The organism is Candidatus Villigracilis vicinus (assembly GCF_016702885.1).
GTDB classification, from domain to species: Bacteria; Chloroflexota; Anaerolineae; order Anaerolineales; family Villigracilaceae; genus Villigracilis; species Villigracilis vicinus.
In genome coordinates, this window is record NZ_JADJDD010000027.1 from 57,268 (window position 1) to 113,071 (window position 55,804).

General features: G+C 51.2%; 67 protein-coding genes, 3 tRNA genes and 1 pseudogene (2 of these 71 running past the window's edge). 6 read left to right on the top strand and 65 right to left on the bottom strand.

Annotated features, from left to right (window positions below; translation table 11 throughout):
• Positions 1–114 carry the 3' end of a family 16 glycosylhydrolase gene (locus IPG80_RS19805; RefSeq protein WP_345110815.1) on the top strand. It extends 612 nt beyond the left edge of the window, so 114 of the gene's 726 nt are visible here — the last part of the coding sequence; its start codon lies off the left edge, out of view; it ends in the stop codon at positions 112–114.
• Positions 115–166: 52 nt separating this feature from the next.
• Here the strand turns inward: IPG80_RS19805 and IPG80_RS19810 are convergent, their stop codons facing one another.
• The 42 genes and pseudogenes from IPG80_RS19810 to IPG80_RS20015 form a co-directional block, all read right to left on the bottom strand.
• Positions 167–796 carry a prenyltransferase gene (locus tag IPG80_RS19810; protein ID WP_345110818.1) on the bottom strand — a complete coding sequence of 210 codons (630 nt, stop codon included), beginning with the start codon at positions 794–796 and terminating at the stop codon, positions 167–169.
• Positions 797–810: 14 nt separating this feature from the next.
• A complete protein-coding gene (locus tag IPG80_RS19815; RefSeq protein ID WP_345110821.1) occupies positions 811–1,197 on the bottom strand; it encodes a hypothetical protein in 387 nt (128 codons plus the stop codon).
• A gap of 106 nt (positions 1,198–1,303) precedes the next feature.
• Positions 1,304–2,296, bottom strand: coding sequence for a hypothetical protein (locus IPG80_RS19820; protein WP_345110824.1), 993 nt, complete (start codon positions 2,294–2,296; stop codon positions 1,304–1,306).
• Between the two features lie 59 nt (positions 2,297–2,355).
• Positions 2,356–3,441: a nucleoside triphosphate pyrophosphohydrolase gene (gene mazG, locus IPG80_RS19825; RefSeq protein WP_345110826.1), complete on the bottom strand. Its 1,086-nt coding sequence runs from the start codon at positions 3,439–3,441 to the stop codon at positions 2,356–2,358.
• A 108-nt stretch (positions 3,442–3,549) separates the two neighbouring features.
• On the bottom strand, positions 3,550–3,942 hold the full coding sequence (gene rpsI, locus IPG80_RS19830; RefSeq protein WP_345110828.1) for a 30S ribosomal protein S9: 393 nt from the start codon (positions 3,940–3,942) through the stop codon (positions 3,550–3,552).
• A 15-nt stretch (positions 3,943–3,957) separates the two neighbouring features.
• Positions 3,958–4,401, bottom strand: a complete 444-nt coding sequence (gene rplM, locus IPG80_RS19835) for a 50S ribosomal protein L13 (protein WP_345110831.1) — start codon at positions 4,399–4,401, stop codon at positions 3,958–3,960.
• Positions 4,402–4,419: 18 nt separating this feature from the next.
• Positions 4,420–5,175: a tRNA pseudouridine(38-40) synthase TruA gene (gene truA / locus IPG80_RS19840; RefSeq protein WP_345110834.1), complete on the bottom strand. Its 756-nt coding sequence runs from the start codon at positions 5,173–5,175 to the stop codon at positions 4,420–4,422.
• 72 nt (positions 5,176–5,247) lie between these two features.
• Complete coding sequence (gene rplQ / locus IPG80_RS19845) at positions 5,248–5,625, bottom strand: 50S ribosomal protein L17 (protein WP_345110837.1); 378 nt, start codon at positions 5,623–5,625, stop codon at positions 5,248–5,250.
• A 3-nt stretch (positions 5,626–5,628) separates the two neighbouring features.
• Positions 5,629–6,597: a DNA-directed RNA polymerase subunit alpha gene (locus IPG80_RS19850; RefSeq protein ID WP_345110840.1), complete on the bottom strand. Its 969-nt coding sequence runs from the start codon at positions 6,595–6,597 to the stop codon at positions 5,629–5,631.
• 74 nt (positions 6,598–6,671) lie between these two features.
• Positions 6,672–7,325 (bottom strand): 30S ribosomal protein S4, encoded by a 654-nt coding sequence (gene rpsD / locus IPG80_RS19855; protein WP_345110843.1) that lies wholly within the window; start codon positions 7,323–7,325, stop codon positions 6,672–6,674.
• A gap of 16 nt (positions 7,326–7,341) precedes the next feature.
• Entirely contained in the window at positions 7,342–7,746 is a 405-nt protein-coding gene (gene rpsK / locus IPG80_RS19860) for a 30S ribosomal protein S11 (RefSeq protein ID WP_345110846.1), read from the bottom strand.
• Between the two features lie 24 nt (positions 7,747–7,770).
• Positions 7,771–8,157, bottom strand: a complete 387-nt coding sequence (rpsM, locus tag IPG80_RS19865; protein WP_345110849.1) for a 30S ribosomal protein S13 — start codon at positions 8,155–8,157, stop codon at positions 7,771–7,773.
• 7 nt (positions 8,158–8,164) lie between these two features.
• The gene (rpmJ, locus tag IPG80_RS19870; protein ID WP_345110852.1) at positions 8,165–8,278 is read right to left on the bottom strand and encodes a 50S ribosomal protein L36; all 114 of its coding nucleotides are present in this window, start codon (positions 8,276–8,278) and stop codon (positions 8,165–8,167) included.
• A 99-nt stretch (positions 8,279–8,377) separates the two neighbouring features.
• Positions 8,378–9,148 (bottom strand): type I methionyl aminopeptidase, encoded by a 771-nt coding sequence (gene map, locus IPG80_RS19875; RefSeq protein ID WP_345110855.1) that lies wholly within the window; start codon positions 9,146–9,148, stop codon positions 8,378–8,380.
• A 49-nt stretch (positions 9,149–9,197) separates the two neighbouring features.
• A complete protein-coding gene (locus tag IPG80_RS19880; RefSeq protein ID WP_345110859.1) occupies positions 9,198–9,851 on the bottom strand; it encodes an adenylate kinase in 654 nt (217 codons plus the stop codon).
• Between the two features lie 9 nt (positions 9,852–9,860).
• Positions 9,861–11,240 carry a preprotein translocase subunit SecY gene (gene secY / locus IPG80_RS19885; protein WP_345110862.1) on the bottom strand — a complete coding sequence of 460 codons (1,380 nt, stop codon included), beginning with the start codon at positions 11,238–11,240 and terminating at the stop codon, positions 9,861–9,863.
• Positions 11,241–11,260: 20 nt separating this feature from the next.
• On the bottom strand, positions 11,261–11,716 hold the full coding sequence (rplO, locus tag IPG80_RS19890) for a 50S ribosomal protein L15 (protein ID WP_345110864.1): 456 nt from the start codon (positions 11,714–11,716) through the stop codon (positions 11,261–11,263).
• A gap of 8 nt (positions 11,717–11,724) precedes the next feature.
• Positions 11,725–11,922: a 50S ribosomal protein L30 gene (rpmD, locus tag IPG80_RS19895; RefSeq protein WP_345110866.1), complete on the bottom strand. Its 198-nt coding sequence runs from the start codon at positions 11,920–11,922 to the stop codon at positions 11,725–11,727.
• Positions 11,915–12,457: a 30S ribosomal protein S5 gene (gene rpsE, locus IPG80_RS19900; protein ID WP_345110868.1), complete on the bottom strand. Its 543-nt coding sequence runs from the start codon at positions 12,455–12,457 to the stop codon at positions 11,915–11,917. The genes rpmD and rpsE overlap by 8 nt, the downstream gene beginning before the upstream one ends.
• Before the next feature lie 21 nt (positions 12,458–12,478).
• On the bottom strand, positions 12,479–12,844 hold the full coding sequence (gene rplR, locus IPG80_RS19905; protein WP_345110870.1) for a 50S ribosomal protein L18: 366 nt from the start codon (positions 12,842–12,844) through the stop codon (positions 12,479–12,481).
• Positions 12,845–12,847: 3 nt separating this feature from the next.
• Positions 12,848–13,396, bottom strand: a complete 549-nt coding sequence (gene rplF / locus IPG80_RS19910; RefSeq protein WP_345110873.1) for a 50S ribosomal protein L6 — start codon at positions 13,394–13,396, stop codon at positions 12,848–12,850.
• 10 nt (positions 13,397–13,406) lie between these two features.
• Positions 13,407–13,820 (bottom strand): 30S ribosomal protein S8, encoded by a 414-nt coding sequence (gene rpsH, locus IPG80_RS19915; protein WP_345110877.1) that lies wholly within the window; start codon positions 13,818–13,820, stop codon positions 13,407–13,409.
• Between the two features lie 20 nt (positions 13,821–13,840).
• Complete coding sequence (locus tag IPG80_RS19920; RefSeq protein WP_345110880.1) at positions 13,841–14,023, bottom strand: type Z 30S ribosomal protein S14; 183 nt, start codon at positions 14,021–14,023, stop codon at positions 13,841–13,843.
• 3 nt (positions 14,024–14,026) lie between these two features.
• Complete coding sequence (rplE, locus tag IPG80_RS19925) at positions 14,027–14,578, bottom strand: 50S ribosomal protein L5 (RefSeq protein ID WP_345110883.1); 552 nt, start codon at positions 14,576–14,578, stop codon at positions 14,027–14,029.
• 18 nt (positions 14,579–14,596) lie between these two features.
• Entirely contained in the window at positions 14,597–14,929 is a 333-nt protein-coding gene (gene rplX, locus IPG80_RS19930; RefSeq protein WP_345110886.1) for a 50S ribosomal protein L24, read from the bottom strand.
• 9 nt (positions 14,930–14,938) lie between these two features.
• Positions 14,939–15,310: a 50S ribosomal protein L14 gene (gene rplN, locus IPG80_RS19935; protein ID WP_345110889.1), complete on the bottom strand. Its 372-nt coding sequence runs from the start codon at positions 15,308–15,310 to the stop codon at positions 14,939–14,941.
• Between the two features lie 3 nt (positions 15,311–15,313).
• Positions 15,314–15,586 carry a 30S ribosomal protein S17 gene (gene rpsQ / locus IPG80_RS19940; RefSeq protein WP_345110892.1) on the bottom strand — a complete coding sequence of 91 codons (273 nt, stop codon included), beginning with the start codon at positions 15,584–15,586 and terminating at the stop codon, positions 15,314–15,316.
• Complete coding sequence (gene rpmC / locus IPG80_RS19945) at positions 15,583–15,804, bottom strand: 50S ribosomal protein L29 (protein ID WP_345110895.1); 222 nt, start codon at positions 15,802–15,804, stop codon at positions 15,583–15,585. Before rpmC ends, rpsQ begins: the two co-directional genes overlap by 4 nt.
• Positions 15,805–15,806: 2 nt before the next feature.
• The gene (gene rplP / locus IPG80_RS19950; protein WP_345110897.1) at positions 15,807–16,226 is read right to left on the bottom strand and encodes a 50S ribosomal protein L16; all 420 of its coding nucleotides are present in this window, start codon (positions 16,224–16,226) and stop codon (positions 15,807–15,809) included.
• A 32-nt stretch (positions 16,227–16,258) separates the two neighbouring features.
• Positions 16,259–17,008, bottom strand: coding sequence for a 30S ribosomal protein S3 (rpsC, locus tag IPG80_RS19955; protein ID WP_345110899.1), 750 nt, complete (start codon positions 17,006–17,008; stop codon positions 16,259–16,261).
• 9 nt (positions 17,009–17,017) lie between these two features.
• Complete coding sequence (gene rplV / locus IPG80_RS19960) at positions 17,018–17,359, bottom strand: 50S ribosomal protein L22 (RefSeq protein WP_345110901.1); 342 nt, start codon at positions 17,357–17,359, stop codon at positions 17,018–17,020.
• A gap of 10 nt (positions 17,360–17,369) precedes the next feature.
• Complete coding sequence (gene rpsS / locus IPG80_RS19965) at positions 17,370–17,642, bottom strand: 30S ribosomal protein S19 (protein WP_345110903.1); 273 nt, start codon at positions 17,640–17,642, stop codon at positions 17,370–17,372.
• Positions 17,643–17,660: 18 nt separating this feature from the next.
• Positions 17,661–18,497, bottom strand: coding sequence for a 50S ribosomal protein L2 (rplB, locus tag IPG80_RS19970; RefSeq protein ID WP_345110905.1), 837 nt, complete (start codon positions 18,495–18,497; stop codon positions 17,661–17,663).
• Positions 18,497–18,802: a 50S ribosomal protein L23 gene (rplW, locus tag IPG80_RS19975; protein WP_345110907.1), complete on the bottom strand. Its 306-nt coding sequence runs from the start codon at positions 18,800–18,802 to the stop codon at positions 18,497–18,499. Before rplW ends, rplB begins: the two co-directional genes overlap by 1 nt.
• 9 nt (positions 18,803–18,811) lie before the next feature.
• Positions 18,812–19,441: a 50S ribosomal protein L4 gene (gene rplD / locus IPG80_RS19980; protein WP_345110910.1), complete on the bottom strand. Its 630-nt coding sequence runs from the start codon at positions 19,439–19,441 to the stop codon at positions 18,812–18,814.
• Between the two features lie 29 nt (positions 19,442–19,470).
• On the bottom strand, positions 19,471–20,103 hold the full coding sequence (gene rplC / locus IPG80_RS19985) for a 50S ribosomal protein L3 (protein WP_345110913.1): 633 nt from the start codon (positions 20,101–20,103) through the stop codon (positions 19,471–19,473).
• A gap of 183 nt (positions 20,104–20,286) precedes the next feature.
• Positions 20,287–20,595 (bottom strand): 30S ribosomal protein S10, encoded by a 309-nt coding sequence (gene rpsJ / locus IPG80_RS19990; protein ID WP_345110918.1) that lies wholly within the window; start codon positions 20,593–20,595, stop codon positions 20,287–20,289.
• Positions 20,596–20,606: 11 nt separating this feature from the next.
• Positions 20,607–21,805, bottom strand: a pseudogene (tuf, locus tag IPG80_RS19995) (elongation factor Tu).
• 28 nt (positions 21,806–21,833) lie between these two features.
• Positions 21,834–23,906 carry an elongation factor G gene (fusA, locus tag IPG80_RS20000; protein ID WP_345110920.1) on the bottom strand — a complete coding sequence of 691 codons (2,073 nt, stop codon included), beginning with the start codon at positions 23,904–23,906 and terminating at the stop codon, positions 21,834–21,836.
• Between the two features lie 30 nt (positions 23,907–23,936).
• Positions 23,937–24,404 (bottom strand): 30S ribosomal protein S7, encoded by a 468-nt coding sequence (gene rpsG, locus IPG80_RS20005; protein WP_345110923.1) that lies wholly within the window; start codon positions 24,402–24,404, stop codon positions 23,937–23,939.
• A 20-nt stretch (positions 24,405–24,424) separates the two neighbouring features.
• Positions 24,425–24,841: a 30S ribosomal protein S12 gene (rpsL, locus tag IPG80_RS20010; protein ID WP_345110926.1), complete on the bottom strand. Its 417-nt coding sequence runs from the start codon at positions 24,839–24,841 to the stop codon at positions 24,425–24,427.
• Between the two features lie 203 nt (positions 24,842–25,044).
• Positions 25,045–28,944: a DNA-directed RNA polymerase subunit beta gene (locus IPG80_RS20015; protein WP_345110929.1), complete on the bottom strand. Its 3,900-nt coding sequence runs from the start codon at positions 28,942–28,944 to the stop codon at positions 25,045–25,047.
• Positions 28,945–29,151: 207 nt separating this feature from the next.
• On the opposite strand from IPG80_RS20015, the gene IPG80_RS20020 reads away from it, so the two are divergent.
• The 3 genes from IPG80_RS20020 (at position 29,152) to IPG80_RS20030 (ending at position 29,451) form a co-directional block, all read left to right on the top strand.
• Positions 29,152–29,224: transfer RNA gene (locus tag IPG80_RS20020), tRNA-Phe, on the top strand.
• A 25-nt stretch (positions 29,225–29,249) separates the two neighbouring features.
• A tRNA-Gly gene (locus tag IPG80_RS20025) sits at positions 29,250–29,321 on the top strand.
• A gap of 58 nt (positions 29,322–29,379) precedes the next feature.
• Positions 29,380–29,451 (top strand) — tRNA-Cys (locus IPG80_RS20030).
• 154 nt (positions 29,452–29,605) lie between these two features.
• Here the strand turns inward: IPG80_RS20030 and tyrS are convergent.
• The 3 genes from tyrS to IPG80_RS20045 all read right to left on the bottom strand — a co-directional run bounded on the left by tyrS (position 29,606) and on the right by IPG80_RS20045 (position 32,585).
• Positions 29,606–30,817 (bottom strand): tyrosine--tRNA ligase, encoded by a 1,212-nt coding sequence (gene tyrS / locus IPG80_RS20035; protein ID WP_345110931.1) that lies wholly within the window; start codon positions 30,815–30,817, stop codon positions 29,606–29,608.
• Positions 30,818–31,010: 193 nt separating this feature from the next.
• Positions 31,011–31,682, bottom strand: coding sequence for a hypothetical protein (locus IPG80_RS20040; RefSeq protein ID WP_345110934.1), 672 nt, complete (start codon positions 31,680–31,682; stop codon positions 31,011–31,013).
• Between the two features lie 21 nt (positions 31,683–31,703).
• Positions 31,704–32,585, bottom strand: a complete 882-nt coding sequence (locus IPG80_RS20045) for a TIGR01777 family oxidoreductase (RefSeq protein WP_345110937.1) — start codon at positions 32,583–32,585, stop codon at positions 31,704–31,706.
• Between the two features lie 84 nt (positions 32,586–32,669).
• On the opposite strand from IPG80_RS20045, the gene IPG80_RS20050 reads away from it, so the two are divergent.
• On the top strand, positions 32,670–33,173 hold the full coding sequence (locus IPG80_RS20050) for an HNH endonuclease (protein WP_345110940.1): 504 nt from the start codon (positions 32,670–32,672) through the stop codon (positions 33,171–33,173).
• 30 nt (positions 33,174–33,203) lie between these two features.
• Here the strand turns inward: IPG80_RS20050 and IPG80_RS20055 are convergent, their stop codons facing one another.
• The 11 genes from IPG80_RS20055 to IPG80_RS20105 all read right to left on the bottom strand — a co-directional run bounded on the left by IPG80_RS20055 (position 33,204) and on the right by IPG80_RS20105 (position 45,300).
• On the bottom strand, positions 33,204–33,959 hold the full coding sequence (locus IPG80_RS20055) for an MBL fold metallo-hydrolase (protein ID WP_345110942.1): 756 nt from the start codon (positions 33,957–33,959) through the stop codon (positions 33,204–33,206).
• An 82-nt stretch (positions 33,960–34,041) separates the two neighbouring features.
• On the bottom strand, positions 34,042–35,475 hold the full coding sequence (locus tag IPG80_RS20060) for a stage II sporulation protein M (protein WP_345110944.1): 1,434 nt from the start codon (positions 35,473–35,475) through the stop codon (positions 34,042–34,044).
• A gap of 150 nt (positions 35,476–35,625) precedes the next feature.
• The gene (locus IPG80_RS20065) at positions 35,626–36,399 is read right to left on the bottom strand and encodes an ABC transporter ATP-binding protein (protein WP_345110948.1); all 774 of its coding nucleotides are present in this window, start codon (positions 36,397–36,399) and stop codon (positions 35,626–35,628) included.
• Positions 36,400–36,544: 145 nt separating this feature from the next.
• Positions 36,545–37,342 (bottom strand): prolipoprotein diacylglyceryl transferase, encoded by a 798-nt coding sequence (gene lgt, locus IPG80_RS20070; RefSeq protein ID WP_345110950.1) that lies wholly within the window; start codon positions 37,340–37,342, stop codon positions 36,545–36,547.
• Positions 37,342–37,971, bottom strand: a complete 630-nt coding sequence (locus IPG80_RS20075) for a CDP-alcohol phosphatidyltransferase family protein (protein ID WP_345110951.1) — start codon at positions 37,969–37,971, stop codon at positions 37,342–37,344. Before IPG80_RS20075 ends, lgt begins: the two co-directional genes overlap by 1 nt.
• Before the next feature lie 7 nt (positions 37,972–37,978).
• Positions 37,979–40,183: a DNA translocase FtsK gene (locus IPG80_RS20080; RefSeq protein ID WP_345110954.1), complete on the bottom strand. Its 2,205-nt coding sequence runs from the start codon at positions 40,181–40,183 to the stop codon at positions 37,979–37,981.
• Positions 40,184–40,186: 3 nt separating this feature from the next.
• The gene (locus tag IPG80_RS20085; protein WP_345110957.1) at positions 40,187–41,155 is read right to left on the bottom strand and encodes a S1 RNA-binding domain-containing protein; all 969 of its coding nucleotides are present in this window, start codon (positions 41,153–41,155) and stop codon (positions 40,187–40,189) included.
• A 92-nt stretch (positions 41,156–41,247) separates the two neighbouring features.
• Positions 41,248–43,161 (bottom strand): hypothetical protein, encoded by a 1,914-nt coding sequence (locus IPG80_RS20090; RefSeq protein WP_345110960.1) that lies wholly within the window; start codon positions 43,159–43,161, stop codon positions 41,248–41,250.
• Positions 43,162–43,211: 50 nt separating this feature from the next.
• Positions 43,212–43,751 carry a GNAT family N-acetyltransferase gene (locus IPG80_RS20095; RefSeq protein ID WP_345110962.1) on the bottom strand — a complete coding sequence of 180 codons (540 nt, stop codon included), beginning with the start codon at positions 43,749–43,751 and terminating at the stop codon, positions 43,212–43,214.
• 16 nt (positions 43,752–43,767) lie between these two features.
• Positions 43,768–44,448: a hypothetical protein gene (locus IPG80_RS20100; RefSeq protein WP_345110964.1), complete on the bottom strand. Its 681-nt coding sequence runs from the start codon at positions 44,446–44,448 to the stop codon at positions 43,768–43,770.
• Between the two features lie 15 nt (positions 44,449–44,463).
• Positions 44,464–45,300, bottom strand: a complete 837-nt coding sequence (locus tag IPG80_RS20105; protein WP_345110967.1) for a purine-nucleoside phosphorylase — start codon at positions 45,298–45,300, stop codon at positions 44,464–44,466.
• 202 nt (positions 45,301–45,502) lie between these two features.
• On the opposite strand from IPG80_RS20105, the gene IPG80_RS20110 reads away from it, so the two are divergent.
• Positions 45,503–48,640: an HD domain-containing phosphohydrolase gene (locus IPG80_RS20110; RefSeq protein ID WP_345110970.1), complete on the top strand. Its 3,138-nt coding sequence runs from the start codon at positions 45,503–45,505 to the stop codon at positions 48,638–48,640.
• On the opposite strand, the gene ltaE is transcribed toward IPG80_RS20110, so the two are convergent.
• The 9 genes from ltaE to IPG80_RS20155 all read right to left on the bottom strand — a co-directional run.
• A complete protein-coding gene (ltaE, locus tag IPG80_RS20115) occupies positions 48,641–49,675 on the bottom strand; it encodes a low-specificity L-threonine aldolase (RefSeq protein WP_345110972.1) in 1,035 nt (344 codons plus the stop codon).
• 39 nt (positions 49,676–49,714) lie between these two features.
• Positions 49,715–50,641 (bottom strand): RluA family pseudouridine synthase, encoded by a 927-nt coding sequence (locus IPG80_RS20120; RefSeq protein ID WP_345110975.1) that lies wholly within the window; start codon positions 50,639–50,641, stop codon positions 49,715–49,717.
• Positions 50,638–51,183 carry a signal peptidase II gene (gene lspA / locus IPG80_RS20125; RefSeq protein ID WP_345110978.1) on the bottom strand — a complete coding sequence of 182 codons (546 nt, stop codon included), beginning with the start codon at positions 51,181–51,183 and terminating at the stop codon, positions 50,638–50,640. Before lspA (IPG80_RS20125) ends, IPG80_RS20120 begins: the two co-directional genes overlap by 4 nt.
• Positions 51,184–51,190: 7 nt before the next feature.
• Positions 51,191–51,706: a signal peptidase II gene (gene lspA, locus IPG80_RS20130; protein WP_345110981.1), complete on the bottom strand. Its 516-nt coding sequence runs from the start codon at positions 51,704–51,706 to the stop codon at positions 51,191–51,193.
• Between the two features lie 82 nt (positions 51,707–51,788).
• Complete coding sequence (alr, locus tag IPG80_RS20135) at positions 51,789–52,910, bottom strand: alanine racemase (RefSeq protein ID WP_345110984.1); 1,122 nt, start codon at positions 52,908–52,910, stop codon at positions 51,789–51,791.
• A gap of 12 nt (positions 52,911–52,922) precedes the next feature.
• A complete protein-coding gene (locus IPG80_RS20140; protein WP_345110986.1) occupies positions 52,923–53,363 on the bottom strand; it encodes a GNAT family N-acetyltransferase in 441 nt (146 codons plus the stop codon).
• Between the two features lie 67 nt (positions 53,364–53,430).
• Entirely contained in the window at positions 53,431–53,877 is a 447-nt protein-coding gene (locus IPG80_RS20145) for a DUF1761 domain-containing protein (protein WP_345110989.1), read from the bottom strand.
• Positions 53,878–54,035: 158 nt separating this feature from the next.
• Positions 54,036–55,448: a pyridoxal-phosphate dependent enzyme gene (locus IPG80_RS20150; protein WP_345110991.1), complete on the bottom strand. Its 1,413-nt coding sequence runs from the start codon at positions 55,446–55,448 to the stop codon at positions 54,036–54,038.
• A 174-nt stretch (positions 55,449–55,622) separates the two neighbouring features.
• A protein-coding gene (locus IPG80_RS20155; RefSeq protein ID WP_345110994.1) for a hypothetical protein crosses the window boundary here: on the bottom strand, positions 55,623–55,804 show its end. 232 nt of this gene lie beyond the right edge of the window; only the last 182 of its 414 coding nucleotides appear in the window; its start codon lies beyond the right edge, outside the window — the gene reads right to left on this strand; its stop codon occupies positions 55,623–55,625.

Sequence of the window (55,804 nt, forward strand, 5' to 3'; positions counted from 1 at the left end):
TGGATCGATAATCAATACGCAGCTTTCGACCCAAAGGGTAAAGTTGCCTTTGGAGTGCTGGAAGGGAACGAGGAATGGATGGAGATCGAAGATCTAGTGGTGCAAAATATATAAAATAAAAGAGGCTTCCAAATGGAAGCCTCTTTTTTATGCACGCAATTGCAATTTAGAACAAACCGGTCCAAAAACCAGGCAGGAACTTGGCGATCAAAAGCTCAAGAACAAGACCCAGAATGAGATAACCACCAAACTTACGATTATGCTGGAACGCAAAACCGGAGAACCAAACAGGCCAGGCGGGCCACCCCTCAGGCGCTTCTGTGGGCTTAGGTTTGTTCATTACTCCGATCAGCATAAGGGCTTCCTTATAGGCAAGGAAGATCAATAACATGACCGGTGTGAAATAACCATCCAACACAAGGTAAAGGGTGACGAGGTAGATCAACACCACTGCCACCTGATTAACTCGGCGGGCATTCGCCTCCCCTACACGGACCGGAAATGTGCCGACACCCTTGGCTTTATCGGGGTCGTGCTTATCAATATGTTTGGCAACGTTGATGGTGCCAACGCTTAAGCCGAACGGGACCCCGGCAAGGACTACATTCCAGTCCCAGTTGCCAGTAAGTACAAAATACACACCACTGATCAAGATCGGACCCCAAATGAGAAAGATCAAAAATTCGCCGATCCCCCAGTATTTAAATGGGTATGTATAAGCCAGCAAAACGATCGCGCCGAATATGAATAAGCCGAGAGTGGTAGTGTTGAAACCAGTATGATAAAGCGCATACACACCCGCCAAAGTGGCTAGAAATCCGCTGGCAATGAACCACCGAATGGACGTTGACGTATCCCAGAATTTTTGAACCAGGGATGCACGCCATACTGGGTACGGAAGTAATTATCACGATCAACACCTCGAGTGTAATCGGTATAATCATTGAGAATATTATTGGTGCCGTGCGCAATGAACAAGCCAAGGGTCACAATAATAAAGGTCAGCCAATCGAATGCCCCATCACGTGCAGCAAGAATCCCGGCAATGACTGAAGAATAAACTGTAACTAATGTAACAGCCGAACGAGTGGCGATCAACCACTTTGAAACGATATCCAACCCATCCCACTCTTTTTTGTCGTCCATCTTAATGAGCTGCCAGGACGCTTTTCGCCACATAGCAAAGTTGATATGCATTCTTTTCTCTCCTTGTTAATAATAAAAACGCTCTCCATATCCTGTACGCAGGATATGGAGAGGCATTATACAATTTTTAACCAAAGAAGGGAACGTCAATTGATCTTTATTCGCAGTTTATCACAATAAAATTCACGTTTCTGATCACTGCAGGTCCATGGATCGACTTGAGTTGGAGAGATTCATTGTCTACATACCCTGCAACCATGCCGGGAGGTACCTGAATCGTATAGGTTGTAACAGCGCTAACAAGTTGCCAAGCTGGGTATTGGGTGGTCTTTTCCCAAAGATCAGCACTTCCGCCAAAGGTCTTTGCAGCTCCTGCCGCATTCCTCGGGCAGGATGCTTCTGATACATTGCTTTTGCTGACAGTCGTATCTGGCAGACCTAATTGAGGTTGCACCCCGTCTGGTATCAGGTTTGTAAAATCGATCGTGGTATTTGAATCCTCTTCAACAATGGCTTCTGGGGTGGCTCCGCTTGTCAGTTCAGTAAATGTCCCGCTCAAGAAAAACCAGGTAACAAAGGCACCGACCAGAAGAAACATCGAAACGCCAGCAATCATCATCACCTTTTGGCTTTGCACACGGGCGGTCGCTTCTACCTGTTGCTTCAAACGCGTGCAAGCAGCAATAGCTTGCTCATGTGTAGCGCCTGCCTGCTGTAGGATCATTTCGATCACACCAGGCTTGTTGCCCATACGGTACATGGTCAGTGTCCGGCTCCAAACCTCCTCATCTGTCAAAGGCGCTTTGGGAGCAGACGGTGGTTCTTGTTGAGGAACAAGAACCTGACTTCTTGTTGGTTCCTTGCACTTACTTTCAATGATTGCATGAATAGCCCCCGCATCAACCCAACGGCGCAGCAAGGCTTCTTCAGCGGACTCAAACCGGTCTGGCAAATACTTAATCCGAATTTCCCTGCCCCCATTTTCCACTTCAAATGAAACTTCACATTTGGGGCAGGTTAAATAATCTGGTAGATCTGGCAAATGCATTACCTTAAGCGGTTTAGCGCCACAAGCCGGGCAGCGCCCATTGCTTGCCCACAGATCGGGTATATCCCACTTTGCAGTTGACTGAGGTTTTTGTGCTTCCATAACTGGATTCTATATGCTTCTGTTTGTGAAAATGCTTACAACTCACAAACAATTGTACATCACAATCCTATTTTTTTTGCTTCATCCCAAAATGCGTCCATCTCTTCCAGTGTCATGTCTGATAAATTACGCCCTTGTGCCTTGGCACTTTTTTCCACGTACCCAAAGCGGCGCTTGAATTTCAGATTCGCCTCACGCAGGGCTGATTCAGCATCCACCTCACGCCATCGAGACAAGTTAACAAGCACAAAGAACAGGTCACCCAACTCCCCTTTTACCTGCTCCAGGTTTTCAGCCGCCTTGATCTCCTCGATCTCCTCACGGACTTTTTCCAGAACATCGTCGATCTCGGACCAGTCAAAGCCGACGCGTGCCGCCCGGTCCTGATACTCCTGCGCCTGATTCAAAGCAGGCAGCGCAGCAGGAACTCCATCCAAGATGCCTTTGTCCTCTTTTTTTCCGCCTCTTTCCTTTTCCTTCAACTTCTCCCAATTTGTGAGCACATCATCCACCCCATTCAGTTTCACATCGCCAAAAACATGCGGATGCCTGCGGACGATCTTATCGTAGATACTTTTTGTCACATGGGTCATGGTAAATTCGCCAGACTCATATGCGATCTGTGAATTCAAAACGATCTGAAGCAATAGGTCGCCGAATTCCTCCCGCATTCCATCAACATCGTTGGCATCAAGCGCAGACAAGGTCTCGTAAGATTCTTCGAGTAAATGCTTGCGCAAGGTAGCATGTGTTTGCTCTTTATCCCATGGGCATCCATCTGGCGCACGCAAATGGGAGACGATCTCGGCAAAGGCTTCAAAGGACGTCCCTTCGCCCAATGAAGGAACAAAAAGCGACACGGGATACACAAGATCCGCGCCTCCGAACCCGGCAAGGCTTGTTTCGGTCACCCCTGCTTTTCCCACAGCCGACACTGTATGGCTATCCGCATAGACAATTCGCAACACAAGTGCAACCTGACGAGCCAAATCCGGCGAGTCAATACCGAGGATCAGCGTGTCAATATCAGGCGGGGTCGGTGGGTAATGCCGCAACGTAAAACTCTGAGCGGAGAGCAGGGTCAGTTTCGAGGGCGGAGTGAGGCGCAGCATCTCAAAAACAGAAGTGACGAGTGAAAAGTCCATGAGTTTTTATCCTTTATCGTTAAACGCGTAATCCGTAATTCGTAACTCGTAAGTGATTACGGATTACGTATTACGGATTACCCACAGGGTATTACACCCCAAAAAATTTTAACGCTTGGTGTAGGTCGGAGCCTTGCGGGCTTTCTTAAGACCGGGCTTTTTGCGTTCCTTGATGCGGGCATCACGGGTAAGCAAACCCTTCTTACGCAGGGCGGAAGTCCAATCCACGTTCATGCCCTGGAGCGCGCGGGCGACACCGAGACGAACTGCATCTGCCTGTCCAGCCACACCACCGCCGTTGACCAGAACGGTCACGTCGTACTTGGCAGCTGCCTCACCCACCGCGCCAAACGGGCGGAGGATGTCCTGCAAGTCGCCAAAGCGGGTGAAGAACGCAGCGGCGTCCTTTTCATTCACAACGAATTTTCCGCTGCCGCTAGCCACACGAACACGGGCAGTGCTCTCTTTGCGGCGTCCGATACCTTCGAAATACTGAGCCATGTTTTCTTTCCTTCTTTATTCCAAAGCCTTGAGTTTTTGAGCGCCATGGGGATGTTCAGCGCCGCCATAGATCTTCAAACGCTTGAGCACGGCGCGTCCCATACGGTTGTGCGGGAGCATGCCCCATACCGCATCGCGCAGTGCGCGATCGGGATATTGAGCGAGCTGGTCGCGCAGGGAAATGCTTTTCAACCCACCGGGGTAACCCGAATGGCTGTAGTAGATCTTGGAAGTAAGGCGGGACTCGGTCTTGGTTCCGGTCACTGTCACATTCTGTGCGTTGACCACCACAACAAAGTCGCCCATCTCCACGCCAGGCGTGAAGGTTGGCTTGTGTTTTCCAAGCAAAACGTGCGCAATGCGCGCAGCAAGACGCCCAAGGTTCTTACCCTCTGCGTCAACGAGTAACCAGTCGCGCTGAATCTCAGCGGCCTTCGGATAGTACGTCTTTTGTTGCACTTTCGTCTCTCCGTTTCTTTATTTTCTATTCAGTGATCCATATTCGACATCGATCAAGCTCAAACCATGTGCAGGAGCCAATCCAGCAGGAAGTTTTGCCTGCCCTTTTAACGCAAGCTGAACTTCTTCTACCAAACCTCTTCCCTGCGCGACAGCCGCCTGAACGAACACCAGCCTGCGAACCATTCGATATAGGAACGCATCTGCCCGGACCTCGAACTGCCACTCTCCATTGGGCTTTCGTCTCCACTCGGATTCTGTCACCGTGCGGGTCGTCGTCCCCTTTTCAGAGGTCGCTGAACCGAAGGAGGCAAAATCATGTGTGCCGAGGAAGACTTCCGCCGTCTGGTTGAGAGCATCACCATCGAGTCTTGGCCACAGGCGCCATGCAAACCTTTCCCGCAATGGGTCACGGATGGGTTCGCAGAATAACCTGTAGCGGTACGCTCGCGAGAGCGCATCAAACCGTGGATGGAAATCCGCATGAACGGGCTTTATCTTTCTCACAGCCAAATCAGCAGGGAGTTTTGCATTGAGCGCATGCAACAATCGGTCCGCTGGGTGCGACCATTCGTTGAAATCGAATGCTGCCACCTGCCCCGTTGCATGGACGCCGGTATCGGTCCTGCCCGCCATGATGACGGATGTTCCCATCCAACCGATCTGATGAAGGGCGTTTTCGAGCTCGCCCTGTACCGTCCGGGAATTCGCCTGTCGCTGGCTGCCGGTAAACCGGGCGCCGTCGTAGGCTAGGATCACTTGGTAACGTGCCATTTACACTAACCAGTGACCAGTGGACAGTAAGCAGTGAAAAACTCACCGATTACTGTTTACTGATGACTGTTCTTACTCTTCTACAAGTTCAAGGACAACCATCTCAGCGGCATCGCCGAGGCGTGGTCCGAGTTTGGTCACGCGGGTGTAACCACCGTTGCGTGAAGCAAAGCGAGGAGCGATCTCATCGAACAGGCGCTTGATGATCTGATTATCTCCCAGTTTGGAGATGGCGACGCGGCGGGCGTGAACCTTCTGGTCCGCGCTGGCATCGGCGCTGTTCTTGGCGAGCGTGATGAGGCGTTCAGCGTCGCCGCGAATGGCGGCAGCCTTGGCCTTGGTGGTCTGGATGCGCTCGTGTGTGAAGAATTGTTTGATCAGGTTGCGGCGCAGAGCGATACGTGAGCTCTTGGTGCGTCCCAATCGATAACCTGCTACTGAATGTCGCATTTCTTAGTTCTCCGAAGGTTGGTCTTTCAAAAAGCCTTTTTCGCGCATTTTATCGCGAAGCTCATCGAGGCTCTTTTCACCGAAGTTGCGAATGGACATGACTGCAGACTCGCCTTTTTCAAGGAGTTCGAGTACGTCACCCACAGTGGTGATGCCGGTGCGCTTCAACGAGTTGAAAACGCGTACCGAGAGATCGAGGGCTTCCACTGGCGTTTCTGCCAGTTCACTGCTCAGGCGGCTACCGGAAGTTTCGCGCTCAATTGCCACCGTCAGCATTTCCTCGTTCACACCAGCGATATAGCGGAGGTGATCAATGAGGATGCGGGCTGAGGAGCTGAGAGCACGTTCGGGTGAAACAGTGCCGTCTGTCCAGATTTCCAATATAAGTTTGTCGTAATTCGTGCTCTGTCCAACGCGGGCAGATGCAACTTCCCAATTGACACGCTTGACCGGGCTGAAGATCGCATCAACTGGCAATTCGCCAATGGGTGTATGCCCGGAGCGGTCGTTGGCTGGAGAATAACCGCGCCCGCGTTCGACGACGAATTCGACGTCAAGCTTGGTCTTGGGGTTATCCACGGTGAAGAGATACGTATCAGGGTTGACGATCTCGATCTCGGCGGGGGTAATAATGTCCGCCGCGGTGACCGTTCCCTCGCCGCGTACTTCCAGGTGCATGCGGGCGCTGTCTACGCCATCCATTTTGATGCGAACCTGTTTGATCTGGAGCATCACCTGAATGACATCTTCGCGCACGCCGGGGACGTCGCTAAATTCATGCAGCACATCCGCAAAGCGTACCGATGTGATCGCTGTGCCTTCCAAGGAGGAAAGTAGGACACGCCTCAGGGCGTTTCCGAGCGTTACACCGTAGCCGCCTTCCAGCGGGCTGATAATAAATTTGCCGTAGTTTCGAGCTTCTGCTTCGCGCTCGATCTTGGGCATGACCATGTTCGTAATGAGACCCGTCACGGTTCACCTTTCCCTGTTGATCATGCTCCGGGTCGAGGACCAACTTGCAGTCCGGACCCGAAGCGTAAGAAGGATTAGCGTCGGGAGTAGTATTCGACGATCAACTGTTCGTCGAGACTTCCGTCAATTTCGGCGCGTTCCGGCATGCGAGCCACAGAACCACTCATCGCTTTCAGATCGCGGCTGAGCCATGTAGGGGCATTGCGCTTTTCAGCGTAGGCGTTCAGTTCTTTGAAGTAGGAAAGTTTGCCGGAGCCTTCACGCACTGCGATCACGTCCCCATCGGAGAGAAGCATCGAGGGAACATCAGTGCGGCGGCCGTTCACCGTGAAGTGACCATGGGTCACGAGCAGGCGAGCCTGCGCGCGGCTGGAGGCAAAGCCGAGGCGGAAGACCACATTGTCGAGGCGGGACTCAAGGATTTGAAGCAAGTTCAAACCGGTGAGGCCGCGGCGAGTGATCGCCGTATCGTAATAGCGGCGGAACTGGCGTTCGAGCACGCCGTAGATACGGCGAGCCTTCTGCTTGGCGCGCAACTGGCGGGCAAAGTCGGAGGCGCGACCGGTCGAACCGGGGTTACCGCGACCAGCGGTCTTGCCATGCTGACCAGGTGCAAAACTGCGTCGTTCAAACGCGCATTTAGGAGTAAAACAGCGCTCGCCTTTGAGGTAGAGCTTTTCGCCCTCACGACGGCAAAGTTTACAAACCGGACTTAATGATTTAGCCATAAATAAACAACCTCACTTACACGCGTCGACGTTTCGGCGGACGGCAGCCATTATGCGGCACCGGGGTAATATCCGCGATCAACAACACCTTCAAGCCCATCGCCTGGACGGCGCGAATTGCATTCTCGCGTCCGGGTCCGGGACCCTTGACATAAAGCTCCACTTCCTGCAAACCCTGCTGTTGAGCAGATTTGATCGCCTGTTCAGCGGCGAGGCGGGCAGCAAAAGGTGTGCTTTTGCGGGAGCCTTTAAAACCAGCAGAACCAGCGGAACCCCAGGAAATGGTGTTGCCTTCGGTGTCGGTAACGGTAACGATCGTATTATTGAAGGAAGCGAAAATATGCACCTGTCCGCGTGACAGGGAGCGCTTGCCTTTCTTCGCACCGGCTGCCCGGCGCGTGGAACGTACACTCTGAGCCATAGTTTCTTAACCTTTCGGACAGGATTACTTCTTGGCGCCACGGCGACGACCGCGACCGGCAACCGTCTTCTTGGTGCCTTTGCGGGTGCGTGAATTCGTCTTGGTGCGTTGACCGCGAACGGGCAGGTTGCGGCGATGGCGCAAACCACGGTACGAGCCGATTTCGATCAAACGCTTGATGTTCATCTGGACTTCGCGGCGAAGATCACCTTCCACTTTGTAGTGTTTGGAGATGTACTCGCGAATGGCGGAAACTTCGGCTTCCGTCAGGTCCTTGATGCGCGTGTCGGGATTGACTTTGGTATCAGCCAAAATCTTCTTGGCGCGGGTAGGGCCAATACCAAAAAGGTAGGTCAGACCCACTTCTGTCCGCTTATTGCGGGGAAGATCAACACCTTCAATTCTTGCCATGGTTCAACTACCCTTGTCTCTGTTTGTGTTTAGGATTTTCGCAAATGATGAAAACAATACCCTTGCGCCGAACGATACGGCACTTGGCACAACGCTTGCGAATGGAGGGTGATACTTTCATGATAATTCTCCTTGCATGATGCTGTGTTCACCACAGCCAAAGGTCTGATTATACTGGTCGTTCTTGAATTCGTCCATATTTTCACGGGTTTCCACAGGGTCATAAGACAGTCAGGATTTGAGGTTCTCCTTCGGTAACGGCGACCGTATGTTCAAAGTGCGCCGTCAACGACCCGTCTGCAGAAACTACCGTCCACTTATCCGGCAGGACGCGTGTTTCATACGTCCCAACTAACACCATGGGTTCAAGGGCAATGGTCATCCCCGGTTTGAGGACAAGACCGCTTCCCGCCGCGCCGTAGTTTGGCACTTGCGGGCCTTCGTGCATATCCTTCCCGACACCGTGTCCGGTGTATTCCCGGGTGACATGCAGCCCATGGCCTTCTACATATTTCTGTATCGCCGCAGAGACATCACCTGTGCGTCTGCCTTTGCGCATCTGTGAGATGCCCGCATGCAACGCTGCCTCGGTGACTTCAAGCAGGGTTTGAGCCTCTTTCGAGACCTGCCCCACCCCAGCCGAAAAAGCTGAGTCTGCCACATAGCCTTGATACACCGTACCACAATCGATTGAAACGATATCACCATCCTTTAGCTTGCGCTTGGGATGAGGGATCCCATGAACCATCTCGTCGTTGATGCTGACGGTGATGGATGTTGGGAATGGCGGATGACCATAGCCTTTGAAAGGCGATACACATCCGTGTGACTTCAGCACTTCCTCAGCAGCCGCGTTGAGGTCAGCTGTTGTCACACCTGGTTGTAAAAGTTCTCTTACTTTCGCCAGAACGGTTGCGTTGATGTGTCCTGCTTCTCGCATGATCTTGAGTTCAGCAGGTGTTTTGATATTGATCCGGCGTTCATGAAACATTGTTGTAAACCTTGTCTTACACAGGGCAGATGCCCTGATCATGCGTACTTTATTTTTTCTTCAAGGATGCCAGCAGTACCTTAGTTACGTCTTCTACTGCCTGGGTCCCATCGATCTCGATGAGTTTACCTTCCTTGCGGTAGTACTCGACGAGAGGAATGGTCTGGTCGAAATACACACGGATGCGCTTGGTTACTGTTTCAACCTTGTCATCATCGCGTTGGTAAACCTCAGAGCCGTCCACATCACAAACGCGGGCTTGCTTGGGCGGATTGAACTTCTCATGATAGATATGTCCTTGCGCCCGGCAGGTCCAGCGTCCACTGGCACGTTCAATAAGGATGTTCTCTGCTGCAGTGATGTATGGAACAACATTCACAGCACCGTGGAATTCCTTGAGCATGATTTCTAGTGCATCCGCTTGAGCTGGAGTGCGCGGAAAGCCGTCAAGAATGGCGCCTGCCTCACAGTCCGGTCGAGAGATGCGGTCTCGGATCATACTTATGGTTACGTCATCCGGTACAAGTTCGCCCTTATCCATGTAGGATTTGGCGAGTTTGCCAAGGTCCGTCTGGTTTTTCAAGTTTTCCCGAAAAAGATCTCCAGAGGAAACATGAGCCAGTTTTTGCGTCTCAGAAAGAAGACGAGCTTGCGTACCCTTACCAACACCGGGAGGTCCGAGCAAGACGATGTAGGTTGCCATAAGGCTCCTTTAGCGGACGAGAAGCGAGTCCTGATAGCCGTGCAATTTAAGTTCTGCATCAATGTTCTGGAAGGTGTCACGGACGACACCGACCACAATGAGTAAACCTGAAGAAGTAATGAGGAAAATGCCGGTGTTACTGGCGGCAGAGATATTGAAAGCGCTCAATAATAAGCCAAGTAAGAAAGGCATAATGGCGACCACACCAAGGAACACAGCTCCAACCAATGTAATGCGGCTTTGAACTGTGCTCAGATATTTCTGGGTCGGGGCGCCGGTAAGAACGCCAGGGACATTGGCGCCAACCTTCTTCAAGTTCTCACCATAATTCTGCTGGTCGAACAACACGGTTGTATAGAAGAACGTAAAGATGACAACCATGAGGAAGTAGATCGTCCAGTAACCCCAGTTGCTTGTTCCAGTGGCGCCGAAAAAGTTCTGAACACCAAGGAAGAAGTCTGCCACAGCCTGATTTTCATTCTGTGTAAAGTAACTGGCAATAATCGCCGGGAATTGCAAAATAGCGCTGGCGAAGATCAACGGGATCATGCCGGAGAGATTGACCATCAAAGGCATTGTGCCGCGAACCGGCATGGACATGCGGTTACCCACACGGCGTCCCGGGTACATGACAGGGACATTGCGACGTCCCTGCTGGACATACACAATGGCAAGCACAGTCAACACAATGACAATGGTGGTAAGGATCAACATGATCCAGCGGTTGGTTTCATCGGCAAGTAAAGAGGCGAAGTTTGTAGGGATACGCGCCACGATACCAGCAAAAATGACGAGTGAGAGACCCTGTCCACGAATGCCGTATTCAGAGATCAACTCGCCCAGCCAGATGGCAAACATGGTTCCAGCGGTCATTGAAATCAGAACAGACCAGGAAGCAAGTGCCGTATCTGCTGCAAATAGACCGAACGGGAGAATTGGCTGACCAACTGCCTGAATGGATAAGGAGTTGAAGATATTGATCTGACCGATCGCGGAAAGAGCAGCCATAGGCACAGCAAGATAATACGTCCACTTTTCCTGCCAGCGACGCCCTTCGCGAGGATCTTCTTGAATGCGCTGTTGGAGCGCCGGGATGATCGGAATCAGCAATTGAATAATGATCTGGGCGGTAATATAAGGGTAGACACCCATCGAAAGTAACGAGAAATTGGAAACAGTACCGCCAGAAAGCAAGTCGAGGAAGCCAAGAAAACCTCCCGACCCGGATGTTGAATTACGGAAAGCGGCAAGGATGTCATGATCCACGCCGGGAGCCGGGACATTCGCAGCAAGGCGATAGAGCACCAAGATCACAAAGGTGACGATCAATTTGCGGCGAATATCTTCCGATTTCCAGAGGTAATGCCAGCCTGAGAAGGTGGTCTTCATAAGAAGTGTCCTTTGGTTTCCTAGGCGATCAATTCGACCGAGCCGCCAGCCTTTTCGATCTTGGCTTTGGCACCGGCGCTGACACGATGAGCACGCACCTTGAGGGCAACGGTCATCTCACCGCGACCCAAAATAACAATGGGGTTGCGGGAATCGCGCAAAAGATGCGCTTCAGCCAGGGATTCAGGGGTAACTTCCGCGTTGGCTTTGAATGCCTCGGAAAGCTGATCCAGGTTGACTTCGTTAAAATCCACCTGATTGGGCGGGGTAAAGCCTTCACCGCGAATGAACGGCAAGCGGCGATAGAAAGGCAGGTTACCGCCCTGGCGATACAAGTGACCGCCTTCGCCGGAGCGAGCACCGGCGCCTTTCGTACCACGACCGGCGGTTTTACCCTGACCGGCGGAAATACCGCGACCCACGCGTTTTCGGTTCTTTTTTGACCCAGGATTGGGTACAAGATCGTGTAGTTTCATGGTTCAACCTACTCTTCAATCTTGATCAAATGAATGATCTTGTTCAACATACCGCGCAAGGCGGGAGAATCTTTGTGTTCAACGGTTTGGTGCATTCGGCGCAGACCCAAAGCCTTGACTGTCGCTTTCTGGTCTTTGGTATAACCAATGGCGCTGCGCACCAGTGTGACACGAATGTTTTTACCGGAAGTTTCTTTCTTAGGCATGCTGCTTCCTCCGTTCCCAGAATGGGAGCAGTTCGTCAGAACGCTTGCCGCGGCGGGCAGCTTCAATAGCGGGAGAACGGAGTCCGTCCAGCGCGTCAAAGGTTGCCATCACCACATTGAGAACGTTCGCGCTTCCCATGGATTTGGTCAGGATGTCGCGCACACCGGCTACTTCCAACACCGCGCGGACGCCGCCTGCGGCGATAACGCCGGTACCAGCAGAAGCAGGCTTGAGAAAGACTCTCGCACCAGCAACTTTTCCGAGCGATTCATGCGGGATGGTCGTCCCGGCAATGTTGACAGCGCGAATATTCTTACGAGCGCGCTCAGACGCTTTTCGCATCGCATCGGGAACAGCATTGGCTTTGCCAACACCCATACCGATGTTACCCTTCTTGTCGCCGACCACAACGGTCACGCGGAAGCGGAAGCGGCGACCACCCTTCACCACTTTGGCAACACGGGCGATCTCGATCACGCGTTCCTCGAAGGCATCCTGCGATTCGTACTGTTTATCGAATTGATTATCTGCCATATCTTTCTCCAATGTTCTGCACTAGAACTGCAGACCGCCTTCACGCGCGCCGTCTGCCAGGGCTTTGATGCGCCCGGTGTAGCGGAAACCGCCGCGATCAAACACGACCGTGGAAATTCCCTTGGATTGCGCACGTTCGGCAATGGCTTTCCCGATGGCTTTCGCCTGTTCGGTCTTCTTCATGCCTTTTACCTTCTCACGCAGGTCCTTATCAACGGTGGAGGCGGAAACGATGGTGTTCCCATCCATATCGTCAATGATCTGGGCATAAATGCCCGTCAGGCTCTTGAAAACGTTCAAGCGCGGGCGTTCGGGATTTCCGAAAACCTGTTTACGAACGCGCAAGTGGCGGCGTTCACGAGCCAGAGCACGATTTTTGTTAGCCATGGATTACTTGGCTCCTTTCCCGGCTTTACCGGCTTTACGGCGGACCTTCTCGCCGAGATAGCGTAAGCCCTTGCCATGATAGGGTTCCGGCGGGCGGACGTTACGAACGTTCGCAGCCACCTGCCCCACCAATTCCTTATCGAAGCCCAAAACCTTGATCTGGCGGGTCTTCGCGTCTGTTTCAAAAGAAATACCGACGGGTGGTTCGATCTTAACCGGGTGGGAATATCCGACGAACAACGCCAGGTTCTTCCCTTCCATTTCGGCGCGGTACCCCACGCCTTCAACTTCAAGCACAACTTCAAAACCCTTGCTCACGCCGTGGATCATATTTGCAAGAACGGCGCGGGTGGTTCCGTGCAGGGCACGTTCCTCGGGGTTGTCAGATGCGCGGGCGATCTTCAGCTGGTTGTCTTCCATCTTGATATCGATCAATTTGGAAAATTCCCGGTGAAGCTCACCCTTCGGTCCCTTCACGCGGACTTTGGAGCCAGTCAGCTCCACCTGAACGCCAGCGGGGATCTCTACAGGTAAACGACCAATGCGAGACACTATAAACCTCCTACCAAACCTTGCAGATGATCTCGCCGCCCACACCCAACTGTCGGGCACGTGCGCCGGTCATTACACCCTTGGGGGTCGAGAGAATGGCAACGCCAATTCCGGAAAGCACCCAGGGGATGTCTGTTTTCTTGGTATAGATGCGGCGACCGGGCTTGCTGACGCGCTCCAGACCGGAGATCACGGCGCGGCGCTGGCGGCGTTCGCCTACGTATTTGATTTTGAGGCGCAAAACTTTCTGCGCTTCTTGTTCACCATCGACCACTTCGAACCCTTCGAGGAAACCTTCCTCTTTCAGGATCTTGGCAATCTCAAGCTTGATCTTGGAACTCGGCAGCGCAACCTGGGCATGGCCCGCCATAACGGCGTTGCGGATGCGAGTTAACATATCGGCAATTGGATCAGTGAATGACATGATTAACCTCCAACCCGGCTTTACCAGGATGCCTTTACGACGCCGGGGATTTGGCCCTTCAACGCCAGTTCACGGAAACAAATGCGGCATAGGCCGAAGCGGCGGATATATCCGCGGGGACGTCCACAGCGCTGGCAGCGATTCCGTACTTGCACCGCATGGCGGCGGCGCTGTTCACGATATTGCATACATTTCTTTGCCATACCTTACGCTTCCTTCTTGCCGCTGAACGGCATTCCGAGCTGTCTTAGCAAGGCGCGGGCTTCATCATCGTTCTGTGCTGTTGTTACGATGGTGATTTCCATACCGCGCAATTTATCGATTTTGTCGTACTCGATCTCGGGGAAAACCAATTGATCCTTGAGACCCAGCGTGTAGTTCCCGCGCCCATCAAAGGCATTGGGAGAAATGCCGCGGAAGTCGCGCACACGCGGCAGAGCAATGTTCACGAGGCGGTCAAAGAACGCCCACATACGGGGACCACGCAGGGTCACCTTGGTGCCGATCAAACGCCCTTCGCGAAGTTTGAAGTTCGCGATGCTCTTGCGTGCTTTGGTCTGCACCGGCTTCTGCCCGGTTACCAGGGTCAGGTCAGCCACCGCAGCTTCGAGCGCCTTGGGGTTATCCAACGCTTCGCCAAGACCGATGTTGACAACGATCTTTTCCAACCGCGGCACTTGCATGACATTCGTGAAACCGAATGACTTCAGCAAAGCCGGGGCTATTTCCTTGTTATAACGTTCCTGCATTCTGTTCATTTTTTACCTGCTCCGCGGCTAGTCGATCGTGGCTTGACAATTTTTGCAGACACGATGTGCGCCTTCTTCGTCGCGCTGAACGCCGACGCGTGTGGCTTCACCGCATTTCGGGCATACAAGCATCACATTGGAAATATCGACGGGTCCTTCGAATTGAAGTCGCCCGGGGTTGATATTACGCCCAGCCTGGGTCTGCACCTGTTTCTGATGCTTGGTGCGGATATTGACACCCTGCACCACCACTCGGCGTTCATCCAAAATCACGTTGATGACTTCACCGCGCTTGCCTTTATCTTCCAGACGGCCGCTGATCACTTCGACGGTATCACCTTTTCGAATTTTGACTTTCATTCTCAGCTCCTACAACACTTCCGGGGCCAGCGACACGATCTTCATGTAGCCCATATCGCGCAATTCGCGCGCCACAGGTCCAAAGATACGCGTGCCCCTCGGGTTTTCGCCATCCGCATCCAGGATAACGGCGGCGTTATCGTCAAAGCGGATGTACGAGCCGTCTTCGCGGCGCCATTCCTTGGTGCAGCGCACGATCACGGCCTTCACAACTTCACTCTTTTTCACAGAGCCCTGCGGTGCAGCAGCCTTGACGGTCGCCACTACCACATCACCGATCGCACCATATTTGCGTCGAGAACCGCCCATCACATGGATGACGAGTAGTTCGCGGGCGCCGGTGTTATCAGCCACCTTCAAACGAGATTCATGCTGAATCATGGCTTACTCTCCTACGCCCTGATCGGCGGTACGGACTTCACGCTTCACTACGGTTTCCACTGCCCAACGCTTGTCACGAGACAGCGGGCGGGATTCCACGATGCGGACTTCATCACCGATCTGGCAGCCGATCTCATCGTGAGCCTTCACGCGCATGCTCGAAAACACAACCTTCTTATATAGAGGGTGGCGATACTTGCGAGTGATCTCTACGACGACCGTTTTGGTCATTTTGTTGCTGGTGACAACACCAGTCATACGACGACGATTGTTCATTTTGCACCTTCCACTGCAGCATTCCTAAGTATTTCACTCAGAATGGTTTCCATACGGGCAATATCCTTGCGAAGGACGTTCAGGCGGCTGGCGTCAGTCAACTGCCCGCTCACCTGCTGGAAGCGCAGTTTCATCAATTCATCGCGTGCATCGGAAATCTTTGTGCGGATTTCCTCAGGACCCAGCTTGCGAATTTCTGCGGATTTCAAAGCTTTCATAGTTATTCTCCTCCTGCGTGGCGGGCCACAACTTTGGTCTTGATGGAGAATTTGTACTGGGCAGCCTTCAAAGCAGCCACAGCGATTTCAGCTGAAAGTCCGCTGACTTCGAACATGATGCGTCCAGGCTTCACAACGGCAACATAGTATTCCACATTACCTTTACCGGAACCCATGCGGGTCTCGGGTGGTTTATGAGTGAAAGGCTTGGCGGGGAAAATCCGGATCCAGATCTTGCCGCGGCGCTTCATCTCACGCACGATCGAGCGGCGAGCCGCTTCGATTTGGCGGGCTGTCACCCAGCCCGGTTCCAACGCCTGCAGACCAAATTCGCCGAAGGCGACTTCCGCACCGCGGAGAGCCTTACCTCGCATACGACCACGCATCTGCTTGCGCCACTTTACACGTTTAGGCATCAACATAGCAATAACCTCATCTCAAAGCGACGTCGCGATTACTCGCTGACGTACACGCCTTCCGTCGCTTCGGCTTTTTCTTCAACTTCAGGTTTAACTTCACCCTTATAGATCCAAACTTTGACGCCGATCTGACCATAAGTAGTCAAGGCTTCTTCGGTGGCAAAATCCAGATTAGCACGCAGGGTCTGTAGAGGAACACGTCCTTCGCGGAGCCAAACATCGCGGGACATTTCAGCACCACCCAAGCGGCCGCCAACGAGGATCTTGATGCCCTCAGCGCCCTGCTTCATGGCTTGCTGAATAGCGCGCTTCATTGCGCGGCGATATGCGATACGGCGTTCGAGCTGATCAGCAATATTCTTGGCAACCAGTTTTGCGTCAAGGTCAGGATTCGAGATCTCCTTGATGTCCAATTCGATCTTCTTGCCTACCAACGCTTCGAGCGCAGCGCGAATCTTCTTCACACCCTCGCCTTTACGTCCGATCAAAATACCGGGCTTGGCGGTGTGGATGGCGATGCGGATCTTGCCAGGGGTGCGTTCTACATCAATGTGGGAAACGCCCGCCTTGCCATCGCGGATCGCATCAGGGAGTTCCTTGCGCAATTCGCGAACTTTTTCATTGGCAGCAGCGCCGCCCTTGGAGAGCTTGCCGATCAAAAGATTTCGAATGGCAAGATCCTGGTGCAACTGCTGGCGATATGTGCTTCCCTCAGCGAACCAACGGCCGCCCCACGGCTGGTTGATTCCGAGACGAAAACCAACGGGATGTACTTTTCTACCCATATAATCTCCTTATGCTCCGCGCTCGCGCAAAATAACCGTCACATGAGAACTGCGGCGCAAAAGCGGCTTGAAACGACCGCGCGCACCGAAGCGCCGCCACTTGCGGGTCGGGGCTTCATCTGCAGTGATCTTTGCAACAACCAAGTCATCACGGCTGACGCCGAAGTTTTCTTCAGCATTAGCCACTGCGGAGGCAACCAGTTTATAAACAGGGCCTGCGGCGCGCTTGTTTACAAACTTGAGTATCTCGAGTGCTTCAATGGCGCTCTTGCCGCGTACTGTATCGATCACAGCGCGAACTTTTTGCGCGGACTGAGGGAGAAACCGAACGTGTGCTTGAATATCCGTCATGGCTCTCTCCTTACGCAGCCTTCTCGGCGGCCTGATGTCCGCGGAATGTGCGCGTCGGGGCGAATTCGCCCAAGCGGTGACCAACCATGTTTTCCGTAATATAGATCGGCACATGGCGGCGTCCATCGTGGACCGCGATCGTGTGTCCCACCATTTGGGGGAAGATCACAGAGGCGCGGCTCCAGGTGCGAACCACCTTCTTCTCTTTTTTCTGATTCATGGCCTCGATACGCTTGAGCAGTTTCGGCTCAATGTAAGGACCCTTTTTCAATGATCTTGACATATCTGCTTACCTCATCTACTAGCGGTTCGTCTTGCTGCGACGACGCACAATGTACTGATCCGTCTTCTTGTTAAGGCGGGTCTTCTTACCCAAGGTAGGTTTACCCCAGGGAGACTTCGGACCGGGAAGACCAACGGGCTGGCGGCCTTCACCACCACCATGTGGATGGTCGCGGGGGCTCATTGCTGTACCGCGAACCGTCGGGCGAATGCCGAGGTGGCGCTTGCGACCGGCTTTACCAAGTTTGACATTGCCATGATCGAGATTTCCGACCTGACCAATCGTCGCGTAACAAACCTGATGAATGAGACGAACTTCGCCAGAAGGCATGCGGATCTGTGCAAAATCGCCTTCTTTAGCGAGCAGTTGTGCCGCTCCACCTGCGGAACGCACAAGCTGACCACCCTTACCGGACTTCATCTCAATATTATGAATAAGTGTACCTACCGGAATATTGCTGATCGGTAGTGAATTGCCTGAGCGGATCTCAGCATTGGGACCAGACATAACAGTGTCGCCAACTTTTAGATCCACGGGAGCAACGATGTAACGCTTCTCGCCGTCCGCATAATGCAACAAAGCAAGGCGGGCGGTACGGTTGGGATCGTATTCGATCGCGGCAACCTTCGCAGGAATTCCAAGTTTTTCACGTTTGAAATCCACCACGCGGATGTAACGTCGGGCGCCACCGCCACGATGGCGAACTGTTACACGACCGTAAGCATTACGACCGCCAGAGCGCTTCTTGATAACAAGCAACGAGCGTTCTGGAGTGGACTTTGTGATTTCCTCAAAGGTATAGCCGGTCATATCACGCATGCCCGGGGTAATCGGTTTATACTTCTTGACAGCCATTACTGCACCCCTTCAAAGATCTCGAGGGGTTTGCTGCCCTCGGCAAGGGTAACGATCGCCTTCTTGAAAGCAGGACGGCGAATGACCATGCGGCGAGATCGGCCGCGGCGTCCGCGCTTTGCAGGGGCGTTGACAATATTCACACGCGCCACAGTGACTTCAAAGAGGGTTTCCAAAGCATCCTTCACCACAGTGCGGGTAGCATCGTTACGAACAACAAATACATACTGACCCAGCTTGCTGGATTGGGAATTGGATTTCTCGGTCACCAGCGGGCGGACGAGGACACTATAAAGTTCAGTCATGTCTCTCTCCTATCCTAGGTGCGCAACGAGCGCATCAATCGTTTTGACGGGCAAAACGACTTTATCGAAATTAAGGATGTCACGCACGTTCAAATAGCTGGCGAGCAGCACCTTGGCGCTGTCGATATTATTTGCACTGCGCATCACCAGATCGTAATTCTGGTCTTTAGTAGGCATCAATACCAACACGGTAGAGGTGCCAACCAGGTTGCCCAACGCTTCAGCCACAAGCTTGGTCTTGGGTTCCTCGATATTGAGTTCTTCCACAACAACGATCGAGGCTTCAGAGGCTTTGACAGACAGCGCGGAACGAAGTGCGGCAAGGCGCATCTTCTTCGGCATTCGCAATTCATAACTACGAGGATGCGGGGTATGGATACGGCCACCGCCAACCCACTGGGCCGCACGCCTAGAACCCTGACGAGCGCGGCCGGTCCCCTTCTGTTTCCAAGGTTTGCGTCCGCCACCTCGAACTTCACCACGGGTTTTGGTGTCGTGTGTACCAAGGCGCGCATTCGCCATCTGGCGCGTGTACGCTTGATGCATCAGATCCATATTTACAGGGGCTTCGAAAAGATTCGCGGGAAGTTCGATCTCGCGCACTTTCTTACCCTTCATATCAAGAACATCTACTTTCATGGTAATCTCGCTCCGATTTCCTGCGCGCGTTATTGCTTGCGCGACTCCTTGATCATGACGAGGCTCCCCTTGCCGCCAGGAACAGCGCCGTTGATGGCAATCAGGTTGCGTTCCGCATCCACCATCACGACTTTGATATTCTGCGCTGTAACACGGTCCACGCCCATATGACCAGCTCCGCGCGCGCCTTTATACACACGACCTGGCGTGGTGCCAGATCCGCGTGAACCAGGTGCACGGTTGCGATCCGAGGTACCATGGGTAGCGTTCATACCATGGAAGTGGTAGCGTTTCACGCCGCCAGCAAAACCCTTACCCTTGCTGATGCCAATCACGTCTACGCGCTCACCAACGGCAAAAGCGTCGCCGACAGTAACTTTGTCGCCGACTTTTAAACCATGTTCCTTGGCTCTAAATTCGCGGAGGTAACGCAGAGGGGAAATCTCATTGGCTTTCAAATGCCCAACCTGCCCCTGTGTGAGGCGCTTGGGATTTGTTTCACCAAAGCCAAGTTGCACCGCCGAATACCCTTCCTTCTCAGGGGCGCGGACTTGGGTAACAAAACAAGGCCCAGCTTCAATGAGGGTCACTGCATAGGCAACGCCCTGCTCATCGAAGATCTGGGTCATGCCGATCTTTCGACCTATCAGCCCTTTCAACATGCTCAATTTTCTCCTTTACAAGATATTGACGAGACTGCCAGTCGGGGCAACGACCGCATCATCTCCGTGCAGCACAGTCAGTTGATATGTGGGGCGAACATTCTGTTCGCGCACAAAACAACTCTTGCGCCGTCTCTAACGTGACGTCATGCGGGACATAGTCCCGCATGACGAGTTATTCAACTAAATTTTGATTTCGATATCAACGCCTGCAGGCAGATTAAGCCGCATCAACATATCAATGGTCTTCGAGTCAGGATCCAGCACATCGATCAAACGATTGTGAGTGCGAATCTCGAAATGCTCGTGAGAGTCCTTGTCGATGAATGCAGAGCGACGTATTGTATATCGTTCTTTCTTACTTGGCAAGGGTACGGGACCAACTACATGGGCACCCGTGCGCTCAGCCGTTTCGACAATCCGCTTGGCGGATTGGTCAAGTACACGATGGTCATACGCCTTGAGGCGGATACGAATTTTTTGTTTTGCCATTATGTTCCGCCTTATGCGATGATCTTGGTGACGACACCCGCGCCGACGGTGAGACCGCCTTCACGAATGGCGAACTTGGAGCCCTGCTCCAACGCCACCGGCACGATGAGTTCCACCGTCAGGTTCACGTTGTCACCAGGCATAACCATTTCAACACCTTCAGGAAGGGCAATGTCACCCGTTACATCCATCGTGCGGATGTAGAACTGAGGACGATAGCCGCTGAAGAACGCCTTGTGACGGCCGCCTTCTTCCTTCTTCAATACGTACACTTCCGCCAGGAACTTCTTGTGAGGGGTCACAGAACCCGGCTTCGCAAGCACCTGTCCGCGCTCCACATCGTCGCGCTCGATACCGCGCAGCAATACGCCCGCGTTATCGCCTGCCACCGCTTCGTCCAGTTCCTTGTGGAACATTTCGATACCGGTGATCACGGATGCCTTGGTTTCGCGCAACCCAATGATCTCGATCGGCTCGCCTTTCTTGGCGATGCCGCGATCCACACGTCCGGTTACCACCGTTCCACGTCCCTTGATCGAGAACACGTCTTCCACAGCCATCATGAACGGCTTGTCGGTCTCGCGCTTCGGTTCGGGGATGTATTCATCCACCACACGCAGCAATTCTTTGATCGGTGCGTATTCAGGGGCGTTCGGGTCGGTCGAGGTGCTCTCCAAAGCCTGCTTGGCGGAGCCGCGCACGATCGGGGTGGTATCGCCGGGGAAGCCGTAGCTGCTGAGCAGTTCGCGGAGTTCCAATTCGACGAGTTCGAGCAATTCGGGGTCGTCCATCATGTCGACCTTGTTCAGGAAGACCACGATGGAGGGCACTTCCACCTGGCGAGCCAGGAGGACGTGTTCGCGGGTCTGAGGCATCGGACCATCGGGGCCGCCACCACGAGGATAGCGCCATCCACCTGAGCCGCACCGGTGATCATGTTCTTAATGTAGTCACGGTGACCCGGCATATCGACGTGCGCGTAGTGGCGCTTGTCGGTCTGGTATTCTACGTGCGCGATGTTGATCGTGATACCGCGCGCTTTTTCTTCCGGTGCGTTGTCGATCTGATCGTAGGCTTTGAAATCTGCCTGTCCCGACAGCCCCGCCACCTTCGTGATCGCCGCTGTCAATGTCGTCTTGCCGTGGTCGATGTGTCCCATCGTTCCCACGTTCAAATGCGGCTTGCTTCTGTCAAACTTCCCTTTCGCCATAATAATACTCCTTGGGTAATTAGAACCGTTACGATTTCAAAATTTCTTCAGCTACCGACTGCGCAACTGGCGCGTAGTGGTCGAATTCCATACTAAATACACCGCGTCCCTGTGTCGCCGAGCGAAGTTGGGTAGCGTACCCAAACATCTCTCCCAACGGAACCATGGCACGGACAGCCTGAGCATTACCAGGGCGAACATCCATACCCTGGATCAAACCACGACGGCTATTGACCTGCCCCATTACATCACCTAAGTATTCTTCAGGTGCGACTACTTCAACTTTCATCATCGGTTCGAGCAGAATGGCATTGCCCTTTTGCATACCTTCCTTGAAGCCCATAGAAGCGGCTAGTTTGAATGCCATTTCGCTGGAATCGACCTCATGGAATGAACCATCAAATAGGCTAATCTTCAAATCCACAACCGGATAACCGGCGAGAATACCACTTTCGCAAGCTTCGCGGAAACCTTTTTCGATCGGGTTGATGTATTCCTTTGGAATAGAACCACCGACGATCTTGTTCTCGAAAATGATACCGCTGCCACGTTCACCGGGTTCGAGGGCAAAAACGACATGACCGTATTGACCCTTACCACCGGATTGCTTGGCATACTTGTAATTTACTTCCTTAACCGGCTTGGTAATCGACTCACGATACGCAACACGTGGTGTGCCAACGTTTGCCTGCACCTTGAATTCGCGCAAAAGGCGGTCAACAATAATATCAAGATGAAGCTCGCCCATCCCGCGGATCACGGTCTGACCAGTGCTGTCATCTGAATTAACACGGAATGTGGGATCTTCTTCAGCGAGCTTACGAAGCGCCTCACCCATCTTTTCTTGATCACTGGAGCTTTTCGGCTCGATCGCAATCGAAATAACAGGTTCAGGGAACGAAATGCTTTCAAGAGCTAATGACTTAGTATCACAAAGAGTATCGCCAGTGAAACTATCTTTGAAACCCAAAATTGCGCCAATATCCCCAGCGCGAATTTCAGTAATATCTTCGCGACGATCAGCGTGCATTTTCAACAAACGACCAATGCGTTCCTTCTTGCCTTTGGTGCTGTTTTGAACAGTTTGTCCCTGACTCAAAACACCTGAGTACACACGGATATACGCAAGTCGACCTACATAAGGATCTGTAACGATCTTGAAAACCAGTGCGCTCAACGGTGCATCATCAACAGTCGGGATTTCAAAGGTGTTTTCCGGGTTGCCGGGCTCAGTTGCAGTAATCGTTGTCTTATCCATAGGAGAAGGCAGATAATCTACTACTGCGTCAAGCATAGCCTGGACGCCCTTATTTTTTAAGGAAGAACCACAGAAAATAGGCGTTGCCTTATTGGCAATTACACCTTTTCGAAGCGCGGCTTTGAGTTCATCTATGCCAATTTCTTGGGCTTCAAGGAACTTCATGGTGAGTTCGTCATCAAGTTCAGCGATGCGCTCGACCATTTTAGCGCGGGCTTCCACAGCTTGAGCTTTTAAGTCTTCGGGAATATCTGTAATTTTGGGATCTTTGCCAAGATCGTCTTCCCATACAATAGCTGTCATGGAAAGCAGATCGACAACGCCCTTGAATGTAGCTTCAAAGCCGATCGGGATCTGCATCGGAATCGGCTTTGCGCCAAGACGGTCAATGATGGTTTCGATGGTGCGTTCATAAGAAGCACCAACACGATCCATCTTATTAACAAAACAAATGCGCGGAACACCGTAACGGTCAGCCTGACGCCAAACGGTTTCAGACTGGGGTTCCACGCCTTGAACAGCATCGAAAACTACAACGCCACCATCGAGAACACGAAGGGAGCGCTGAACTTCAGCGGTAAAGTCGATATGACCGGGAGTATCAATGATATTAACTTGATATCCCTTCCACTCCGCAGAGACTGCCGCGGAAACAATGGTAATACCGCGCTCACGTTCCTGCACCATCCAGTCGGTTACAGTATTTCCATCGTCAACAGACCCAATGCGGTGGGTTAAACCAGTATAGAACATGATCCGCTCGGTAGTTGTCGTTTTCCCGGCGTCAATGTGGGCAATAATGCCAATATTACGGTATTTTTCCAACGGATGAACGCGTGCCATTGCTATCTATTACCTATCTCTTCTTATAAATTAAATACGATAATGGGAGAAAGCGCGGTTCGCTTCTGCCATTTTGTGGGTTTCATCACGCTTGCGGATCGAGGCGCCAGTTTCGTTTGAAGCGTCAATCAGTTCCGAAGCGAGTTTATCGGCAAAAGATTTGCCAGAGCGGTCACGCGCAGCGCCGAGGAGCCAGCGGATCGCAAGAGTTGTGCGGCGTTCAGAAGACACTTCCATCGGAACCTGATAAGTAGCACCACCCACACGGCGCGGGCGGACTTCCATCACGGGTCCAACATTTTTAAGCGCCAAATCGAAAACTTCCATCGGATTCTTTTCGGTGCGTTCTTTGATAAGATCCATCGCGTCGTAAACGAGACCGACAGCAACGCTCTTCTTGCCGCTCTTCAACACGTGTTGAATCACGATCTGAAGATTAATGCTATTAAAACGGACATCGGGAAGAATTTCCCGCTTTTCTGGTTTTGCTCTACGCATGCTTCATCACTCCATCAAAATTACTTGGGACGCTTCGCGCCATACTTGGAACGGCCCTGCTTGCGATTAGCCACACCGGTGGTGTCGAGGGTGCCGCGCACAATGTGATAACGCACGCCTGGGAGGTCTTTAACACGACCGCCGCGGACAAGTACCACGGAGTGCTCTTGCAACTGGTGACCCTCACCCGGAATGTACGCTGTCACTTCAATACCATTGCTCAAGCGCACACGAGCAATCTTGCGAAGCGCAGAGTTCGGCTTCTTGGGGGTCATGGTGCGAACCACGGTACAAACACCGCGCTTCTGAGGCGCACCCTTATCCTGACGGAACCGGCGCTGCTTATAGCTGTTCAAGGTGAACTGCAGAGCGGGCGCCTTGCTTTTGGCTTTCTTATCTTTGCGGCCCTTGCGGACCATTTGATTTACTGTCGGCACGATCAGCCTCCGATTACAAATTCTTTCAATGATTTACGAGATATACGATTATTTATTCGCAAGAAATGAGACCATCAACTCGTTCCCTGATGGCCTCATCTATAGCTGCCAATTTCTTTCAGAGCGGGGTTAGCGATTGCCGCTCCTTTTTCTTGACAAAGGCACAACATTTTATCATGCTGTACCAGTCAAGTCAATAGAATTTACTGCTTTTTTCTGGATTGACCTTCACCCAGACTGAGCAAGCCGGTGTCATGCTTTGGCGGATGAGTCTTCTCTTCATCCTTGCCGAACTTGACGATATCACCGTTTTCATTGATCGCCTCGACCGCCAAACCAAGTGATTGAAGTTCCTTCACCAAAACACGGAAAGATGCCGGGATGCTTGGTTCTTCGATGGGCTCACCCTTTACGATCGCTTCGTAGGTGTTGACACGTCCTTGAACGTCATCAGATTTGACCGTCAACATTTCCTGCAAAGTGTGAGCAGCTCCATACGCTTCCAGCGCCCACACTTCCATTTCACCAAAGCGCTGACCACCAAACTGAGCCTTACCACCGAGCGGTTGCTGTGTAACCAAGCTATATGGACCAGTGGAACGGGCATGCACCTTGTCTTCAACCAAGTGGTGCAGTTTAAGGATGGTCATCACGCCCACAGTGACAGGCTGGTCATAAGGAATACCAGTCTTACCGTCACGAAGGGTCTGCTTACCAAGGATAGGAAGTGGAAGTCCCTTTTCCTTTGCAAGTTCCTGGGCAGTTTCGAATACTTTATCTTCTGCAACACGGCGGGTAACCCCATTAACTTCCAACCACAAACGCAGACACGCCGTAATCGCAATATCATCCAACTTAGGGTCGTGAGCAACCTTACGATCCTCAAGCAGAATTTCGTCAGGGTCGGTATAGCCTTTTTCTCGCAACCATTCACGAGCGGTGGCACGATGCGCATATGCCACATCGTTCAGGCTGTAGATATCGTAGCGGCGTTTGTCAAGCCATCCTTCAAGATAAAGACGGCGAACTTCATCATCGTCTTCGATGGTATTCGGATCATATTCTTGCTCCTTCAACCAATCCCAAGCGCGAACTCCGGCTTCCTTCCACGCCTGATCAACGATCCAGGCACGCGCGAGTTCAGCTTCGATCTGCTCTTCACTGGCACCGTCGAAAACGGGCGTCACAGCTCGATAACCGAGACGCTTGGCAGCCCACCCAAGGTGAACTTCCAATACCTGACCGATGTTCATACGACCGGGCACACCGAGCGGATTGAGAATGATATCAACAGGCACGCCATTCTCAAGGAAAGGCATATCTTCCACAGGCACAACCTTGGAAACCACACCCTTATTTCCATGGCGTCCTGCCATCTTATCGCCCGCGGTAATCTTGCGGCGCTGAGCGACAGAGACACGGACCATCATATCCACGCCAGCGGCTAGGTCAGAATTTTCTTCACGAGTGAAGACCTTTACGTCCACAACCTTACCGCGTTCGCCGTGAGGCATACGCAGTGAAGTGTCTTTCACATCACGAGATTTTTCACCGAAGATAGCGCGCAATAAGCGTTCTTCAGGGGTGAGTTCTTTTTCACCTTTCGGGGTAATCTTACCGACGAGGATGTCGTTGGGACCGACTTCAGCACCAATACGGATGATGCCGTTTTCATCGAGGTCTTTGATGGCATCGTCACCAACGTTCGGGATATCGCGAGTGATTTCTTCGGGTCCAAGTTTGGTATCGCGGGCTTCTACTTCATACTTCTCAATATGTACGGAGGTAAAGCGGTCTTCCTGAACAAGGCGCTCAGAAAGGAGGATAGCATCTTCGAAGTTGCCACCTTCCCAGGAAAGGAAGGCGATAACCACGTTCTGACCAAGAGCCAGCTGACCATTATCGGTTGAAGAAGAGTCGGCGATAATGTCACCAGCCTTGATCAACTGCCCCTTCACTACAGAAGGACGCTGGTCGATACAAGTGCTCTGGTTGGAGCGCTGGTACTTGCGAAGTTGATACACACGATTGCCAGAGCGCTTCTCTTTGACGGTGATAGTGGAACCAGTTACAGATACCACTTCCCCATCCGCTTCAGCGACGACAACCTGACCGGAGTCGATCGCGGCATGACGTTCCATACCGGTGGAAACAAGCGGAACCTCGGGGCGAACCAAAGGAACAGCCTGTGCCATCATGTTCGAACCCATGAGAGCGCGGTTGGCGTCGTCATGTTCAAGGAAGGGAATCAATGCGGCACTAATACCCACGACTTGATGAGGAGCCACATCCATGAAGTCCAGGCTTTCGGCATTGGAGAATAGGAAGCCGGAGTGATAACGGCAGGAAATACGTTCGCGAGAAAATTCTTTCTTCTCGGTCAGTGCCGCATTTGCTTGAGCAATGGTGTACTTATCTTCTGCGTCTGCAGATAAATAGACGATTTCATCCGAAACAAACGGGATGATGGCGATTTCACCATCAAGCCGGGCTAAGCGTTTGGCAACTTTAGAGTCGATCTCTGTACCCGTTTTGAAGAGAAGTTCTTCAGACTTGGGATCATAAATATCTTCTCGCAAGGTGCGCCCTTCCAACAACTCACTATCAGAAGGAAGAGCCTTATATACTCTGCGGTAAGGCGTTTCGATAAACCCGTATTCATTCACACGGGCAAATGACGCAAGGCGACCAATCAAGCCGATGTTCGGACCTTCCGGCGTTTCAATCGGGCAGATACGTCCATAGTGTGAGTGGTGTACGTCGCGGACATCGAAGCCGGCGCGTTCACGGCGCAGACCACCAGGTCCAAGCGCAGAGAGTGTGCGTTTGTGGCGTAACTCTGCCAGCGGGTTCGTCTGATCCATGAATTGGGAAAGCTGTGAAGAACCGAAGAACTCGCGCAACGCAGCCACAACCGGACGGATATTGACAAGTGTCACGGGTGAAAGCTGTTCCTGATCGCGAATGGACATGCGTTCTTTAATCACGCGTTCCATACGGCGCAGACCAATACGGAGTTTGTTCTGGATCAATTCACCAACCGTCTTGACACGACGGTTGCCGAGGTGATCGATGTCGTCTGAACGCTCAGAGCCATTATTGATCTGGATCATACGGCGCAGGAGACGAAGAATATCGCTCTTGGAAACAGTGCGATGAGGGATCGGGATGTTAAGGTCAAGCTTTTGGTTGAGCTTATAACGACCAACACGTTCAAGGTCATAATGGCGTTGATCAAAAAGCTGTTCTTCAAGGAACTGGCGGGCATTATCCAGCGTAGCCGGATCGCCTGGGCGCATCTTCTTGAAGAATTCGATCAAAGCAGCTTCAGCGATGGTGTGATTGCTGAGGTCCCAGTCTGGTTCCTGCTTAATCGTGGAGGCAATGAACATGCGCTCGGGATTGTTATCCACATCCTTGAACAGGGAGAGGATTTCCTCGTCTGTACCATGCTTGATGGGAGAATCTTTGATTCCGTCGCTGACAGCGGCGAGAGCACGCAAAAAGACCGTGATCGGCACGGTGCGTTTGCGGTTGAATTTGAGGATAATGTAGTCGGACTTACGGGTTTCGAACTCCATCCAAGCTCCACGGTCAGGAATCAGTTTGGCCATGGAGAGCAGGCGTCCCGTAGCGCGATCCGCAGGAGCTTCAAAGTAAACGCCGGGAGAACGGATCAATTGCGAAACAACGACACGTTCCGTTCCGTTAACAATGTAAGTTCCCTTATCAGTCATTTCAGGGAAATCGCCCAGGAAGATATCCTGCTTGATAGGTTCGGGAACATCCGGTCCAGCGAGGAGAACAGAAACATAAAGCGGACTGGCATATGTCAGATCGCGCTCTACGCATTCTTCAATGGAGTGCTTCGGATCACCAAACCAATACTTCAACCCCCACTGTTGCGATTCGGGGCTGCGGCTTGGGAAGAATAGCTTCATTCCCTTGTTATATGACTCAATCGGGGAGATTTCATGGAAAAGGTCTCCAAGTCCCTCCTTTTTGAGCCTTTCAAATGAATCAAGTTGTACTTCGATCAGATTAGGTAAATCAAGACTTACGGGAATTCGTGCGTAGCTTTTCTGGGGCAAAGAAGATGCCATTCTTCTCTCCTAACGGTTTTGAATGACGATAATAAACGACGATAACTGTCCCGGATGGACAGCGACTAAACATTATATCGAACACAATATGAAAAGTCAAGAAAAAAGGGCTTTGATTTATTAACTTTTATCTTCCTCGCTATATTTCTTGACAATATAAATAAGTGCGTGTAAAATCACCGCCGCTTAACAAATAAATAACGTTTGGCCGAGATAGCTCAGTTGGTAGAGCACGCGACTGAAAATCGCGGTGTCCCCAGTTCGATCCTGGGTCTCGGCACTCTCGACCAAATTGGTCGATAAATGCGGGCGTAGTTCAGTGGTAGAACGTCTCCTTGCCAAGGAGAAGGTCGTGAGTTCGAATCTCATCGCCCGCTCAAACTGGAGGATTGCAGATTGAAATATGCTTTCGGTCAGCAATCCTTTTGTTTATAAGGCGTCGTGGCCAAGTGGTAAGGCAAGGGTCTGCAAAACCCTCATTCACGGGTTCAAATCCCGTCGACGCCTCTGAAACAGACTCGTAAGTGAGTCTGTTTTTTTTATTTAAAAGTATTCCCCATGGCAAAAATCTACAAAAATTTCATTCATGGGTTTCCCATTTTGTATTTCTGACACAAGACAAGGGTTTTCAATATTTAAAACCCTTGTCTTGTTTTTATTTTTACTTCACACGTAAAAATTTCCGTTTACCGACCTGCAACACACCCGGATGTGGAAACGGCGCATCGCCGCGCTCAAGCACTTCCCCATCCAAACGAACACCCTTTTGGTCGATCAACTGGCGCGCCTTGCTTTTGCTCTCAGCCATTCCAGCAGCAAGGATAACGTCTACAACTGTTTGCCCTGATTGCAACTCATATTCCGGCATCTCATCTGGAATCTCCTTCTGTTGGAACATCTTGATGAAATTATCCTGCCCGGACTGCGCTTCAGCCTCTGTGTAGAAAATGCTGACGATTTCCTTTGCCATCTTCATTTTTGCATCACGCGGGTGTAAAGCGCCTGAGGCAACATCCTTTTCGATCTGCGCGATCTCATGTGGGCTGAAACGAGTGACAAGGCGCATATATGTACCCATCGCCGAATCTGGCACAGACATTAACTTACCGAACATATCATCCGCGCCGGTGTTGATCGGAACGATGTTTCCCGTAGATTTGGACATTCGCTGCGTGCCATCCGTGCCGGGAAGAATGCCAGTGATGATACCTACCAGAGGCTTTTGCCCAAGTGCTTCTTGAAGTTTTCTTCCAGCCACGATGATGTTGAATAATTGGTCAGAGCCGCCAACCTGAATATCTGTTTCCATGGCGGCTGCATCGTATCCTTGCATTAAGGCGTAGAAGGTCTCATGCAAGTAGATCGGCTCACCTTTGTCGAGACGCTTGGCAAAGTTCTCACGTGCTAAAAACTGCTGGACGGTGAAGTTCTGCCCGAGGCGAATGAGATCGACCAGATTCAACTTCGACAACCACTCACTGTTGTACCGAATCCTGGTCTTGGATTTATCCAAAACGCGGAAGGCTTGCTCCGCATATGTTAGCGCGTTCTCTGCAACTTTTTCCTGCGTCAGAACTGGACGTGCCTTATTCTTATCGGAAGGATCCCCCACCAACGCCGTATAGTTCCCAATGAGAAAAGTGACTTCATGACCGAGATCTTGAAATTGGCGCAACTTACGCATGGAAATGGTATGCCCCAAATGCAGATCTGTGGATGTAGGATCATAGCCGCAATAAACCCGCAGCGGACGGTTTTCCTTTTCTGCGACCTTCAAGCGCTCACGCAGTTCAGACGCCATGGCTTTTTGCAGATCTTCGTCGCCATAGTCGGTTCCCTGCATCAATAACTCGACTTGTTCCTCGATGTTCATACTGTTCTCCTAATGCAAAACCCTGCTCGGGTCGTAATTTAATATTTATCCTGGCTTTATGCAAATAAAAACGCGCCCGCGATGATGGGGCGCGTTCAAATCACACCATCGCAATATGTTTACGGGCGGTAATAATAGTAATAGCGGCTGGTGAAAAAGGCACTGGACATGCCGGTATTATACATCAGGAATTTTATTGCGACAAATTGAACGGGAAGCTCCACGGTCCACGAACCGTGTAAAACTCGTCACTGTAAACGAGCTGCTCCGCCTGCTCCTGCGACATCTCTGCGGGTTTGCCAAGGATCTGCATGGTCAATGTACCATTCACGTCCAAGCAATCAACCGAAACTCCTGTGCCGCGTTCAAGCAAAGCCTGTTGGATCTTGGGCAGGTAAATATCGCAGTAATCACTGGGCTGCGGCGGCGCAGCGATCGCGTCGATAATAATGGTTGCATTGGTGAGATCAGCATCAGGCGCAACGACAAAGGTAAGCGTGTCACAACGCAATCCTGGCTGCCCATTTGCAGCTTCCTGCAAACTGATGAGAGTGGTGCCATATTCTTGAAGGACGATGCCGCTGTAAGATAAACTTGCCGCCCAGATCGACCAATCGGATGCGTCGGGCATGGTGAAGCAAACATCTGCATTGACACTTTTGCCTTCCATCCATGCGCGGTTCAAACGAACATCCACACCTGCAACGACTTGTTGAGCAGTATTAACGCTCGCTTCAGCGGTCGGATAAGAGGGGTCGATATATGCTGTTGCAGTTGGCAGTAACTGCGGCAAAACAACCTGAGACTCTTGAGCCGGAGCGCAAGCTGTTAGCAATAGCAGAGTTATGATGAAAATCTTCTTCATGGACTTTATTTCTCCTTTGGCTTATGTAAATAAATCGATCAACGCTTCGCGCGGACCCGGAAATTGAAACTTGTACCCTGACTCGAGTAACCGTTTTGGCTGGCAAAACCTGCCTTCAAGGATCAAGACGCTCATTTCGCCCAAAACGTTCCGCATCAAAAATGCAGGGACAGGAAACCAATAGGGTCGATGTAACACGCCTGCCAACACCTTTGTAAAATCTGCAAGAGAAGTTTGTGTGGGTGCGATCAAATTATAGGCGCCATGCGAGTTTTCATTGGACATCAAGTACCGCGTGGCGTTTACCCAATCTTGGACATGGATCCAAGGAAATGCCTGCTCGCCAGAGCCGATCCTCCCGCCAAAGAACAATTGGACAGGCAATGCGATCAATTTCAAAATGATGCTGTTTTTCGCCAGAACAGGCGATGTGCGCAGGACCAGTCGTCGAACGCCCAGATGTTCCACAGGTTTGGTTGCATCTTCCCATTTGACAGTTAACTGTGCAAGAAAGTCATCACCGGGTAAAGTGGCTTCGTCGGCGAGGCTGCCATAAACACCATAGTGATTAATACCAGAGACTTGCACAAAAAGGCTTGGGCGACGAGTCGCTTCCTGAATCGCTTGAGCAAGCACACGTCCTGGAAGGATGCGCGAATCTTCGAAGGAGCGTTTTCGAGCGGCAGTCCAGGGCCAAGCGGATGTACTTTGTCCGGCAAGATGAATGACCACATCCATTTCGTTGATTAAGTGCCCCCACCCTGCGGTGGTGCGCCCATCCCATTGGATACGGTTTTCGCCTGCATGGCGTGAAAGAATAAAAACCTTGTGCCCATCCGTGAGCAGTGACCTGGTTAAAGCGGTCCCCAACAAACCCGAACCGCCAGAGATCATTATATTCATGCATTCTCCTGCAATGAGATGTTAATGGATGCGTTCACCAAATCGATGTTCTGGAAGTATAATCACGCGAGTTACCGGAACCTTATGAACGAACCCGTATTGGTGCTCAATGCGAATTTTGAGCCTATCCACGTCTGTTCGACACGACGGGCAATCACTTTGATCCTTGCGGGAAAAGCCGGTATGATCGCAAACGGACGCGGACATATCCGCACCATATCACAGCTCATCCCTCGTCCCTCGGTTATTCGGCTTGAATCGCAAATTCATCGACCGCGCCCACGCGTCCAATTAACGCGCCGTGAAGTCTTTCGGCGTGATAATTATACCTGTCAGTATTGCGGAAAACGGGAAGGCAACCTGACGATAGACCATGTAATCCCGCGACACATGGGTGGAAGACCTACTTGGACCAACCTCGTTACGGCTTGTTCTTCTTGCAATCACCGTAAAGGCGGGCGCAAAGTGGAAGAGGCACATATGCACCTTTTGCATATTCCGAAAGAGCCGCCTGCAGAAGCCGCGTATATTTTTGGGAAACACCTGAACGAGAATCAGGAATGGGTTCCGTTTATTTCTGGATGGTAAATATAAATCCCCTCTTTGTGAGGGGATTTTTTAGAAATCCAGAACCATGAAGTCTTTTGCAAGCTGGATATCGCCTTGATATGTCTTTGAGGCTTCGGCGATCAGGTCGCCTTTTGCAAATCTACCGGTTGGATAATGGATCAAGTAAAGCTTGTTGACCTCCGCTTTGGAAGCGATCGTACCTGCCTGTTCGGCGGACGAGTGTCCGGGCGACTCGCCAGTGGCTTCATGGATGAGCACATCCACTCCGGCGCTCAAGCGGACAACCTCATCACAGGGTTCAGTATCACAAGAGTACGCCATCACTTTTTGACTTTCGGAAAAGTCTACCCGTAAACCAATGTTGGGGATCATGTGGTGGACCGGGGATGCCTGGATGACAAAATCGGGGCAGTCAAGAACTTGGGTCATTTCTTGCGTAGGTAATCGATAAAAGACGACAGGGAAAAACTCAGGCCACGCAGACCAGTTATACAACCCCATCAAGCTTTCAAGACGATCGATAGTGTAATGGAGACCGTAAATATTCAAGGGCTTTTGTCTGCCCATCAACCACATATCCATCAGCAAGAGCGGCACTCCGGAAGCATGATCAGGATGAAAATGTGTAACGATGACATCGGTCAGGTTGTTAAAATCCAAACCGGCTTGCTCTAGACGTACAATCGGGTTACTGACAGAGTCAACCAAAACTGTGCGGTCATTCCCAACAATAACCATATGGGTGTTTTCGCTTTCAATTGTTGGGATCGCATTTGATGAGCCTAAAATGATCACTTTTGCCATACATCGAATGTTAACCGAATTTTCCCCAATTGTTAATTGTAGTTTCATAAAACATCCTGCGTGTCTCACGCAGGATGTTTTATCAGTTCCCGATGACCTTCAGCAGAATATACGGCGTGATATATGCTTCGATCAATGCCGCAACAGCCAGCAGAGGCACCACCAATCCGACAAATATTTTCGCCCAATCTGCTGTCAACTCAATGATGACCTCCCCCATAGACTTTCCCGTTTGCGGGGTGACGAGTGCAGCACCAATGTAAAGCACCACCGCGCTGCCGATCACAAGAGCCGGAATTTCAAATAAACCATGCGGAAGAACTCCAGCCAGAAATAACGGCATGGGCGCAATCCCCAAAAGCTCAAGAACCCCATAAAGACCACCGATCAAAGCAATATTAATCATATAAAACAGAATGCCCAAAACACTGAATGATGCCAACCCTGTGAGGAATATAACTGCCATAGCACGGGTATTATTCAAGAAGAGGGAAGGCGCACTCAGATGCACGTTGGCAATGGGGAGTTCAGGCATTTCTCCAAGGCTTTTTTTGATCTGTGCCAGTTTTTCTGGTGAAGCGCTTGAAATTAAATCAGCGGCATATTTCACAACCCAGTCGTAGCTCAGCCAGGCGCTTATCACGGCAATCAAGACAATCAACGTTAGAGCAGGCAGGGTACGGCGAAAAGAAATGCCCAATACACGCCCATACCAATCACGCAGGGAAACAGCATCACCTTTGAAGTTCCGCCAAAAAGCGGCGAGCATCCAACGTAAATTGAGGTTATCGATCTCGCGTCCAAGCAGATATTCGCGCTCAAAGTGAGCAACGCCAACACGGATTAGAAGCAGGGAGATAATCAGCACCCCGGCAACACCCAGCCATAACACAATGTCATTCCCCCAGAGCAACATGACCGCTTCCCCTTGCATCAGAATCGCCACCGGGATCACCACAAACGAAGCTAAAAAATTTGCCGCCTTCACAGAAGTGGACTGCACCGAAATAACGATCGCAGCACTCACCATTAATATCGCATGTGCAGTCGTTAGTAATAGCAATTGCAGTAACTCAGAAGCCCCTGGCATGCTCAAACCTCTGCGGAGGATCAATAAAAGATAAATACCAATGGATGAATAACTGGCGACCAAGGGCGTGATTATCCCAACCAGCAGCTTGCCAAAGTACAACTGCCAGTCATCGAAAGGCGCAGTCAACAACGGTTCGATCGTACCGCGCTCCTTCTCGCCCACAAATGACTCTAACGCCACCACTAAAGAAACCGTAATCGGAAAAAAGCCAATAATCATTATAGAGAACGGGATAAAACGGTCAATGATCAGATTGGCTTCATACTGATTCAAGAAATCCACGGTCTGTTGCGCGAACTCATTCATAAGGAAGGGAAAGCTCAACGTCAGGATCAGCATCGGAAGGAGCACACGCCAGTCACGGAATTGATCTCGCAATTCACGCTGAGCTACAAGCCAGACGAGACGAAGTTTACTGAACATATTCTTTTCCTTTTGTTTCCGCCATCACCTTCAAATAAACCTGTTCCAACGTCCGCACTTCCTCTTGAAATGCAAGCACAGGAGCCGACATGGAGGTTAACCGTTGCAACAGTAACGGGTTTGCCTGGTCGGGCGCTTCCACCCGAACCTTCAAATGGTCGGCGTACTTGAAATGATTTCTACACCTGAGGGCAATTCAAGGCGGCTTGCATCCCATGCCCCAGCAAACCTGATAATATATTCCGGCAACCCAAATACGTTCTTTTTCAATTCTTCCAGCGTTCCCTGGATCAGAATTTTGCCATGGTAGATGATCGCGATCTTATCCGCCAGCAACTCCACCTCAGTCAGATTATGTGAACAAAGCATGATCGTTCGTTGAGCAGATTTAAGACGCGCGATCTCATCCCGCACCAGCCTTGCTGATTCAGGATCCATGGCAGAAGTGGGTTCATCCAATAACAAAACCTTGGGCTCGTGCATCATTGCCCGCGCCAGCGCCAGTTTCTGGCGCATACCCTTGGAATATTCACCAATGCGCCGTTTGGCCGCCTCTGCCAGTCCGAAATATTCGAGTAGATTTTCAGAACGGGATTTGCGTAATGCAGGTGCAAGGCTGTAGACCTGTCCGAAAAAGTCCATGTATTCCAGTGCGGTCATACGCATGTACAAACCATGATGTTCCGTTAAAACCCCAACCGAAGCGCGGACATCATGTCCATTTTTAGCAACGTCAAAACCAGCCACACGGGCAGACCCACGGCTTGGCTGCAATAACGCCGTCAACATGCGGACGGTGGTCGTCTTTCCTGCACCATTCTGCCCAAGAAGCGCCAGGATCTGCCCGGATTCCACTGAGAGATTTATCCCATCCACCGCCACAAAATCATTGAACTGCTTACTAAGATCTTTCGTTTCAATCATAAATTTATCCTTTATCGTAAGGGGGAGGCTAGACTGTAATAAGTCGGTATAACGGAATCAAAACAAAAAAGATATTGACTAATTTTGCGACCCTGTGTGATTTCATTTTATTACCCATCCCCCATTCCAATCCTTCTCAATATCCTTACAAATCTTCCAAACGTTGCCGTTGAATCAAAATTCCCATGGCTGAAAGAAAAAGGATGGTGAAAAACACTAGATTAATATTGACTACGCCAACCAGTGCAACATCCAACCGCAGAAACTCGAGCAGGAAACGGATCAGCGCGTAACAGGCAAGATATGCCAGAAAGATGCCGCCTGACTTGACTTGCCCAGAGTATCTACCTCGCAAAAGCCAAAGCAGTAAGAGCAGGCAGCCCAAACTCAATAGAACTTCGTATGCAAACAGCGGATGATAGAACTGAATTTCTTCATACCCTGGCAGGCGGTTTTCAGGTTGAATGAGTATTGCCCAAGGCAGGTTTGTTGGCAAACCGTACAACTCTTGATTAAAGTAATTACCGATCCGCCCAACCGCCTGTGCAAGGATGAGACCAGGCGCCAACGTATCGGCAAGTTCCCAAAAAGGGAGTTTCTCTTTGCTCGCCACAAACCACAGAACCAGAGTTCCACCAAGGATGGCACCGGGAATGCCAAAACCGCCAGTCCAAAACGAGAGGATATCCAGCGGATGCAAAAGATAATGCCTGGTGGTCAGACCCAGTTGTACAGAAGAAAGAGGCGGTGTCAAAACATGCCAAAGGCGGGCGCCGATCCACGCCCAAATCGTTAATGGCACAAATAAATAGGAAATGATCTCCGCATCCTGAAAACGGCGCCTGGCTTCCAACGCAGAGAGGAATGCCCCCATTGCGATACCCAAGGCGATCAACAGCCCATTCCAGCGCAACAGGATGGGACCGAGAGAGACGCCCTCCATTATTGTTTGGTGTCCTTTTGTTTGCTATTGAGGATGCGCTCGCGCCCCTGCGTACGAACATGTAAAATGCGCTGATATGCAGTGATATTCGCCAATACAGCAATGACAAGTACGGCGATAAAAGGCTGGTTAAACACCAACAAAGGAATTAGCACAAGATAGCGTTCAAGGCGGGTGAGTATGCCAACCTTGGCAGTAAACCCCAGCCCCTCGGCGCGTGCTTTGACATACGAAACAAGGACAGACCCGGCCGCAGCGAAGAAAGAAACCATCACGCCGGGAAAATCGTTCTTCGTCAAAAAGAAATAGATAAGACCACCAAAAGTGACCAACTCGGCATACCGATCACTGACCGAATCAACGAAGCCGCCAAAATCGCTCGGCTCGCCGCGCAGCCGCGCCATTGTACCGTCAAACGCATCCACCAGGACGGACACTAAAAGGATAATTGCCCCAGCCGTCATATGTCCTTGCGAGAGGACATATGCACCAATGGTCGTCCCCGCCAACCCCAACAGGGTAATGCTATTAGGAGTAAGCCCCAACCCATTGAGAAAATTACCAATCGGGTCGAGGATGCCTTTGAAGATGATTCTTGCTCGGTCGGAAAAGGTCTGTTTTGGCTGCATGGTCTATTTATTTGATCTCGTCGCCCATCTCAGTATCTGCACTGATGAGCACTTCACGTTCTTTGCCGCCACCCTGTGAAGGACCGACGACGCCCATTTCTTCCAATTGATCAAGCAGGCGAGCCGCACGCGGATACCCAATACGCAGGCGGCGTTGAAGCATGGATGCTGAGGCGCGCTGCTGGTTGCGGACGATGGATATCGCTTGTTCCACCAAGCCATCGTCTTCGTTCTCATCGGGTTCCTTCAAGAGCATCTCCCATGGCGGGACATCCGCTACTTCAATATCGCTATTCTTTTGCCAATGAGAGATGATGCGCTCGATCTCAATATCCGTGATCATCACACCCTGTGCACGAACTGGGGTGCCAACTTCGGGGTTCAAGAAGAGCATGTCACCACGCCCCAGCAACGACTCAGCACCGGTGTAATCGAGGATCACACGGCTATCAATACCGGAAGCAACTGCAAATGCAAGGCGTGCCGGAAAGTTAGCTTTGATAAGCCCAGTGACAACATCGGTGGATGGGCGCTGGGTAGCAACTACAAGGTGAATACCGGTGGCACGCGCCATTTGTGCCAGGCGCACCAAATTATGTTCGGTCTGGTCAGGGGCAGACATCATCAAGTCGGCAAGTTCATCGATCAAAACGACGATGCGCGGCAAAGGCTGACCATCCGCAGAGCGGGTTACTTTTTTATTGTAAGAACTCAAGTCACGGGCATGCATGGCTTCAAGCAGGCGGTAGCGATGCTCCATCTCCACCACTACCCAGCGTAAAACCCCAAGGATGCGGTCAAGATTCGTTTCAACCTTCCCGTACAGGTGCGGCAAACCATTGAAACGGATCAGCTCAACCATCTTCGAGTCGATCATCACCATGCGCAATTCTTCGGGGGTATTGTTCATTGCCAGGCACGCCGCAAGGGCAGTAATACAAACCGATTTACCAGAACCTGTGGAACCGGCAATCAACAAGTGGGGCATACGCGCAAGGTCGGCATTAAGCGGATTACCAGAAACGTCGCGCCCCAGTGCGACCGCCAGCGGGGCACCCACTTTGTAAAAGGAATCGCTTTCCAACAACGCCCGCATGCGGACAACAGAGCTGGTTACATTCGGGACTTCGATACCGACATAAGGCTTACCAGGAACCGGCGCCTCAATACGCAGACGTTGGGCAGATAGCGCCAATGCGAGATCTTTCTCGAGCGAAGCAATCTGCGCCACACGAACCTTCATCTGTTGGGCATCTTCTTCTTCGTTCCCTTTTTTAATGAAGCCTGGTTGAATCGCAAACTGCGTCACTGACGGACCCACCCGATAACCTATGACTGTTGCCGGAATGCCAAACTCAGAGAGTGTCTTCATGATCAAACCGGCAGTTTGGTTGATGGTTCTTTCATCAGCACGAACGGCTGAGTCGCCCATCAAAACACTGAGGGGCGGCAAGTCAGCGGCACGAGGCGGCGGCTTGAGGGATTTCTCCTGTTTTTTATCGGCGGCTTTTAGTTGGGTACGGAATTCGGGAGGGATCGCCGGGGCTTTCTTTTTAGGCGGCGCAATGACCTTTTCAGAAACGGGTTGTTCAATGATTTCCTCGTGAACCTCCGGCTCTGGCATGGAAACGATCACTGGCGCCTCTTCACCCGCAACCTTCAACAGCCATGCTTCCAGTTTTGCCCAAAGCCCGAAGCCGGTTGCAACTGCCAATGCCCAAAATAGAAAAAGTACCAGCGAGCCGGGGATACTTCCCATGGACTGCCACAACAATCGGACAATCCCCCAGCCGAGGCGCCCGCCGTCCAAGCCAGATTCAGCCCGGAAGAGGTCGTTGCCCGAGAAAACAGCGAGCACGCCCAGAGTTAAGAGAGCGGCGAGTTCAAGAGCGAGGATTCGTCCCCAGTGGATCGGAGTTCGCTCGCGTTGGAGGAGGGAAAATCCCAGATAGGCGATCCCTATCAATATCAAAATACTTCCCCACCCGAACCAAGTGCGCAGGAGGCTAGCAATCGGCGTGAGCACAACACCATCTGTCCAATTCCAGATGGCAAGGAATGCCATGACGGCAAAAGCGATCAACGCTACACCTGCAGCATCACGCACAAAACGCCCAAATTGAGAGTTGAAGCGCGCAAGTCGTTCAAGCCAGTCGTTGCGCGGTGAAAACTCTTCTTGTCTGAAGCGCCGTGGGTCGGTGGAATTTGGCATCAATTACTCAAGCCTCATACTAAAACCGAGGCGGTGATGAGCGGGATCAAGATGTAAGACACGCACCTGAATGGACTGCCCATCTGAGAGGAATTCTTTTAACAGCACACCTTCTTCATGTGGAATCTCAGAAGCATGCACCAACCCCTCAACGCCATATTTATCAAGCCGCGCAAAAACACCATACGAAAGCACGCTGGTGATCGTTGCAGCATGAATGGAGCCGATCGGGAATTCGGTTGCGGCATTCGTCCACGGGTTGGGCAGAAGCCGCTTCAAACTAAGGGCAACACGGCAGCGTTCAGGTGCGAGATCGAGCACTTGTACATCGATGGCGTTGCCAAGTTTCACAAATTGGGATGGGTGCGTTACCCTGCCCCACGAAAGTTCGGAGATATGGATCAAGCCTTCCACACCGCCAAGGTCTACAAACACACCAAAGTCGGTCACGTTCGTGACTGTGCCATGTGCATTTTGACCGGCATGTAGAGAGTGGAATAATTCGGCACGTTTGCCGGGCTCAGTTTGAGCAGCGCGTTCGGAAAAGACCACGCGTCCATCTTCCGGCACACATTCGATCACCTTCAGGTGCAAGGATCGCCCAAGATATGGTTCAAGGTCTTGATTGCGGTCCAGGTTTTCTTTACCTGCCAGGTCGATCAAGTGAGAGAAAGGCACAAAACCAAACAGCCCGTCTCCTTCCACAAGCAGACCACCACGATTGTGTCCGGTGACGGTTAGGTCAATGATGCGGTCTTTCATATATAGATCTTTGATCTGACTCCAGTTGACCGCAGGTTGTTGCTCAGTATGCGCTTCTTTCCCCGCCCCCGGCTGGACTTCAGACTTGGATGGTTGCACCCGCGGCTGAGTATGTGCCGGATGGCGGCTTTCCTCCGCCAACACAGACTCCCACCAGCCATCATCCATTGCCGGCACAGTGCTTTCGTTTCTTTCTTTTCCGTCAGCCATACTTATCTCCTTTTTTATCGCCGCACCCAATACCCGGTTTGCCCTCCACTTGCTTTGCAACCAGGTTCTTCGACGAATATCTACCAATATTTTTATTGTTCCAGCTGATTAACTTCCATTTCAAGGATTGCTTTGGCGACCGCTTCCACAGCCACACGCTGTTTTCGATATAGATCCGCTTCAGACATGGCTAATCGCGCCGCCACGTCACGAACCTTACGTCCCTCGATGAACTTCATTTCGAGAATGTTATACAGGATCCACTCGGTGGTGAACTTGCGATCTCCGCGCGGGCGGACTTCATCCACCGCCCGCCGCAATAGAGTCCGTAACGCATTGGAGACATTTCCATCTTCTTGTTCTGCCAGTTCACGGACGACCTGCAGTTTGATAAGCGGATTATTGGTAAATTTGGGTCCACCCCAATAATGAGTCAGCGCATCTTTGACCCAGTTCGCCAGGTCCGCCTCATGAGGAATGGGAGCGTTGAGCAAATTGGCATTCGTATCGTAACGGCTTGCAGCGCGCATACGCTGGATCATTTCAACCTGAGGCTGAATATCTGCCAGGGAACGGAAAACTCTTTGTTGCAATTGGCGGTCTTCCAAAGCGAGCGCGGCGCGGTCTGCCAGCAGCCAAAGCGACTCACGCTGGTCATATTCCATTGAATCCTTTTGGTCATTGCGCGCCACTCCAAGCAACCCCAGCAACGGCGGGAGCTCATCGCGATCCATTTCAGGACGGCGGCGGGAGTAAAGAGGCAGCACCCAGTAATTCCCCCACTGGAATTCGTGGCGTACATCACCATTTACATGGTCCAGGGCTTCTGTCAATCCATCCTGTTCGAGCATGGCACGGTTCCCTGCCACCACAACCGGCAGCAAGGTTTCATCATCCAATGCTGCAACGAACGCAGAAGGAGATTGCAAATTATCCCGCACGGCTGCAAGGACAGATTCTAAAAACTGTTGAAGATCGCCCTGAGTTAGTAAACGCTCTTCTACATTTTGGAGTAACTCCAATTCATTACGATCGCGCCCAAAGAAAAGCCAGCGTTCCCAGAGAGGCGCAGCAAAGGTAATGGCATGTTCCATCAAAAGAACCGAAGCCACCACCGTGAATGGAACGAAAGCGCTATAGGGCGTGCCAAGCAATTCACCGCCACGACGTACCACCGTCATCAATGCCAGCGTAACAGATGCGGTTACTGGTCCGCGCATGATCCACTTGAACAGGCGGCTTTTGATCACACGGTCTGGCCAGGAAACGCCAAAGAACGCCACTGCGTACGCCATGATCACCACCAACGCCCCAACCAACACATTGATCGCCGTTGCTGCGCTCCAAAAAAGGAACTCGTGCTTGGATGCCAGAGCATATCCAAACAACAGATATGGGTAGGACCCCAGTGCCGGAGCGGTGGCGCCAGCCATCAAATAAAGCATACGCCGCCTGCCAGAACGGGTCAGCATTAAGTTGTAGGCACGTGTGAAATTGATGCCCGCCCACACCATGGTGCTCACATAAAAGATGGTGAAAACCTCAGTCCAAATGGTGCGTTGCAAGTACGGAGCCGGTCTTCCATCCGGAACGATCGGTCCGAGTAAGTACCCAAAAACTAACAGAATCAGAAAAATAATTGAGACAAGATACATACCGCGTACGGCAAAACGCCGTCGTCCGCGTGAAGGCCTGCCCGCCGTCACTAACAACGCATCGGAAAGATGTAAATAGGCAGCCGGAAGGAAGGCGAGTCCAAACCATTGCAGACGCATCAACAGGTCAAGCGTCCGAATGGAGACGGTATTATCTTGAAGCGACTCCGCGGTAAAAACGATCACAACACAAAGAAGAATGATCGCGAACGAACGAGCCACCCTGTCGCGCAAATTAAAGGAAAGAGAATACAGAAACAGCGAGAATGCCGTAATGGCAATTCCCGCTGTCAAGATCTGATTGATCGTCTGGAGCCCCGCCAGTAAAGTGTCTGGCCAACCGTTAATCATGCAGCCCTTCCAATAAAAATCGAACGGGAAGCGGCGTCAGCCGACTTCCATTACTTCAACACCCTTGCAAAGAACAATGCCACATCCTTATTGAGGTAATACTGGTCATTATAACCGCAGAACTCGAATCCGGATTTCTGTGCGAGACGGATCGCCGGAAGGTTCTTCGACTGTGCTTCTAAAATAAAACGGCGATGCGATCTGGACTCCGCCCATGCCTGCCCTGCTGTCAACAAAGCCACCGCTACGCCTTTTCGACGGTACGCCACATCCACCACAAGGTCCAACACCCATACGGTAGATGCCGCCCCACGCTCTAACATGCTGATATATCCCACCGGGTCGGTATCCATCACGGCTGTATACATCATCGAACGGTTGACCCAATCATCAGGTAAGGCAAAATGATTATGTGGGTACGCCACCTGAATGGAACGCGGCAGGCGCACTTCGCGGAAAGTAGTGGCAACTTGCCCGGTATCGCGGCGAAATTCCAACTGCCAGACCGCTTCACTCGTGACAGTGTGATCGATACCCACCAAGCGGGTGAGGTCATTGGCAATGGTAGGACGAATTTGCAATTCAGACATGAAAATGGATCGCTTTCTATTGAATGGGTACAACTTGCACAGGCACAACACAGGGTGAAAGTGCCGTTCCCTGATTGTCGATCACTACAAGACGCAATTGATAATCGCCCGGGGTAAGTGCCGTTGTATCCCAGCGCCCGAGAGATCCCTCTATCACCACAGCACGTCCTGCGGCAATGGTTGCCCATGTATCGCTGCCATTCGGTGCAACTTCATATTTATAAAAACCAAAATTCGGAATATTAACTGTACCAGTTAATTCAACCACCCCTTTGATCTCATCGCCAGGTGCCGGAAAGGTCAGGGTGATCTGCCCGGGTGTGCAACCCGCTGCATCTGGCTGGGCGGCAGACTGTGGCTGCCCGGCGAACTGGGTCATTAACTCCGGCGAAAGGGTTCCTGTGGGAGTTGAGATAAAGTCGACGGTGGGTGTAGTGAGGAAAAAATCTGCGGGAAGCCCCGGGATCACGAAGGAAGCCATGAAGAATTCGATGCAAAAGAAAACCAGGATCATGACAGAGATCAAAGCAGAACGTCCCAATCGGCGGACAGAAAATTCCCGCTCAAGGTTGAATACGGCCACCCGCCATTCCTGCCACGAACGGTAAAGCCAGCGAAAGGAGAATAACCCTCCGATTGCCAGGACAATGTAAATCAATGCCTCATACGACGCGAGGAACTTTAAAAAATCTGCCATCCAGAAACCTTGCGCTTACATTCCGCGCAGGACACCCCTGACGATCGCCTCGACCTTGGGGGTAATGACTTTGCCTGCTTCTATGACCTCTTCGTGAGTGGTGATGGTCGAACCATCCAAGTTGGCTTTATTGCTGACGCCGGAAAGTCCCAAGACCCGCATGCCACCGTGGCGCGCAATGATCACTTCTGGTACTGTGGACATGCCCACAGCGTCTGCACCCGCAAGGCGCAAGAAACGCAAGTCGGCAGGCGACTCAAAGGAAGGACCGCTCAAACCAGCGTACACACCTTCGCGCAGAGTTAAACCGGCTTGCCTGGCAACACTGCGTGCCAGATTGCAATAATCGCGGTCGTAAGGCTGGCTCATGTCGGGAAAGCGCGGACCGATCTCATCAAGGTTGGGACCCATCAATGGATTCAAACCAGACATGCCCATTAAATTCAATTGATCAGTGATCAGCATTACATCACCAGGCACAAAATCCGCGTTGACGCCACCAGCAGCATTGGTCACGAACATACTGTGAACTCCGAGTCTGTGCATCACGCGCACAGGCAGTGTCACCTCACCCATGGTATAGCCTTCGTAATAATGGATGCGTCCCTGCATGACGATAACTGGTTTACCTTCCAACTCGCCAATAACAAAACGCCCCACATGCCCGTGAACCGTGGAGGTGGGGAAATTTGGCAGGTCACTATATGAGATAAAGACCGGATTCTGGACAGAATCTGCCAACCCGTTAAGCCCGGAGCCTAAAATCATTCCGATCATAGGTTGAATTGAGATTTTCTTTTTTATCGCGTTAACGATTTCATCGATCTGAGCAAGCGTAATGAATTTTTGCATTTGCGATACCTTTTAAGTAGATTACAAACGAGGCATCCCCTGATAAAGCTGGTTTGCGGTGGCGATTATAACAGAAACGACTATTGCATATTTTCGCTCATACAACCAACAAAAAAACGCTTAAACAGCGGGTTTCATATCGTATCAAATATACCCAAATTTATCTAGAAAAATTCTGTTTATTATGCTATCCTCAAGCAACATGAAAAGCCTTGCGGAAAAAAACTTTTTTATTTTTATCTCTTTACTGCTGGAAGGGATCGGGGCAGGGCTGGTTATCATACCCGGTCATTTTGGGATCGCTGACCATGTCTTTCCATCCTGGTTCATTGGTTTATGGGGAATTTCATGTTTTATCATGGCGCTGCTCATCCAGGTGGCATCCATTTGGAAAATATCGGCAGAACGGGATCTAAAGATCAAGATCGCTGCAATTATTTTCCTTTTCCTTGCCGGCTGCATTCTTATCGTCAACAGACAATGGATCGGCGCATTTGCCTTTTTGATCACCGCGATCACACAGGTATATCTACTTCTGCCGGTAAACGAACACTTAAAACAGCTGGACTTCACACAATTTACCGTCACCCTGATCACGTTCGCGGCAGGGCTATCTTTGACGATTGCCGCTTCAGACATTGCATACATGTCTTTACTGGCTGCAGTGTTTCTCATTTCCGCTTTCATGGGTATCATCTCGGTCATTGTGCCTGGCTTCAAATACGGTAGGTATTTCAACAAAGCTCAAGTTATTCCATGGATCGCATTGATCTTTTTTTATATCATCCCTACAGACAAGGATAATGGCGTCACCCCAGCCGCGGTCCTTGCGATTTTATTGTTTGGAACATTGATTCCATGGGAGCGCCTGCTCCTGACACATGAAGATGTCCTCAGCCGCCGTATGGTATTGATTAGTTGTGTCATTGAAGTTTCTCATTTGATATTTTTAGGGGCGTTGCTCTCAAGCACAAACCCGGATTTCCTGACCGGACACGGATCCATCCTGAGTATCCGTGAAGCAACGCTGATATTCTTTGTTCTTTTCTCGAGCATGGTTTATATGGGCGCGGCGACAGTCATTATGACAACCAGCAGTCTCATACTGGAATTAAATCGAACGGGCGGCGAACCGGTCGAAGAAATGGAATTGGATTCGAACCGCTGGGTAAATCGGCTTGAAAAATACATCAAACCGTTCATTATGACTCAGGAGGGCGTACGCGGGCGGGTGCAGGCAGATCAGATCAATACTCTTGCGCGGCTCTCGGCAGTTGAGAAAAAACGGAATGCACAATTAACCTTATTACTTGAATTAAGTCAGCAGCTCGAAAATCAACTCGATCCACCCGTTTCAGCACAGTTAGCGGTTAATACATTGGAGCGCGCTCTCAATTGCGGACTTGCAGCCTTATATATCCACGAGCCAGAGGAAAAAGAATTCATGCTGCTTGCTGCAGCAGGTCGGCAAACCCATATCATTCCCACTGGCTATAGACAGAACGCCATAAAAGGCGTACTCGGACGCTGCCTGCGTCAATGCAAGACTCAGATCGTCAATGACATTCGCGTGGACCCGGAATACATCCATTTCGAAGGGGAAACCAGCCTATCCGCTGCAATCATCCCCCTGATCTTCAATGGACATGTTCATGGGATGATCTCTCTCAATAACGATAAACCCAACGCCTTTGGCAGCCTGGAGATCGGGCTTGCAGAAATGGTCGCGGCGGAACTAACCCGCGCCTGGGAGCGTTCAGGGTATCACCAACGGCTGACAGAACTCATCCAAACCGGCAGCCGCCTTTCTTCAGTGCCAGACCCCGAAGCTGCGGCACAGGAAGTTGCCTCAATTTCCCGGGATATTGTACAGGCAAAATTTACCTATCTATACATTCAACTTGGGCAGGAACGAAACTTCACTCAACACGCCTCTTCAGGCAGATCCCCACTCCTGCTTGATTCCCTCATTGATACATCTCGGTCTGGGGAGCTCATCAAAATGGCATTACATGCCTCCCAACCATTCCGCATCCGTGATGTCCGGAAATATGATAAGACTGCCAACCTTGAATTGGATAATACAGGTGTGCGCAGCCTGCTCACCATCCCCATCCGTTGGCATCAGGTGAACATCGGCGCGATCTTCGCGTTCGGAAAACAGAATGAAGTATTTTTTACAGAGAACGATGAATCGCTTGCAGAATTAATATCCATTCAAGCAGGCGGGGCATTTGAAAGCACCTGGCTGCAACAAGAACTTCGCTCCTCCCTGCGCATCACATCCCTACTCTACCGCTTAAGCAACCAGATCATCCAATCTGAAAATATTGAGGAAGCAGCATCAGATATTGCTCAAACTGCACACAAGCTCGGAAAGAACATCACAACCGGCATCGTTCTGTTTGATACAAGTGATAGTCTCATAGCAGAGGTTCGAGTCGACGATGAAGGTAAAAATCCTCCGACAGACCACCCCATGAGTCTGATCCGTGACGCGATGAACTCAGGGCAAATGATCTACTTCTCGCTCGGGCAGTCTGTGCTTAGGACCTGCCTGCCCATTCAAACCCCCATACGGAAATATGGCGCAATTTGGATGGACACAATGGATGACCCCAGCAAACCCATTGCCAACCCCAACGATCTGCAGGCGCTGGTTAACCAGGCAGCCATCGCATTGGAACGTTCGCTTCTGTTAGTTGAATCCCGCCGCCAGGCAAAAGAAATCAAAGCAGCTTACGACACCCTCGAAGCCACATACGACCAAACTCTCGCATCACTTACCTCTGCATTGGATGCTCGCGATAGCGAAACCGAGGGACATAGTTCAAGAGTCACATATCTGGCAGTCAAACTTGGGGAATTCCTGGGATATTCACCAGACCAGCTTAAAATACTCGAACGCGGGTCGCTCTTACACGACATCGGCAAGATCGGCATTAGCGATACCATCCTGCATAAACCCGGCGCACTTACTGCAGACGAGTGGAAGGTCATGCAATTGCACCCTGATATCGGTGCACGCATTGTGGAAGGCATCCCCTTCCTTCAAGATACGATCCCCCTCATTCAAAGACATCAGGAACGCTGGGATGGGTCTGGATATCCTGGGGGATTAAGTGGCGATGAGATTCCTGAACTTGCCCGTCTATTTGCCCTGATCGATGCCTTCGACGCTCTGACCAGTAACCGCCCCTATCGTCAGAAGATCACAAAAAAAGAAGCTCTGCAATATATCAAAGACATGTCTGGAACACACTTCGACCCCACCATGGTAAAAGCATTTGAAGCCCTGCTTCAAAAAGAACCAGGGCTCTTATCTGAATCTAGCGAGTAGTTACTTCAGCACTTCACCGAACGCTTTTACGGTTTTTTCCACCCCGGCATCATCCACCCAATAATGCGTCACCAAACGAAATTGACGCGGACCGGACCAATCCACCATTACATCGTATTTCTTCATCTCTGCACAGATCTGATTCTCGGTGAGCTTGATGTGATCTGCCAGACTAAAATACACCATGTTAGATGCAGGCTCCGTCTCGAGTCTTAATCCCGAAACCTGTTTTAAGCCTTCATACAGTTTCTTTGCCCGGGCATGGTCCTGCTTAAGCCGCCCCGTCATCTTTTCCAGCGAAATAAGCCCAGCCGCCGCCATCACCCCTGCCTGACGCATTCCCCCGCCCAACATCTTGCGCAGACGGTGCGCTCGCGAAATAAATTCCTTCGAGCCAACCAGCATCGAACCGATCGGCGAGACCAGACCTTTACTCAAACAGAACATGACAGAGTCGGCAGGCGCAACCAGTTGCTTGATATCCACATCCAAAGCTGCCGCCGCATTGAAAATACGCGCACCGTCAATGTGAAATTTCAATCCGTTCTCTTTGGCAAGCTGCCCTACCTGCCTGGTATAGTCCACACCAAGCACCACGCCGCCGCACATGTTCTGGGTGTTCTCGATGCAGACCAAACGCGAAATGGTGCGATGCGAATCGTCGGGTTGGATCGAGGCGCGAATGTCTTCCAGACGTAGTGTCCCGTCCGCTTGATTCGGAATGGGATGTGGAAAGATCCCGCCAAGAGCCGCCATTCCACCTGCTTCATTTACATAAATATGTGACTTATCACCACAGATGACTTCCTCACCGCGCGCACAATGGACTAATAACGCCAGTAAATTGCCCATCGTGCCTGAAGGGACGAACAAAGCCGCCTCTTTGCCAAGCATCTCGGCAGCTTTTACTTGCAACAGATTGACGGTCGGATCATCGCCGTATACATCATCCCCCACCTCCGCCTCTGCCATCGCCTCACGCATTTCAGGCGTCGGTTTGGTTACAGTATCTGAGCGCAAATCTACATAGTTCATGAGGAGTCTCCATATTTTCAAATAGTTTCAGGGTGCTGATCACTCGTATCTCTTTACTTCATCCAAGACAGCCTTTAGCTCTTCCGGCAATTCTGCCTCAAATGTACGCGGCTGTTTCTCGCCGGGTAGAATGATCTTCAAACGAAAAGCATGCAAGAAATGACGTTCGATCGTCGCTGTAACCGTTCGCTTGCCATATACCGAATCGCCCACTATTGGACAGCCCAAAAACAAACAATGTAAACGGATCTGATGGGTCCGCCCGGTATGTGGATGAAATTCAAGCAGTGTGTGATTCCTGAATGACTCAAGGGTCTTGTATTCACTAACCGCCTCACGCCCTTTGCCGGGGGATACGATCGCCATCTTTTTCCGGTGACTTGGGTCGCGCCCAATGGGGGCTTCCACCCGACCAGCAGGTGTTGGCGGCTTGCCATCCACTAATGCAAGGTAAGTCTTTTCCACTTTTCGCAAACGGAACTGGTCTTGCAGCCAGTTATGTGCTCGTTCATTCTTAGCCAGAATGATCAACCCTGAGGTTTCCTTATCCAACCGGTGTACCAACCCAGGGCGCTCTTCACCGCCAATGCCTTCCAAGTCTGGGTCATAGCCCAGCACTGCATTGACAAGCGTACCGGAATAATGCCCCGCCGCCGGATGAACGACCATGCCAGCCGGTTTATTGACCACGATCAAGTCATCGTTCTCAAAAATAATATCCAGGGGAATATCTTCCGCGACCAAATTACTAGGTACAGGCGGCGGGATGCGCACCACCACGTCAAAACCATCCTCCACCAACTGCCCCGCCTTTTTGGCAGGCGCACCGTTGACCGAAACAAATCCCTCAAGGATCAAACCTTGAATGCGGGCACGTGAAAACTCAGGCAGGCAGGAGACAAGATATTTATCCAACCTGTCCGGGTGTTGTTCATCGTAATGGAACGTTTCAATTCGGTCGCTCATGGGTTTCCTTCGGTCTTCGCCGTTTCCGCTTTTTGAGATGCTCTATGGTCGAGGAACCACAGGATCATCAACAATGCCACACTGACATTGATACTGGCATCGGCAATATTGAAAATATAGAAAGTCCCTACGGAAACAAAATCTGTCACCGCGCCGATCACCAAACGATCGATCAGATTACCAACCGCACCGCCCAAATATAAGCCAGCCGCCACCCACATCCACAGGTTGGCATGCTCCATTTGAGAAACATAATAGACGATGCCCGCCACGATCAAAATGGTCAATATGACAAAAAACAAATTGCCGTTCTGGAACATTCCAAATGACGCGCCGCGATTTTGGATGTGAAGTAAACGCGCATACGGTGAGAGCCATTCCAACGAATCAGGCAGCCAGGATGTATTCAGCGGAATGGAGCGAATCACAAGCCACTTCGTCCATTGATCAAGGGCAATAATCCCCGCGGCAACCATAAAAAAGATAAAAAAACGCCTGCTCTGAGGCTGCGTTTTTTCCTGCAAAACCACTTCTTCAGTCATCAAGCCACTAACCTTCCTTCATACCTTCCGGGGCGGTCTCAGAGGATTCCACTTGAGCCGCCTTCATTTTTTCTTCGCGTTCTTTAAGCCATACCCCCAAGAGCAGCACCGCCACACCTACAGAAATGGATGCATCTGCAAGGTTGAACACCGGGAACACACCGATGGAAATAAAATCGGTAACGCGCTGCATCAACAGGCGGTCGATCAGGTTGCCCACCGCGCCGCCCAATTGCAAGCCCATCGCCAGCTTCAAAGTCCAGTCATTATCTTCCACACGCGGGAAATAAAAAAGGATCGCGCCAACCACAACAAACGCGAGGGCTGTAAAGATCAAATTCCCATTTTGAAAAATACCAAATGCCGCCCCACTATTATGCCAATACACCAACCGCGCATACGGACTGAGCCATGCCAGACTCTCCGGCAGCCATTGCCCGCCGAACTCAATATTTTCGCGCACCCACCATTTCGACCATTGATCCAGTGCGATCGAAATACCGGCAACACTGAATAGTAACAAAAAATCTTTTACCTTTGAATTCAACTCTCACCTCAAAACGAAAAGTGCGCCTATTGTACCCCACCCTTTTACCAGGCTTCGCTTATTTGAACACCCGCGGCACACGCGCACTGATGTTGGTCATCACCTCATATTCGTTCGTACCTGCCCAATCTGCCAGCTCTTCTGGAGTGATCCCCCCGCCCATTAAAACCACCTCGTCCCCCACTTCGATCTCATCCGCATCAGTGTTGACCATGAACTGGTCCATGCAAATGCGCCCCACTTGCGGATAGGATTTCCCCTTAATAAGGACACGTCCTTGATTGGTCATGCGACGGAAATAACCGTCGGCGTATCCGCACGGAATCGTGACCACGCGCTTCGCACTTCCTTCAACCTGCCACAACGACCCATAGCTGACCGAACGCCCGGGCTGTGAGACCTTGCTGTATGCCACTTTGGACTTCCATATGAGCGCGGGTTTCACATCCAGAATACGGGGAATATCACGCCCCGGATAAACACCATAAAACAACACGCCCGGGCGGACCATATCCAAATGCCCCTCAGGCAAGTTGAGGATGCCGCCAGAGTTGCAAACGTGACGAATGGGCGGCACGGGTAATCCATGCTTCTCATAAAAATATAAAGCCGAGTGGAAGCGCTCAAGCTGCTCCTGTGCTGTGACGACATGGGCAGACATACCCGAACCGCCCAACTCGATCAGTTCCGAGTTTGCAAGGTGGGTATAAACTCCCTCTACTTCTAAATGCCTACACGCAGAAGCTTGAAGGATAAATTCTTCCGCTTCATATTCATGAACGCCAACACGTTCCATACCCGTATCAAACTTCAGGTGGATGGTGAGGCGCTTACGGGTAGATTCAGCCAACTGGTCAGCAGCCAACAACAAGTCCAAGGAAGAGGCGGTGAGCGTTAAGTCATGTTCCAAAAAAAGCGGCAGCTGCTCGATCAAAGTTCCGCCTGCTACAAGGATCGGTTTTTTGATTCCCAATTGGCGAAGTTGGATCGCCTCCTCCACCAGGGCAACGCCGAGCATATCTACATACGGTTCGATAAATGGTGCAACGCCTTCTATGCCATGCCCATAAGCGTTGGCTTTGACCATCGGCATGACCTTTGCTCCGCCGACATGGGCACGAATGGCTTCAATATTTTGTTTGAGTTGCTGGAGGTTTACTTCAAGATAGGTTGGGCGCATTCCGCTATTCTATCATTCGCTGCGCCAGTGATATTCCACATCCGGTTCAGACTCGGGCGGCGGGCTGACACCGAATTTTTCAATTACAAAGCCGTTCTTTTCATAAAATGGACGGGATAATTTATTTGCCTGATCGGTCTTCAACCATAAATGGTGCGGCGAAAGGGTTCGGGCATGTGCAAGCAACGCCTGCCCAATCCCTTGGCGATGAAATTTCGGGTCCACATAGAGACGGTCGATGTAATCCCCTTGAATTCCAAGAATACCAACGGGAACACCGTCCAATTCATAGACCCACATTTGATTTTCGGCAACTACGGTCTTGAAGTATTCACGCGCGCCGGTAAACTCATAGCCCATGCGCTGAACAAGTTCCGGCTCGGCAACTTGGACGCCGCTAAACCAGAACCGGGCAACGATCTCAAAATCTTCTTCGTGATATGGACGGATCATCTTCTCTCCAAAAAAATACAGCGGACGGTTAACCGTCCGCTGTATTTTACTTCAAGGTATTCAATGCTTAACTCATGGCTCCAACGATGGCACCCATCACAACAAAATTGATGAGGTGATTACCTTGTTCGAGCACCCAGGCTTTAATGCGGTCTGCAAATAATTTATTGGTGAGGCTGGAGGGAGCCACAAACCCAAGCCACAATAAAAATCCAGCAAGTGCGCCGGAGCCAAGTGTTGCGCCGCCTGTCATGCTGCCCATGGCGTTAACCATCAATGACATAAAAACTGCCTGCACGAATGCAGCGAGGACAATACCTCCCCACACCACACCCATGCCAAGGGATGAGCCCGGTGCGCTCGCATCTCCGCCCATGCTTGGTTCACCCGCTTTGCCAACAGCTTTCCACCAAGCTGGGAAGAAAGTCTTGGGTCCAAACCAAACTCCGCCAATTACCATGCTTGCCAGAACACAAAATAAAACAGCCAGCCAATTTACAGCACTAAAGTCCATCTCATTCTCCTTTGGGTTATTTGAGACCGGTTCAGGTCACCCACTCATTGTAATAGAAAATATGTTCTATTACAAATTAAGGAATTATTTCACAGAAGAGCTTCTTTTGGTAAGCTACAAAAAAGAAGACCTCAGAAAGGTCTTCTTTTAAGAGTTCACTAGATCTTCCCTGCTACATAATCCAACACATCGATCTTTGTAAGGATGCCGATCGGCTTACTGTTCTCCACAACGATCAAGGCATACCCAGCAGTGAGTGAAGGCATGGCATCTTCAAGCGGAGTCTCCGGCGGGAAGACCGCGCCAGCATTTTGCACAAGGGAATCTATTTTTTCATCGTTGGTGTGCTCATGCTTTTCAAGCATGTGGTTGAGCAAGTCTACCTCTTCGATCAGCCCTACCAGCGACCCGTCTGCACCGACAACGGGCATTTGCGAAACCGCATTTTGATGCATGGAAGTTACTACTTTGCGGATCGAGTCGCCCAACGTCGCGGTGATCAGGGCTTTATTTGGCTTGGCAATCAACAAGTCGCCGAGAGCCGTCTCTCCAAATTCCATCGAGAGGAAGCCAAACTCGCGCATCCACTTGTCATCATAAAATTTGGAAAGATAGCGTGACCCTGAATCTGGCAGGATGACGACGGGGATTCGTCCAGGTGGAAGTTTGCGGCAATATTTGATCGCCCCCGCAATTGCCGACCCGGAAGAGCCGCCTGCAAAGATACCTTCCTGCCTTACCAAGGCACGCGCCCACAAGAAAGACTCGCGATCCCCGGCACGTTCGATGGCATCGACATACTTAATATCCATGGTGGAAGGCAAAAAGTCTTCGCCGATGCCTTCTACTTTGTAGGTCTTGGGATATGCGCCTGGAGGGATAACACCATTATTCTGCCAAATCTCGGTCAGGATCGAACCTTCGATATCAATACCAACAATGGTGATATTCGGATTTTTGGATTTGAGATAACGCCCCACACCGGTGATCGTCCCGCCAGTGCCAATACCAATAATGACATCGGTTACTTTACCGTCGGTTTGTTCCCAGATCTCAGGTCCGGTACTAAGTTCATGTGTCTTTGGATTATCAGGGTTGTGATACTGGTTCGCGAGAATTGCGTTCGGGGTCTCGCGTGCAAATTTCTTGGCGACTTCATAATAAGAACGCGGATCATCTGGTCCAACTGCGGTGGGAGTAATGACCACCTTGGCGCCATATGCCCGTAATAAAAGAATCTTTTCGTTGCTCATCTTGTCAGGCATGACGAAAATGGTCTTATAGCCCTTAAGCGCGGCTGCGATAGCCAACCCAACCCCCGTATTTCCAGACGTTGCCTCGACAATGGTGCCACCCGGTTTGATCTCACCGCGCTTCTCTGCCTGCTCAATAATGTTCGCCCCCACACGATCCTTAACCGAGCCGCCAGGATTCATAAACTCCAATTTGGCATACAGCGGAACAGGCAAGTCTTTTCCGATGCGTTCCAATCTTACGAGCGGGGTATTCCCCATCGCTCCAAGCACATTATTAAATACACGTTTCTCTTTGGACTCTGGTAATCCTGTCATTCTCTCTCCTTGTTTATAAATTGAACATGTGTCGATTGGGTCACATGAGGTCGCAAGAAATTAATCATCTTCCCGGCATCAGGCGTGCAATTCACACCGCCTCACACCTTGATTATAAATCAACAAAAAAGCGGGCGCCTTTGGGCGCCCGCTTTTTTTTATAATTGGTTCAACCTACTGAACAGTGAAATTGACTGTGCCAGTCGGTACGCCGTTGAAATACACTTCCACCTTGTAGGTTCCGGTGGGCCAGCCGTCCGTGGGAGGCTCGAAGAAGAAATAGATCGTACCGTTGAACGTTTCTTCCGTAACATCAACCACGGCTTCATCGATAAAGAAGTTGGGATCTACCCCCG

Excerpts from the sequence above, each read along its gene's own strand:
- IPG80_RS20015 (WP_345110929.1), bottom strand. The coding sequence starts at position 28,944 with ATGGCATCTTCTTTGCCCCAGAAAAGCTACGCACGAATTCCCGTAAGT.
- ltaE (WP_345110972.1), bottom strand. The coding sequence starts at position 49,675 with ATGAACTATGTAGATTTGCGCTCAGATACTGTAACCAAACCGACGCCT.
- IPG80_RS20150 (WP_345110991.1), bottom strand. The coding sequence starts at position 55,448 with ATGACAGGATTACCAGAGTCCAAAGAGAAACGTGTATTTAATAATGTG.
- rpsH (WP_345110877.1), bottom strand. The coding sequence starts at position 13,820 with ATGTCATTCACTGATCCAATTGCCGATATGTTAACTCGCATCCGCAAC.
- IPG80_RS20090 (WP_345110960.1), bottom strand. The coding sequence starts at position 43,161 with ATGATTAACGGTTGGCCAGACACTTTACTGGCGGGGCTCCAGACGATC.
- rpsS (WP_345110903.1), bottom strand. The coding sequence starts at position 17,642 with ATGTCAAGATCATTGAAAAAGGGTCCTTACATTGAGCCGAAACTGCTC.
- lgt (WP_345110950.1), bottom strand. The coding sequence starts at position 37,342 with ATGGAGGGCGTCTCTCTCGGTCCCATCCTGTTGCGCTGGAATGGGCTG.
- secY (WP_345110862.1), bottom strand. The coding sequence starts at position 11,240 with ATGAAGACCACCTTCTCAGGCTGGCATTACCTCTGGAAATCGGAAGAT.
- IPG80_RS20040 (WP_345110934.1), bottom strand. The coding sequence starts at position 31,682 with ATGAAGAAGATTTTCATCATAACTCTGCTATTGCTAACAGCTTGCGCT.
- rpsD (WP_345110843.1), bottom strand. The coding sequence starts at position 7,325 with ATGGCTAAATCATTAAGTCCGGTTTGTAAACTTTGCCGTCGTGAGGGC.
- rplP (WP_345110897.1), bottom strand. The coding sequence starts at position 16,226 with ATGTTGATGCCTAAACGTGTAAAGTGGCGCAAGCAGATGCGTGGTCGT.
- IPG80_RS20080 (WP_345110954.1), bottom strand. The coding sequence starts at position 40,183 with ATGCCAAATTCCACCGACCCACGGCGCTTCAGACAAGAAGAGTTTTCA.
- rplQ (WP_345110837.1), bottom strand. The coding sequence starts at position 5,625 with ATGCGACATTCAGTAGCAGGTTATCGATTGGGACGCACCAAGAGCTCA.
- IPG80_RS20105 (WP_345110967.1), bottom strand. The coding sequence starts at position 45,300 with ATGCAAAAATTCATTACGCTTGCTCAGATCGATGAAATCGTTAACGCG.
- IPG80_RS19920 (WP_345110880.1), bottom strand. The coding sequence starts at position 14,023 with ATGGCAAAGAAATGTATGCAATATCGTGAACAGCGCCGCCGCCATGCG.
- truA (WP_345110834.1), bottom strand. The coding sequence starts at position 5,175 with ATGGCACGTTACCAAGTGATCCTAGCCTACGACGGCGCCCGGTTTACC.
- rpsG (WP_345110923.1), bottom strand. The coding sequence starts at position 24,404 with ATGCGTAGAGCAAAACCAGAAAAGCGGGAAATTCTTCCCGATGTCCGT.
- rpsK (WP_345110846.1), bottom strand. The coding sequence starts at position 7,746 with ATGGCTCAGAGTGTACGTTCCACGCGCCGGGCAGCCGGTGCGAAGAAA.
- IPG80_RS20140 (WP_345110986.1), bottom strand. The coding sequence starts at position 53,363 with ATGATCCGTCCATATCACGAAGAAGATTTTGAGATCGTTGCCCGGTTC.
- map (WP_345110855.1), bottom strand. The coding sequence starts at position 9,148 with ATGTTTCATGAACGCCGGATCAATATCAAAACACCTGCTGAACTCAAG.
- IPG80_RS20145 (WP_345110989.1), bottom strand. The coding sequence starts at position 53,877 with ATGGACTTTAGTGCTGTAAATTGGCTGGCTGTTTTATTTTGTGTTCTG.
- IPG80_RS20045 (WP_345110937.1), bottom strand. The coding sequence starts at position 32,585 with ATGAATATAATGATCTCTGGCGGTTCGGGTTTGTTGGGGACCGCTTTA.
- rpsE (WP_345110868.1), bottom strand. The coding sequence starts at position 12,457 with ATGGCAGATAATCAATTCGATAAACAGTACGAATCGCAGGATGCCTTC.
- IPG80_RS20075 (WP_345110951.1), bottom strand. The coding sequence starts at position 37,971 with ATGCAGCCAAAACAGACCTTTTCCGACCGAGCAAGAATCATCTTCAAA.
- rpsI (WP_345110828.1), bottom strand. The coding sequence starts at position 3,942 with ATGGCTCAGTATTTCGAAGGTATCGGACGCCGCAAAGAGAGCACTGCC.
- rpmD (WP_345110866.1), bottom strand. The coding sequence starts at position 11,922 with ATGCCTAAGAAAGAAACTTCCGGTAAAAACATTCGTGTCACACTGGTG.
- IPG80_RS19815 (WP_345110821.1), bottom strand. The coding sequence starts at position 1,197 with ATGCATATCAACTTTGCTATGTGGCGAAAAGCGTCCTGGCAGCTCATT.
- rplW (WP_345110907.1), bottom strand. The coding sequence starts at position 18,802 with ATGACTGAACTTTATAGTGTCCTCGTCCGCCCGCTGGTGACCGAGAAA.
- mazG (WP_345110826.1), bottom strand. The coding sequence starts at position 3,441 with ATGGACTTTTCACTCGTCACTTCTGTTTTTGAGATGCTGCGCCTCACT.
- rplN (WP_345110889.1), bottom strand. The coding sequence starts at position 15,310 with ATGATTCAGCATGAATCTCGTTTGAAGGTGGCTGATAACACCGGCGCC.
- rplD (WP_345110910.1), bottom strand. The coding sequence starts at position 19,441 with ATGAAAGTAGATGTTCTTGATATGAAGGGTAAGAAAGTGCGCGAGATC.
- tyrS (WP_345110931.1), bottom strand. The coding sequence starts at position 30,817 with ATGAACATCGAGGAACAAGTCGAGTTATTGATGCAGGGAACCGACTAT.
- fusA (WP_345110920.1), bottom strand. The coding sequence starts at position 23,906 with ATGGCACGCGTTCATCCGTTGGAAAAATACCGTAATATTGGCATTATT.
- rpsC (WP_345110899.1), bottom strand. The coding sequence starts at position 17,008 with ATGGGTAGAAAAGTACATCCCGTTGGTTTTCGTCTCGGAATCAACCAG.
- rpsM (WP_345110849.1), bottom strand. The coding sequence starts at position 8,157 with ATGGCAAGAATTGAAGGTGTTGATCTTCCCCGCAATAAGCGGACAGAA.
- lspA (WP_345110978.1), bottom strand. The coding sequence starts at position 51,183 with ATGACTGAAGAAGTGGTTTTGCAGGAAAAAACGCAGCCTCAGAGCAGG.
- rpmC (WP_345110895.1), bottom strand. The coding sequence starts at position 15,804 with ATGAAAGCTTTGAAATCCGCAGAAATTCGCAAGCTGGGTCCTGAGGAA.
- rplC (WP_345110913.1), bottom strand. The coding sequence starts at position 20,103 with ATGTTGAAAGGGCTGATAGGTCGAAAGATCGGCATGACCCAGATCTTC.
- rplE (WP_345110883.1), bottom strand. The coding sequence starts at position 14,578 with ATGAACAGAATGCAGGAACGTTATAACAAGGAAATAGCCCCGGCTTTG.
- IPG80_RS20100 (WP_345110964.1), bottom strand. The coding sequence starts at position 44,448 with ATGGCAGATTTTTTAAAGTTCCTCGCGTCGTATGAGGCATTGATTTAC.
- IPG80_RS20050 (WP_345110940.1), top strand. The coding sequence starts at position 32,670 with ATGAACGAACCCGTATTGGTGCTCAATGCGAATTTTGAGCCTATCCAC.
- alr (WP_345110984.1), bottom strand. The coding sequence starts at position 52,910 with ATGCGCCCAACCTATCTTGAAGTAAACCTCCAGCAACTCAAACAAAAT.
- IPG80_RS20055 (WP_345110942.1), bottom strand. The coding sequence starts at position 33,959 with ATGGCAAAAGTGATCATTTTAGGCTCATCAAATGCGATCCCAACAATT.
- rplV (WP_345110901.1), bottom strand. The coding sequence starts at position 17,359 with ATGACGGATATTCAAGCACACGTTCGGTTTCTCCCTCAGTCCGCGCAA.
- rpsJ (WP_345110918.1), bottom strand. The coding sequence starts at position 20,595 with ATGGCAAAACAAAAAATTCGTATCCGCCTCAAGGCGTATGACCATCGT.
- IPG80_RS20120 (WP_345110975.1), bottom strand. The coding sequence starts at position 50,641 with ATGAGCGACCGAATTGAAACGTTCCATTACGATGAACAACACCCGGAC.
- rplX (WP_345110886.1), bottom strand. The coding sequence starts at position 14,929 with ATGAAAGTCAAAATTCGAAAAGGTGATACCGTCGAAGTGATCAGCGGC.
- IPG80_RS20085 (WP_345110957.1), bottom strand. The coding sequence starts at position 41,155 with ATGGCTGACGGAAAAGAAAGAAACGAAAGCACTGTGCCGGCAATGGAT.
- rpsQ (WP_345110892.1), bottom strand. The coding sequence starts at position 15,586 with ATGAACAATCGTCGTCGTATGACTGGTGTTGTCACCAGCAACAAAATG.
- IPG80_RS20060 (WP_345110944.1), bottom strand. The coding sequence starts at position 35,475 with ATGTTCAGTAAACTTCGTCTCGTCTGGCTTGTAGCTCAGCGTGAATTG.
- IPG80_RS20110 (WP_345110970.1), top strand. The coding sequence starts at position 45,503 with ATGAAAAGCCTTGCGGAAAAAAACTTTTTTATTTTTATCTCTTTACTG.
- rplO (WP_345110864.1), bottom strand. The coding sequence starts at position 11,716 with ATGAAACTACACGATCTTGTACCCAATCCTGGGTCAAAAAAGAACCGA.
- IPG80_RS19820 (WP_345110824.1), bottom strand. The coding sequence starts at position 2,296 with ATGGAAGCACAAAAACCTCAGTCAACTGCAAAGTGGGATATACCCGAT.
- rplR (WP_345110870.1), bottom strand. The coding sequence starts at position 12,844 with ATGGCTAACAAAAATCGTGCTCTGGCTCGTGAACGCCGCCACTTGCGC.
- IPG80_RS19880 (WP_345110859.1), bottom strand. The coding sequence starts at position 9,851 with ATGGCAACCTACATCGTCTTGCTCGGACCTCCCGGTGTTGGTAAGGGT.
- rpmJ (WP_345110852.1), bottom strand. The coding sequence starts at position 8,278 with ATGAAAGTATCACCCTCCATTCGCAAGCGTTGTGCCAAGTGCCGTATC.
- rplB (WP_345110905.1), bottom strand. The coding sequence starts at position 18,497 with ATGGCTGTCAAGAAGTATAAACCGATTACCCCGGGCATGCGTGATATG.
- IPG80_RS20095 (WP_345110962.1), bottom strand. The coding sequence starts at position 43,751 with ATGTCTGAATTGCAAATTCGTCCTACCATTGCCAATGACCTCACCCGC.
- IPG80_RS20065 (WP_345110948.1), bottom strand. The coding sequence starts at position 36,399 with ATGATTGAAACGAAAGATCTTAGTAAGCAGTTCAATGATTTTGTGGCG.